The organism is Sporolactobacillus laevolacticus DSM 442 (assembly GCF_000497245.1).
GTDB lineage: Bacteria > Bacillota > Bacilli > Bacillales > Sporolactobacillaceae > Sporolactobacillus > Sporolactobacillus laevolacticus.
In genome coordinates this window covers 1-57,671 of sequence record NZ_AWTC01000018.1, presented here as the reverse complement: position 1 = coordinate 57,671, position 57,671 = coordinate 1, and the positions used below count along the sequence as shown (strand labels likewise).

General features: G+C 40.1%; 65 protein-coding genes, 3 pseudogenes and 1 riboswitch (1 of these 69 running past the window's edge). Of the genes and pseudogenes, 44 read left to right on the top strand and 24 right to left on the bottom strand.

The window, feature by feature from the left end; genetic code table 11:
- A protein-coding gene (locus P343_RS33770) for an SDR family NAD(P)-dependent oxidoreductase (RefSeq protein ID WP_023511336.1) crosses the window boundary here: on the bottom strand, positions 1–795 show its 5' portion. The gene continues 168 nt to the left of window position 1, outside the view; only the first 795 of its 963 coding nucleotides appear in the window; its start codon is at positions 793–795; its stop codon lies beyond the left edge, outside the window.
- An 80-nt stretch (positions 796–875) separates the two neighbouring features.
- On the bottom strand, positions 876–1,382 hold the full coding sequence (locus P343_RS33765; RefSeq protein ID WP_023511335.1) for a TetR/AcrR family transcriptional regulator: 507 nt from the start codon (positions 1,380–1,382) through the stop codon (positions 876–878).
- 412 nt (positions 1,383–1,794) lie between these two features.
- Here P343_RS33765 and P343_RS33760 point away from each other — a divergent pair, with 412 nt between their 5' ends.
- From P343_RS33760 to P343_RS33750, 3 genes are all read left to right on the top strand, one after another.
- Positions 1,795–2,928: a plasmid pRiA4b ORF-3 family protein gene (locus P343_RS33760; RefSeq protein ID WP_236620368.1), complete on the top strand. Its 1,134-nt coding sequence runs from the start codon at positions 1,795–1,797 to the stop codon at positions 2,926–2,928.
- Between the two features lie 73 nt (positions 2,929–3,001).
- Positions 3,002–3,532, top strand: coding sequence for an orotate phosphoribosyltransferase (gene pyrE, locus P343_RS33755; RefSeq protein ID WP_023511333.1), 531 nt, complete (start codon positions 3,002–3,004; stop codon positions 3,530–3,532).
- A gap of 9 nt (positions 3,533–3,541) precedes the next feature.
- A complete protein-coding gene (locus P343_RS33750; protein WP_023511332.1) occupies positions 3,542–4,009 on the top strand; it encodes a GNAT family N-acetyltransferase in 468 nt (155 codons plus the stop codon).
- A gap of 132 nt (positions 4,010–4,141) precedes the next feature.
- Here the strand turns inward: P343_RS33750 and P343_RS37260 are convergent, their stop codons facing one another.
- Complete coding sequence (locus tag P343_RS37260) at positions 4,142–4,285, bottom strand: helix-turn-helix domain-containing protein (protein WP_023511331.1); 144 nt, start codon at positions 4,283–4,285, stop codon at positions 4,142–4,144.
- 114 nt (positions 4,286–4,399) lie between these two features.
- Between P343_RS37260 and P343_RS33740 the strand changes: the two genes are divergently transcribed.
- Together P343_RS33740 and P343_RS33735 are read left to right on the top strand one after the other, a co-directional pair.
- Positions 4,400–4,783 carry an iron chaperone gene (locus P343_RS33740; RefSeq protein ID WP_031264192.1) on the top strand — a complete coding sequence of 128 codons (384 nt, stop codon included), beginning with the start codon at positions 4,400–4,402 and terminating at the stop codon, positions 4,781–4,783.
- 39 nt (positions 4,784–4,822) lie between these two features.
- Positions 4,823–5,707, top strand: a complete 885-nt coding sequence (locus P343_RS33735) for a VOC family protein (RefSeq protein ID WP_023511329.1) — start codon at positions 4,823–4,825, stop codon at positions 5,705–5,707.
- 257 nt (positions 5,708–5,964) lie between these two features.
- Here the strand turns inward: P343_RS33735 and P343_RS33730 are convergent, their stop codons facing one another.
- From P343_RS33730 to P343_RS33715, 4 genes are all read right to left on the bottom strand, one after another.
- Positions 5,965–7,470 carry a DHA2 family efflux MFS transporter permease subunit gene (locus P343_RS33730; RefSeq protein WP_023511328.1) on the bottom strand — a complete coding sequence of 502 codons (1,506 nt, stop codon included), beginning with the start codon at positions 7,468–7,470 and terminating at the stop codon, positions 5,965–5,967.
- Positions 7,471–7,542: 72 nt separating this feature from the next.
- A complete protein-coding gene (locus tag P343_RS33725) occupies positions 7,543–7,980 on the bottom strand; it encodes a MarR family winged helix-turn-helix transcriptional regulator (protein WP_023511327.1) in 438 nt (145 codons plus the stop codon).
- 121 nt (positions 7,981–8,101) lie between these two features.
- Positions 8,102–8,878: an ABC transporter permease gene (locus P343_RS33720; protein ID WP_023511326.1), complete on the bottom strand. Its 777-nt coding sequence runs from the start codon at positions 8,876–8,878 to the stop codon at positions 8,102–8,104.
- Positions 8,875–9,531 carry an ABC transporter ATP-binding protein gene (locus P343_RS33715; RefSeq protein ID WP_023511325.1) on the bottom strand — a complete coding sequence of 219 codons (657 nt, stop codon included), beginning with the start codon at positions 9,529–9,531 and terminating at the stop codon, positions 8,875–8,877. The genes P343_RS33720 and P343_RS33715 overlap by 4 nt, the downstream gene beginning before the upstream one ends.
- A 415-nt stretch (positions 9,532–9,946) precedes the next feature.
- Here P343_RS33715 and P343_RS36845 point away from each other — a divergent pair, with 415 nt between their 5' ends.
- Positions 9,947–11,503, top strand: coding sequence for a C39 family peptidase (locus P343_RS36845; RefSeq protein ID WP_023511324.1), 1,557 nt, complete (start codon positions 9,947–9,949; stop codon positions 11,501–11,503).
- A 162-nt stretch (positions 11,504–11,665) separates the two neighbouring features.
- Here the strand turns inward: P343_RS36845 and P343_RS33710 are convergent, their stop codons facing one another.
- The 3 genes from P343_RS33710 to P343_RS33700 form a co-directional block, all read right to left on the bottom strand.
- Positions 11,666–12,376, bottom strand: a complete 711-nt coding sequence (locus P343_RS33710; protein ID WP_023511323.1) for an ABC transporter ATP-binding protein — start codon at positions 12,374–12,376, stop codon at positions 11,666–11,668.
- A gap of 4 nt (positions 12,377–12,380) precedes the next feature.
- Complete coding sequence (locus P343_RS33705; RefSeq protein ID WP_023511322.1) at positions 12,381–13,454, bottom strand: ABC transporter permease; 1,074 nt, start codon at positions 13,452–13,454, stop codon at positions 12,381–12,383.
- Positions 13,455–13,550: 96 nt separating this feature from the next.
- Positions 13,551–14,156 carry a TetR/AcrR family transcriptional regulator gene (locus tag P343_RS33700; protein WP_023511321.1) on the bottom strand — a complete coding sequence of 202 codons (606 nt, stop codon included), beginning with the start codon at positions 14,154–14,156 and terminating at the stop codon, positions 13,551–13,553.
- Positions 14,157–14,413: 257 nt separating this feature from the next.
- Between P343_RS33700 and P343_RS33695 the strand changes: the two genes are divergently transcribed.
- From P343_RS33695 to P343_RS33685, 3 genes are all read left to right on the top strand, one after another.
- A complete protein-coding gene (locus P343_RS33695; protein ID WP_023511320.1) occupies positions 14,414–14,989 on the top strand; it encodes a TetR/AcrR family transcriptional regulator in 576 nt (191 codons plus the stop codon).
- A gap of 65 nt (positions 14,990–15,054) precedes the next feature.
- Entirely contained in the window at positions 15,055–15,504 is a 450-nt protein-coding gene (locus tag P343_RS33690) for a DMT family transporter (protein WP_023511319.1), read from the top strand.
- 209 nt (positions 15,505–15,713) lie between these two features.
- Entirely contained in the window at positions 15,714–16,199 is a 486-nt protein-coding gene (locus P343_RS33685) for a DMT family transporter (protein ID WP_023511318.1), read from the top strand.
- 145 nt (positions 16,200–16,344) lie between these two features.
- Here P343_RS33685 and P343_RS33680 read toward each other — a convergent pair whose 3' ends face one another.
- From P343_RS33680 to P343_RS33670, 3 genes are all read right to left on the bottom strand, one after another.
- Positions 16,345–17,502: a Ger(x)C family spore germination protein gene (locus tag P343_RS33680; RefSeq protein WP_023511317.1), complete on the bottom strand. Its 1,158-nt coding sequence runs from the start codon at positions 17,500–17,502 to the stop codon at positions 16,345–16,347.
- A gap of 20 nt (positions 17,503–17,522) precedes the next feature.
- Positions 17,523–19,043 carry a spore germination protein gene (locus tag P343_RS33675; RefSeq protein ID WP_023511316.1) on the bottom strand — a complete coding sequence of 507 codons (1,521 nt, stop codon included), beginning with the start codon at positions 19,041–19,043 and terminating at the stop codon, positions 17,523–17,525.
- A gap of 68 nt (positions 19,044–19,111) precedes the next feature.
- Positions 19,112–20,212, bottom strand: a complete 1,101-nt coding sequence (locus P343_RS33670) for a GerAB/ArcD/ProY family transporter (RefSeq protein WP_023511315.1) — start codon at positions 20,210–20,212, stop codon at positions 19,112–19,114.
- A gap of 354 nt (positions 20,213–20,566) precedes the next feature.
- Between P343_RS33670 and P343_RS33665 the strand changes: the two genes are divergently transcribed.
- From P343_RS33665 to P343_RS33615, 13 genes and pseudogenes are all read left to right on the top strand, one after another.
- Positions 20,567–21,607, top strand: coding sequence for a dipeptidase (locus tag P343_RS33665; protein WP_023511314.1), 1,041 nt, complete (start codon positions 20,567–20,569; stop codon positions 21,605–21,607).
- A gap of 180 nt (positions 21,608–21,787) precedes the next feature.
- The gene (locus P343_RS36490; RefSeq protein WP_051384789.1) at positions 21,788–22,114 is read left to right on the top strand and encodes a hypothetical protein; all 327 of its coding nucleotides are present in this window, start codon (positions 21,788–21,790) and stop codon (positions 22,112–22,114) included.
- Position 22,115: 1 nt separating this feature from the next.
- The gene (locus tag P343_RS36485) at positions 22,116–22,451 is read left to right on the top strand and encodes a Type 1 glutamine amidotransferase-like domain-containing protein (RefSeq protein WP_051384788.1); all 336 of its coding nucleotides are present in this window, start codon (positions 22,116–22,118) and stop codon (positions 22,449–22,451) included.
- 27 nt (positions 22,452–22,478) lie between these two features.
- Positions 22,479–23,102, top strand: a complete 624-nt coding sequence (locus tag P343_RS33655) for an HD domain-containing protein (protein ID WP_023511313.1) — start codon at positions 22,479–22,481, stop codon at positions 23,100–23,102.
- Between the two features lie 118 nt (positions 23,103–23,220).
- Entirely contained in the window at positions 23,221–23,730 is a 510-nt protein-coding gene (locus P343_RS33650) for a GNAT family N-acetyltransferase (RefSeq protein WP_023511312.1), read from the top strand.
- Between the two features lie 29 nt (positions 23,731–23,759).
- Positions 23,760–24,197 carry a GNAT family N-acetyltransferase gene (locus P343_RS33645; protein ID WP_023511311.1) on the top strand — a complete coding sequence of 146 codons (438 nt, stop codon included), beginning with the start codon at positions 23,760–23,762 and terminating at the stop codon, positions 24,195–24,197.
- Positions 24,198–24,249: 52 nt separating this feature from the next.
- A complete protein-coding gene (locus tag P343_RS33640) occupies positions 24,250–24,453 on the top strand; it encodes a hypothetical protein (RefSeq protein ID WP_023511310.1) in 204 nt (67 codons plus the stop codon).
- 86 nt (positions 24,454–24,539) lie between these two features.
- Positions 24,540–25,349: a class I SAM-dependent methyltransferase gene (locus P343_RS33635; protein ID WP_023511309.1), complete on the top strand. Its 810-nt coding sequence runs from the start codon at positions 24,540–24,542 to the stop codon at positions 25,347–25,349.
- Between the two features lie 41 nt (positions 25,350–25,390).
- Positions 25,391–26,429 (top strand): annotated as a pseudogene (locus P343_RS33630) (S66 family peptidase).
- A 24-nt stretch (positions 26,430–26,453) separates the two neighbouring features.
- Positions 26,454–26,882, top strand: a complete 429-nt coding sequence (locus tag P343_RS33625) for a GNAT family N-acetyltransferase (protein WP_023511308.1) — start codon at positions 26,454–26,456, stop codon at positions 26,880–26,882.
- Between the two features lie 38 nt (positions 26,883–26,920).
- Positions 26,921–27,463, top strand: coding sequence for a CDP-alcohol phosphatidyltransferase family protein (locus tag P343_RS33620; RefSeq protein ID WP_023511307.1), 543 nt, complete (start codon positions 26,921–26,923; stop codon positions 27,461–27,463).
- 372 nt (positions 27,464–27,835) lie between these two features.
- Positions 27,836–28,330, top strand: a pseudogene (locus P343_RS0119180) (NUDIX hydrolase); the annotation flags it as partial.
- The gene (locus tag P343_RS33615) at positions 28,251–28,829 is read left to right on the top strand and encodes a YjjG family noncanonical pyrimidine nucleotidase (RefSeq protein WP_084297844.1); all 579 of its coding nucleotides are present in this window, start codon (positions 28,251–28,253) and stop codon (positions 28,827–28,829) included. The pseudogene P343_RS0119180 and the gene P343_RS33615, both read left to right, overlap by 80 nt.
- A gap of 2 nt (positions 28,830–28,831) precedes the next feature.
- Here P343_RS33615 and P343_RS37535 read toward each other — a convergent pair whose 3' ends face one another.
- Positions 28,832–30,304, bottom strand: a complete 1,473-nt coding sequence (locus tag P343_RS37535) for an MFS transporter (protein WP_422784832.1) — start codon at positions 30,302–30,304, stop codon at positions 28,832–28,834.
- Between the two features lie 58 nt (positions 30,305–30,362).
- Entirely contained in the window at positions 30,363–31,586 is a 1,224-nt protein-coding gene (locus P343_RS33610) for an alkaline phosphatase family protein (RefSeq protein ID WP_023511304.1), read from the bottom strand.
- A gap of 202 nt (positions 31,587–31,788) precedes the next feature.
- Between P343_RS33610 and P343_RS33605 the strand changes: the two genes are divergently transcribed.
- The gene (locus tag P343_RS33605; protein WP_023511303.1) at positions 31,789–32,343 is read left to right on the top strand and encodes a DUF1697 domain-containing protein; all 555 of its coding nucleotides are present in this window, start codon (positions 31,789–31,791) and stop codon (positions 32,341–32,343) included.
- A gap of 72 nt (positions 32,344–32,415) precedes the next feature.
- Positions 32,416–32,595, top strand: coding sequence for a FaeA-like protein (locus P343_RS33600; protein WP_023511302.1), 180 nt, complete (start codon positions 32,416–32,418; stop codon positions 32,593–32,595).
- A gap of 268 nt (positions 32,596–32,863) precedes the next feature.
- On the opposite strand, the gene P343_RS33595 is transcribed toward P343_RS33600, so the two are convergent.
- Complete coding sequence (locus tag P343_RS33595; RefSeq protein WP_023511301.1) at positions 32,864–33,637, bottom strand: DUF2935 domain-containing protein; 774 nt, start codon at positions 33,635–33,637, stop codon at positions 32,864–32,866.
- 114 nt (positions 33,638–33,751) lie between these two features.
- Here P343_RS33595 and P343_RS33590 point away from each other — a divergent pair, with 114 nt between their 5' ends.
- The 12 genes from P343_RS33590 (at position 33,752) to P343_RS33530 (ending at position 45,139) form a co-directional block, all read left to right on the top strand.
- Positions 33,752–34,702 carry a nucleotidyltransferase domain-containing protein gene (locus P343_RS33590; RefSeq protein ID WP_023511300.1) on the top strand — a complete coding sequence of 317 codons (951 nt, stop codon included), beginning with the start codon at positions 33,752–33,754 and terminating at the stop codon, positions 34,700–34,702.
- 252 nt (positions 34,703–34,954) lie between these two features.
- A complete protein-coding gene (locus P343_RS33585) occupies positions 34,955–35,602 on the top strand; it encodes an SDR family NAD(P)-dependent oxidoreductase (protein WP_201767689.1) in 648 nt (215 codons plus the stop codon).
- 494 nt (positions 35,603–36,096) lie between these two features.
- Positions 36,097–37,302, top strand: a complete 1,206-nt coding sequence (locus P343_RS36475) for an MFS transporter (protein WP_023511298.1) — start codon at positions 36,097–36,099, stop codon at positions 37,300–37,302.
- A 103-nt stretch (positions 37,303–37,405) separates the two neighbouring features.
- On the top strand, positions 37,406–38,095 hold the full coding sequence (locus P343_RS33570; protein ID WP_023511297.1) for an HAD family hydrolase: 690 nt from the start codon (positions 37,406–37,408) through the stop codon (positions 38,093–38,095).
- A gap of 85 nt (positions 38,096–38,180) precedes the next feature.
- Positions 38,181–38,966: an MBL fold metallo-hydrolase gene (locus tag P343_RS33565; RefSeq protein WP_023511296.1), complete on the top strand. Its 786-nt coding sequence runs from the start codon at positions 38,181–38,183 to the stop codon at positions 38,964–38,966.
- A gap of 45 nt (positions 38,967–39,011) precedes the next feature.
- A complete protein-coding gene (locus P343_RS33560; protein ID WP_023511295.1) occupies positions 39,012–39,467 on the top strand; it encodes a GNAT family N-acetyltransferase in 456 nt (151 codons plus the stop codon).
- Between the two features lie 405 nt (positions 39,468–39,872).
- On the top strand, positions 39,873–40,298 hold the full coding sequence (locus tag P343_RS33555; protein ID WP_023511293.1) for a hypothetical protein: 426 nt from the start codon (positions 39,873–39,875) through the stop codon (positions 40,296–40,298).
- A 35-nt stretch (positions 40,299–40,333) separates the two neighbouring features.
- Positions 40,334–40,436, top strand: a riboswitch (purine riboswitch).
- Between the two features lie 170 nt (positions 40,437–40,606).
- A complete protein-coding gene (locus P343_RS33550; protein WP_023511292.1) occupies positions 40,607–41,170 on the top strand; it encodes a phosphoribosyltransferase family protein in 564 nt (187 codons plus the stop codon).
- Positions 41,171–41,187: 17 nt separating this feature from the next.
- Entirely contained in the window at positions 41,188–42,861 is a 1,674-nt protein-coding gene (locus tag P343_RS33545; RefSeq protein ID WP_023511291.1) for an ABC transporter ATP-binding protein, read from the top strand.
- Between the two features lie 22 nt (positions 42,862–42,883).
- Complete coding sequence (locus P343_RS33540) at positions 42,884–43,699, top strand: energy-coupling factor transporter transmembrane component T family protein (RefSeq protein ID WP_023511290.1); 816 nt, start codon at positions 42,884–42,886, stop codon at positions 43,697–43,699.
- A gap of 88 nt (positions 43,700–43,787) precedes the next feature.
- Positions 43,788–44,567, top strand: coding sequence for a creatininase family protein (locus P343_RS33535; protein ID WP_023511289.1), 780 nt, complete (start codon positions 43,788–43,790; stop codon positions 44,565–44,567).
- Between the two features lie 14 nt (positions 44,568–44,581).
- Entirely contained in the window at positions 44,582–45,139 is a 558-nt protein-coding gene (locus P343_RS33530) for a hypothetical protein (protein WP_023511288.1), read from the top strand.
- 773 nt (positions 45,140–45,912) lie between these two features.
- On the opposite strand, the gene P343_RS33515 is transcribed toward P343_RS33530, so the two are convergent.
- Positions 45,913–46,563: an HAD family hydrolase gene (locus P343_RS33515; RefSeq protein ID WP_023511285.1), complete on the bottom strand. Its 651-nt coding sequence runs from the start codon at positions 46,561–46,563 to the stop codon at positions 45,913–45,915.
- A 94-nt stretch (positions 46,564–46,657) separates the two neighbouring features.
- Positions 46,658–47,134 (bottom strand): DUF5063 domain-containing protein, encoded by a 477-nt coding sequence (locus P343_RS36470; RefSeq protein WP_023511284.1) that lies wholly within the window; start codon positions 47,132–47,134, stop codon positions 46,658–46,660.
- A 157-nt stretch (positions 47,135–47,291) separates the two neighbouring features.
- Here P343_RS36470 and P343_RS37705 point away from each other — a divergent pair, with 157 nt between their 5' ends.
- Positions 47,292–47,564 carry a VOC family protein gene (locus P343_RS37705; protein ID WP_340139683.1) on the top strand — a complete coding sequence of 91 codons (273 nt, stop codon included), beginning with the start codon at positions 47,292–47,294 and terminating at the stop codon, positions 47,562–47,564.
- Between the two features lie 184 nt (positions 47,565–47,748).
- Complete coding sequence (locus P343_RS33500) at positions 47,749–48,159, top strand: VOC family protein (RefSeq protein WP_023511282.1); 411 nt, start codon at positions 47,749–47,751, stop codon at positions 48,157–48,159.
- 217 nt (positions 48,160–48,376) lie between these two features.
- Here P343_RS33500 and P343_RS33495 read toward each other — a convergent pair.
- The 4 genes and pseudogenes from P343_RS33495 to pyrH form a co-directional block, all read right to left on the bottom strand.
- A pseudogene (locus P343_RS33495) lies at positions 48,377–49,149 on the bottom strand (SDR family oxidoreductase).
- Positions 49,150–49,231: 82 nt separating this feature from the next.
- On the bottom strand, positions 49,232–49,795 hold the full coding sequence (locus tag P343_RS33490) for a class I SAM-dependent methyltransferase (RefSeq protein WP_023511280.1): 564 nt from the start codon (positions 49,793–49,795) through the stop codon (positions 49,232–49,234).
- 88 nt (positions 49,796–49,883) lie between these two features.
- Positions 49,884–50,654 (bottom strand): HAD-IIB family hydrolase, encoded by a 771-nt coding sequence (locus P343_RS33485; RefSeq protein ID WP_023511279.1) that lies wholly within the window; start codon positions 50,652–50,654, stop codon positions 49,884–49,886.
- Positions 50,655–50,773: 119 nt separating this feature from the next.
- Positions 50,774–51,505: a UMP kinase gene (gene pyrH, locus P343_RS33480; protein WP_023511278.1), complete on the bottom strand. Its 732-nt coding sequence runs from the start codon at positions 51,503–51,505 to the stop codon at positions 50,774–50,776.
- 182 nt (positions 51,506–51,687) lie between these two features.
- Between pyrH and P343_RS33475 the strand changes: the two genes are divergently transcribed.
- The 5 genes from P343_RS33475 to P343_RS33455 all read left to right on the top strand — a co-directional run bounded on the left by P343_RS33475 (position 51,688) and on the right by P343_RS33455 (position 55,343).
- A complete protein-coding gene (locus tag P343_RS33475) occupies positions 51,688–52,197 on the top strand; it encodes a GNAT family N-acetyltransferase (RefSeq protein ID WP_023511277.1) in 510 nt (169 codons plus the stop codon).
- A gap of 474 nt (positions 52,198–52,671) precedes the next feature.
- Positions 52,672–53,016, top strand: coding sequence for a PadR family transcriptional regulator (locus P343_RS33470; protein WP_023511276.1), 345 nt, complete (start codon positions 52,672–52,674; stop codon positions 53,014–53,016).
- Positions 52,997–53,539 carry a DUF2812 domain-containing protein gene (locus tag P343_RS33465; RefSeq protein ID WP_051384787.1) on the top strand — a complete coding sequence of 181 codons (543 nt, stop codon included), beginning with the start codon at positions 52,997–52,999 and terminating at the stop codon, positions 53,537–53,539. Before P343_RS33470 ends, P343_RS33465 begins: the two co-directional genes overlap by 20 nt.
- Before the next feature lie 184 nt (positions 53,540–53,723).
- On the top strand, positions 53,724–54,200 hold the full coding sequence (locus P343_RS33460) for a flavin reductase family protein (RefSeq protein WP_031264182.1): 477 nt from the start codon (positions 53,724–53,726) through the stop codon (positions 54,198–54,200).
- Positions 54,201–54,308: 108 nt separating this feature from the next.
- Complete coding sequence (locus P343_RS33455) at positions 54,309–55,343, top strand: threonine aldolase family protein (protein ID WP_023511273.1); 1,035 nt, start codon at positions 54,309–54,311, stop codon at positions 55,341–55,343.
- A gap of 208 nt (positions 55,344–55,551) precedes the next feature.
- Here P343_RS33455 and P343_RS33450 read toward each other — a convergent pair whose 3' ends face one another.
- Together P343_RS33450 and P343_RS33440 are read right to left on the bottom strand one after the other, a co-directional pair.
- Positions 55,552–56,181, bottom strand: coding sequence for a LysE family translocator (locus P343_RS33450; protein ID WP_023511272.1), 630 nt, complete (start codon positions 56,179–56,181; stop codon positions 55,552–55,554).
- A 597-nt stretch (positions 56,182–56,778) separates the two neighbouring features.
- The gene (locus tag P343_RS33440) at positions 56,779–57,162 is read right to left on the bottom strand and encodes a YkvA family protein (RefSeq protein WP_023511270.1); all 384 of its coding nucleotides are present in this window, start codon (positions 57,160–57,162) and stop codon (positions 56,779–56,781) included.
- Positions 57,163–57,223: 61 nt separating this feature from the next.
- Between P343_RS33440 and P343_RS33435 the strand changes: the two genes are divergently transcribed.
- Positions 57,224–57,508, top strand: a complete 285-nt coding sequence (locus tag P343_RS33435) for a hypothetical protein (RefSeq protein ID WP_152525317.1) — start codon at positions 57,224–57,226, stop codon at positions 57,506–57,508.
- Positions 57,509–57,671: the final 163 nt, after the last annotated feature.

Genomic DNA, 57,671 nt, shown 5'->3' with positions numbered 1-57,671 from the left:
ATCAAATCGGCCGATTAAAGACATGGCAAGCTGATTTAATGGAATGACCATCTTATGATTTTCCGTTACCTCTCGAGCAATTTTGATGATTTCTTTCCCCGATATTAGCCCTGCACCAGGTATATTCCAGTTTTCCCGATAAGCGTCGTCATGCTCCGCTATGTTGATGATCATTTGAGCAGCATCGGGTAAATAGATGTATTCTCTAGGTGTCTTTAGATTTCCAATAAAAATGGAAACTTTATTGTCGGCCATTCCTTCCAATGTGGGCTGCAAATAAGCGTTTTGTGATGAAGGTCCATAGTAATCCGGCAGTCGCACAATTAAAGGTTTTGCATTTTCCCATCTGTCGCTGAAAATTAATTTTTCGAATTCGACCCGGATTTTCCCCTTTTTTGTGTGCGGATGCTTAGGATGATTTTCATCACCTTTTGCCACCTGATGTCCATACACATAGATGCCATCGACGATGACGATTTTCTTCCCCAACTCATTGGCTGCTGTCATTACGCTTTCTCCAAGTGGAAGGAGTTTATCCTTCATTTCTTGGTAGTTAACATTGGCACATTGAAAGATGACATCAACATCTTTTGCAGCCTCTGCAATGGAATGGGGGTGAAAGACATCACCGGTCTTGTAGGATAATTGCCCATGAACATCATATTTCTCTAATACTGCTCTCAACTTCTGTTCTGAACGCCCAAAAGCAACAACATTAACGCCTCTAGCCAATAACTCTATAACAATTGCCTGACCCGATCCTCCGGTTGCTCCTAATACCAGTGCGTTTTTCATCGTGCAACACTCCTTTTTTTTGTTAGTGATTGATCAATAACTAATGTTTGTTCTTCTCTGACAGTACAATGGCTCATGATTTATTTCATCAATTCCGGCAAATCAAGGAAAAAGGAAAGATTACAGAGTATCCCTCTCGCCAAAAAAGTACTTACTTCATAATTCGCATTCGCAATTCCTGCAGATTTGAACTGGTCCAGTACATCCTTCCTTATCCTCTGCAGACCCCGACGCGTAACTTCCTTGATTGACGCTTCCGGCACAGAAAGCCCGATAACCTGTAAAGCAATTTCGTTTGGATGAGAAGTAGACAATTCTTCATACGCTTCAATCATCGCATCAACAAGATGAGCCGAATCGGTATGTACTTTTTGAAACGACTGAACAATTCTTTCATAAGCTCGATCGAGTGCAGCCTCAAAAAGTTCCTCTTTTGTTTTAAAAAATTTAAACACATACGGCTGAGAGATACCTGCTTTTTCAGCAATCAGTGCAGTTGTCGTATTGTAATAGCCCAGTTCCGCGAATACTTCTAAACCTGCTTCAAGAATTTCTTCTTTTCGATTGCCCTTTTTTGGCATACCCATGTCAAAACTCCTCGAATAAAAATTAGTTATTGATTGATCACTAATATAATAATTGATGCCACATCTAAAATCAAGAAGAATGAGTAAATAACTTTTCAAGATGGAGTGATAACGGTTAAATTCATATTAATCTGTCTATCGCTTTACAGTTTATAGTCATTTCTGAAGTTATTAGTAAAGCACTAGGAGGTCAATGATGAAGGCTGTAGCTAATGAAACACTTTTACTATTCGGAATTTGAAAACTTAAGTATTCAAAAACCCTTAATTTATTTATAGTATACTATTCATAAATCAGGTGAAAACGTTAGTATCACATCCATGTCGTGCGAAATCCTGCACCTGCATTTTTATATCTGCTTGGCCATGCGGAAAAAGAAGGGTATGCGGCGAAAATGTAAGAAGAGCTTCAATTGCCAAACCGGTTGTTAGTCGAATTCAATTTAAGACTGGAGAAAATTAATCATATGCTCATCCAATGTACAAAAAAGCTGCTCGATCAACTCAAAATAAAACCTGATCTGGAGAAACAAGAAACTCCGCTCTTTTCATGGCATGCGAATCTGATTACGATTGACCGCCGGAAAACTATTGTCTTGATGAATGACAGCAGTCGGTATACGATCGTTCTTTACGGGCTTAAAGCGAAGGACATCAAGCATTTGAATGAACTTATTATTGATGCGATTCGCCAGACACTTCTTGATGAGTTAGTAAAGCCTGAAATTGTCGAACGTTTTCTCGAACGTTCACCAGAGATCGTGTATACAAAAACAAAAGACAGAACAATGGTCGCAAGATTGAATAAGGCCTGCGACAATGTATGGTTTAATGGAGAAAAATTGAATCCTGATCAGATCATTCAAAGTGCTGAAAGCAGGAAAGTGAGCACGTTGCTTGTTGGTGATAAAAGCGGTAATTACGTTTGTCCAAATGAATTAATGTATCGCGACTTGGAGACATTCTCAAAAGAATCCATTTTCAGCTGTAAAGCAGTTGTGTTCAAAGTAACCCTTGGTCTTGAAAACCATAATGTTTGGCGCAGGGTCATTGTACCAATCGAAACAACGTTTGAACAGCTTCATGACATTCTTCAAATTGTATTTGGCTGGCAGGACAGCCACTTGCATGATTTTTGTGTTTTTGACAATAAGAGACCAGTCGTAAATTTAGTATGCAGCGATGATGCGTTTGATTACCCTAGCGATATCCCGATGATCATGGAAACCGACCGCAAATTGTCGGACTTTATCCCCAAGTATTCACGAATTAAATACATCTATGATTTCGGAGATAATTGGGAGCATTATATCGAATTAGAAAAAATCGAAGAAAACTACGCAAAAAATTACTCTGTATGCCTTGATAGCGATGGCACCGCGCCGCCGGAAGATGTTGGCGGCGAAGCTGGATATGATGCGTTTTTATCTGCCATTGCTGACCCTGCTCATCCGGATCATGAGGAGATAATAGAGTGGGGCGGAATGCAAGGGTATACACCATTTAATCGAGAACTTATAAATAGAATGCTGAGAAGGTCATTATAAGATTTCTTTGAGAGATGAATCTTTAAGTTCAATGAACGAAATGCCAAATATGCAATGAAAAGAGGAGTTGTTCATGCTAAAGGCAGACATTGCAAAAAAGGTATATGAAACGGCACATATTACCGGTGAATTTACTCTGCGCTCCGGGCAAGTCTCTAATGAGTATTTTGATAAGTATTTGTTTGAGGCAGATCCCAGTTTGCTTCCTGAAATTGTGCAGCTCATGAAAGAGCTTATACCGGAAGACACGGAGATCTTGGCAGGTCTTGAAACAGGCGGAATTCCAATCGCGACCGCTCTATCTCTTGAAACGAAAATCAAAGCCGCCTTTGTGCGAAAAAAAGCAAAAGAGTATGGGACATGCAAATTGGCTGAAGGCACAGATGTTAACGGAAAAAAAGTTTGCGTGGTTGAAGATGTGGTAACAACAGGCGGCCAGATCATTAAAAGTGTTCAGGAGCTTAGAAAAAGAGGCGCGATCATTGACACGATCCTTTGCGTCATTCAGAGAAATGAAAAAGCGACAGAAATATTAGCGAATGAGCATCTGCTTTTAAAGCCTGTGTTTACGATGGATTTCATTAAAAGCCAGGCTAATGATTAAGGTGAGATAATGAATTCAAATATCAAACTCATCAATTATGACCCGCACTACGCCGAGGACACCGTGAAGATGTGGCGTCGGAGTAAGAAAAAGGCAATTGACCAAAAGGAAATCCATTCGTTTGAAGATCATGTCTATTTTCTCAATCACATCTTGAATAAAGATAATCACATAAGGATTGCAGTTGACACACTGAACGATCACGTAGTTGGGCTGCTCGCATCAAATCCTCAGGAAATCAATCAATTATACATACATCCGGGTTATCAAAACCAAGGGATTGGGCGAGCATTTGTTGAACTTGCGAAAAGCGAATCTGAAGGGCGGCTAAGGCTTTATACATTTGTGGTAAATCAAAAGGCGCAGCGTTTTTACGAGCGAAATGGATTTTCAGTCATTGCGCGTGGTCATGAAAACGAAGAGGGACTCGATGATCTATTGTATGAATGGGTTGCTTCACCCTCCGATAACAATTGACGCTATTCTTTCCATTGATCAAGATATGATTAAAGTAGCGTACTGATGATAGCGTAAATGATAGGCAAGAAACTTCACACAAAAAAGAAAAGGCATCTATCGTTTGATCTTACTTTACGAGAAATGTCTTTTTTACCCGTTTTTTTTAATCGCATCTTCATTAATATTACGCGGAGGTACGTGTGTGATCTGTTTTAATCGCTCCGTTCCCCACTCATACATGAGATCAATGATTGGAATCAGTGTGCGTCCAAGATCAGTGATTTGGGTTGCCATGCCTCCGTATGAATCGAGTGATTAATAGCGACATATGCATACAATCGTATTCGAAAGGGTATGACAAAAGAAGATTCGAAAAAAAGCGCTCATGCGAACGAGAAAGGACACACCATGGAAAAAACGACATACCAAACGATTGACGAATACATTGCGCAGTTTCCCGATACCGTTCAGGAGATACTGCAAACATTGAGAAAGGTGATCCAAGAGATAGTACCGGAGGCAACTGAGAAGATCAGCTACCAAATGCCGACCTTCGCGTTGCACGGAAATTTGGTGCATTTTGCCGCATATCAAAGTCATATCGGATTATATCCGGGCGCAAGTGGAGTCGCCGCTTTTCAGAATGAGATTACCAACTATAAAACTTCGAAAGGGACGATCCAATTTCCGATTGATCAGCCTCTTCCTTATGATTTGATCCGGCGGATTGTTGCGTTTCGCGTTGACGAAAATGTGAAAAAGGCAAAAAGCAAAGCAAAAAAGAAGAAATGAGATTCGTGCTTTGATCCATATTGGCTAGGAGGGATTTCTTTGCAGAAAATAGTGCCGTTTTTATGGTTCGATCATCAAGCTGAAGAAGCTGCGAATTTTTATACTTCAATTTTTAAGTGGTCAAAACTTTTGAACATTTCTCACTACGGAGAGGCGGCTGCTGCCCCTTCTGAAAAAGGAAAAGTTATGACTGTAACCTTCCAACTGGAAGGCCAAACCTTTATGGCACTAAACGGCGGGCCACATTTTAACTTCACTCCTGCCATCTCCTTTTTTGTGAACGGTGATTCGCCGGAAAAAGTGGACGCATATTGGTCAAAGCTCTCAGATGGCGGAACTGTGCTTATGGAACTCGGTACTTATCCGTTCAGTGAAAAATTCGGCTGGGTTCAAGATCGGTTTGGCATGTCTTGGCAAGTGAATCTCGGACATCACGAGCAAAAAATTACACCATCGCTGATGTTTGTTGGCGCACAGCATGGCAAAACGGAACAGGCAATGAATGACTATATCTCACTGTTTGAACAGTCGGCAGTTGAACGCATTGACCGCTATGGTGCGGAGGATGGCGAGATGGCGGGAACAGTCAAACATGCGCTTTTTACACTCGCCGGGCAGGAGTTTAAGGCGATGGATAGCGGCCTGAATCATTCATTTAACTTTACTGAAGCAATCTCTCTATTTGTGAACTGCAACACGCAAGAAGAAGTCGATGCATTATGGGACAAGCTGTCTGAAGGCAGCGTGATCCAGCAATGCGGCTGGCTTAAAGATAAATACGGCGTATCCTGGCAAATTATCCCGACCATTTTAGGCGAGTTGTTGCAAGATCCCGATCAGGGAAAAGCACAGCGCGTGATGCAGGCGATGCTTCAAATGAAAAAAATAGAGATCGCGACGTTGAAACAAGCATACGAACGGTAAAAACAAGCACAGCACTTTTTTTAGAAAAAGTGCTGTGCTTTAGTTTTCATATTAATGAACTGCTTTCTGCTATTGAAGCCAGAGCAGCATAAAGGTGACTTGTTCAATAGAAGTCTATTAGAAATTTTCCAAACTCATCTTGTGATCTTATAGTTTGTATGTTGCTAAAGCCTAATTACTGAGATGATTTTTTTGGTGTTTTTGATCGCTCCATCAATATCCACATAATTCAAACCATCATTCAACTCGTAACTAATTTAGTTTTTTTTGCGTCTCTTTCTCAGTGTTAAGGCACTGAGGAAAACAGGAATTAGGGCAAGAGCACAGAATAATGCGAGATGACCAAAGCCGCTTATAATTGCCGTTTCTGCAAAAGGAGCTGCGGTTGAGTTCTTTATTACACTAAATTGTGCTGCCAATTCCTTGGCTGTCGACAAGTCGCCTCCGGGAAACTCTTTGGATAGAGATGAAAGAGTACGGCCGGTATCAGATGCAAACAGTAGCCCTAAGACAGCTACTCCCAATGAGGTACCAACGTTTCTGCTCATGTTCAGTACCCCGGCGGCCAATCCTGATTTGTTCGAGGGCACAGAATTCATCATCATTAACGAGGTCGAGGAGACAAGAAAAGGAATGCCGATTCCGCGAATCAGCAAGGACGGAAGAAGTACAGTTATGTATGAGCTTTCAGTATTTATGTCTGCTGCATAAATAAAACTGATACTGGTAATAAGCGCGCCAAACATGACGACATACCGGAGCCTATTTCCGCTCTTCTGACCGATAATCCCGGCAACTGGGGTCAACAATGCAATCAAACAGGTGGCGGGTAAAAAGGCAAGGCCGCCCCAGAAAGGCGAAAAGCCCCAAAAATTTTGGAAAAACATGCTCCAATAAGGCTGAGAACCAAATAATGAGGCTGAGAAGAGCAGCATACTGATGCAAGGCAGTGTAAAATAAATACTTCTAAATAGTGTAAGGTCAATCAACGGCTCACTTACTCGACGCTCAAGACGAATAAAGAGAAACAGAAGAGCTAATCCCGCTACCAGGAAAAAAATACTGTCGGAATGAAGCCCACTTTTCTCAGCTTGAGTGAAGGATAATAGGATAAAAAGGAGTCCGATAGATAGAATGATGAGTCCCTTCCAATCTATTTTTTTAGAAGCCTGACTGATTTGTTGCTCATTTACAAACAGCAGTGTCAAAAGAATGGTCACAATCCCTAATGGTACATTAACAAAGAAGATCCATCGCCAATTATCTCCATGTACCAACAATCCTCCAAGTATCGGTCCGGCAACAATACCAATCCCGCCGATCCCACCGTTCAGACCAATAGCGAGACCACGCTGTTTTTCTGGATAGGCATGAATGAGAATGGAAAGAGTACCTGGAATCATGGTTGCGGCTCCGAGTCCTTGCAGGGCTCGGAACAGTATAAGAAGGAAAACATTTGGTGAAATCCCGCATGCGAAAGATGCCACTGTGAATAAAGTGATACCGGCTAAATAGAGTTTCTTTTCGCCAAAAACATCTGAAAGTTTCCCCGCACTGGCCGGAAAAATTCCAATCATTAAGGTATAGGCAGTGATGGCCCATGATACGGTACTAAGAGGGGCATTCAGTGTTTTGCCGATTGTTGGAAGTGCAACATTCATGACAAATAAATCAATATTTAGAAGAAGCACGCCTAAACTGGTAACGGCTAATGAAAAATATTTTGATCTTGGAAGCACACGGGCATTTCCATTTTTCAGCATAAGTCACCTCGACCGAATAGTTGTTATGATGGTATTGATTTTATAGTGTATATACACGAATGAGATAAAAAATTAAAGCGTTTCTATCTGAAACAATAACGATATGAGGGTGTTTAGATTGTCTTTTCCAAGCTGCTGTTCAATATGTTCCTGAGCTTCCTGCCAAAGCAGCTCAGCAGATTCATAGCGCTTTATGCCGTCAGAAGTCAATTGGAGCTGACGATTGCGTGTTCCCTTTGGAGAGACATCAACGACCAAGCCGGCTTTCTCAAGAGGTTTAAGATTCCGAACAAGAGTTGTTCGATCAAGCCTGATTTCTAAGGCTAAGTCGCTGACACTGACGGGACTTATATGGTTAATCGTCTTCAACAGCGAAAATTGATTAATCGTTAACCCGCTTTTAGAGAGTTTTTGATCATAAATTTTTGTTACTGCCAGAGAAGCACGATGCAAATTCTGAAAGGTACATGTTGATGGTTTTCGTTCAGCGATTTCAACTTTCTTTTTCATAGTTGTGACCTTCTCACTTATTAGTGTATATACACTAAATTTAGTATATACTGCTTAATCATTATGATCAACCGGAGAACAGTAAAAAGCACAGCACTTTTACTAGAAAAAGCGCTGTGCTTTAGTTTTCAGGCCTATTGATGAGCTGCTTTCTATTATTGAAGAACCCTCTATAGGATAGATAACAAGAAATAAATGAAGAAATAGCTGTCGTTGAGAGCAGCATAAAAGTGACCATAATCTGATATTTGATCGCTTCCATCGGTGAGGTTCCGGCAAGGATTAATCCGGTCATCATCCCAGGAAGCGACACGATGCCCAATGTTTTTGCCGAGTCGATGGTCGGCAACATACCGGTTTTAATCGAGTCGCGAATAATCTCTTTAGAAGAAAGAAGAATATCCGCACCGAGCGCAAGCTTCGTTTCAATTTCTTCGCGCTTGTTTTTGAAATCTGCCGCCATTTGTTTATAACACAATCCGAGTGCGACCATTGAATTGCTGATGATCATCCCGCCAATCGGAATGATTTGGTACGGTTCATACCGGATAATCCCCGACAAAATCAAGATCATTAAAGTTACTAATGTGCCGACGGCGATGGATAAAAATGATATCGACAAACCTCTTTTGATTGCTCGGCCTCTTTTTGCGGCATTGTATGAAGCGTTAAAGGTCATGAACAGCAGCAAGAGGGTTGTAAACGCAGGATTTTTATAACCGAAAACAAAATTCAATACATAGCCAACGGCGACAAGTTGGATCACCGCTCGGACCACACTGATGATTGTCTCTTTTTCGAGCTTGAGCTTCTGCCAATAAGAGAAGAAGAGCGTCACAAATACAAGTGACGAAGCAATAAGCAAAGATGTAACATGAATGGGTGTTGAACCGTTCATCTGATCGCCTCCAAGGATCGCAATTCTCCATTTTCTATTTCGAGCACTTTATTGGCATGTTTCCGGCTTTGTTCAGGGTTATGCGTGATCCATAAAATGGTTGTTCCTTCTTTATTAAGCGATGCAATCACCTGCTCAACAATTTTCGTGTTCGCAACATCAAGAGCCGAGGTGACTTCGTCAAGCAGTAGGATTTCAGGATTGAACAGCAAGCTCCTGATCAGCGCGATCCGCTGCTTCTCGCCGCCTGAAAGATTTTTAACCTCTTTATTTAAATAATCAGCCGACATTTGGAATAAAGAAAAGAATTCCTCTGCTCTTTCTGGATCGAAGGGCAAATTTCTAATCGTAAATGGAAATTCAAGGTTCTCTTTTACTCGATCCCCAAATAAATAAGGTGTTTGAAAGCAGTAAGCGATTTGCTTCCTGAGTTCCATCGGATTGAATTCGTTCAGATTTTTCCCTTTAAATGAAATCGTTCCATCGGTCGGGCTGATCAAATGGCAGCAAAGCTTGAGAAATGTACTCTTTCCACTTCCTGACGGCCCCACAATTGAAAGAAAATCTCCTGATTCGATGCGCATCGATAGATTTTTAAGAATGGATTGATCTTCAGTGGTGAAAGACACATGAGAAAATTCAAGGAATGACAAATGATGCACCTCGCCGTTTCGTATGGAAAAGATTAGTATGTATCGCCACTTCTCATTATAACCTTTTTATATGGTGTGGCATCTTTGAGATTCTCAAAAGGGTTATATTAAAGAGCCTTTGGATCATTAATGTTTTTCAATACTCATCATGAATAAAAGATGGAATAAGGTATGATAACAATGCTTAGTTTCTCATGGTAAATTATTCCTGTTTTTCAGAGTAAAAAGAAATGAAAAAAGCTCTGAAACGCATCTGTAAAGGTTATTTGATCTGAACTGTTTGAATTCTATAAATCTACTGAAAATAGGGAACGAGACTCTAGTCTCGTTCTTTTTTTCGGCTTATGGTAGAGATTGGTTGGTTATCTATTGCTTTATTTTCGAATCTATCAAATAATGGTTGGGAGGAAGCAGCTTGAAGAATTTGTTAAAAGGGGCTTTGGTTTTATCGCTGACGGGATTGTTGTTCTGTACACCGGCACAATCGTTTGCGTTAAACGCTAAATCACCTGGGTTTGTGAAAGAGAGTGATCATACGTATATCATCAGTACAGCGAAAGATTTTACAGCAGGAACCGGAACAAACATTGCGATCCATCAACGTCCGGGTGATGGATCGATCACTCTGAAAAAGTCGCAGGGAAAATACGCCAGTGACGGCACCTATGTATCTCCTGAAATTTCAACCGGCAAATTTGACTATATGATTGCTTCATGGAACAGCGACACCCCAACCGGTACTTATGTCGAGATCCAGGCGCGTGCGTTGGTCAGCCATTATAACGCTGATAACCAATTGGTGCAGGATTGGTCGACTTGGCGTTCTTGGGGAAAATGGGGCACCAACATTGCTCGTGCTAGCATATCCGACATGTCTGACCCGCTTGCCTATGTTGATGTCGACACATTTACGGTTCGCGGCAGTCGCGGAGAAAATGCGGATAAGTTCCAGATTAAGGCGATTCTGCATAGCGATAATCCGCGCGTTGCGCCAAGCGTCCGTCTGCTTTCCGCATCGACCGAACTTGGCTGGAACACAACCAGCAAACACCCGAGCACGATCACCTTGAATAAAGACATTGATACGCCTGCCTATTCGCAGATGATTCGTGATCCGAAGATTGCCAACTCCATTTGTAGCCCAACAACCATTACAATGGCGATGAATCGCATGGGTGAGAACCTACTACTTGAGGAAACGGCTTACCGTGACTATGACTACAGCTATGACGGCTTTGGAAACTGGGCATTCAGTTCGGCGCTTGCCGGAAGCTATGGATATAAGTCTTACTCCATTTTTACTGACCTTGATGGACTGAAAAATGAAATTGCGAAAGGGTATCCGGTCGCAGTTAGTGTCAAGTACACGAATGATCCGACAAATACCCGCTATCCTTATGTGGAAGGCGCTCCGGGAACAACACCGGGTCATCTAATTCTTGTCAGAGGCTTTGAGACAATCGACGGTCAGGACTACGTCATTGTTAACGATTCATTCGCACCATCCGATGACACAGCCGTTCGCAAATACAAAATCGATCAATTCCAGAAAGCGTGGGCGAACGGTGTTGCTTATATCGTTCATAGCAAGGAAAAAGGTGCGGGTTATGCGGTGGCGAAAAGAGTGAAGGCGCATTTGCTGCCAACGAATCAGGACAATGAATATGCTCTTTATGTTGGCAAAGAAAAAATCGCTATTCCGGCCAATTTTACCGCAAACAGCAGCCCATTGACCGAACATACTGGGACGCTTACTTATACACTCTCGGATGGACAAAAATATAATACAGATGCCCACAAGAAATTCTATTATACGCATGAAACGTCAGACGGCAATATCGCGCTGAACGTAAACCAAATAAAAGCGGACTTGAATGGAAAGCATGCGACACTGACCCTCTATGTGCTCGGCACAGAAGGAAACAATTATGTCGCCAAACTTGAATTGAACAAAAAGCATATCAGTCATTAAAATAAATGTAGATCACGAATTCAAAACCCTCCTAGTAAACTTGCTGGGAGGGTTTTGAATTATTTCAATACTGATTCCAATTTTAGGGTGTAGCTGTTAAAAGAGACGGGGAATTTTTGCCTTATTCTTAGTGTATAAGACGTAACGAAAAAAAGGTGGATTTTAATCAGAAGAGTTCAAGTGTGCGTATGCTTGGTCTCCGTCGGATATCTGACTTAACTGACCATCAATGATGACGAATACCTTATCACAATACTTTGTTAAACGGTTATCATGTGTCACCATAATAGCTGCCTTGTTTTTTTCTTTTACCTCCAGTGAAAGAATAGATATGACTTCAAATGCGCGATTAGAATCAAGGGATGCTGTGGGTTCATCGGCTAACAAAAGGCTGGGTTTGGTGTACAATGCTTTAGCGATCGCTACTCTTTGCTTTTCTCCTCCCGAAAGATCAGCGGGATATTTCTTTATTAAATCTTCAATACCCAATTGGTTGAAGAGTTTATCTTTCTCATTTGGGTTCATATTTCCTTTTTTAACTTTATCAAGCAGACGAAACTGATTATCGACCGTTAAATAAGGGATCAGATTAGAAGCTTGTAGAATAAAACCCACTTCGCTAAGACGGATCATCGATCTTTTTTTCTCGCTTAGTTCTGTTACATCCTGACCATTAATCAACACTGAACCTTCAGTTGGTTTCTGTAATCCACCTGCAATCGTCAGAAAAGTGCTTTTCCCGGATCCTGAAGGCCCAATGACTGCAATAAGTTCACCTGTTTCAGCAGTAAAATGGGTTGGTTTCAATGCGTTCACTTGAGTATGCCCGCTACCGTAAATCTTTGAGGCATTCTGAATCTTTAAGATGCTCATCTGATTAGCCCCCTATCGTTTTAACAGGATCAATTTTCACAATTGTTTGAACAGAGAACAAACTACCAAGCGTTGCTACAAAAATAAATATCATTCCGTAGACTGCGAGCACTGGAATGTTTAGTTGAATAGGTACAGCTGCGGGTAGGAATAATCCTGTGATTGTAGTCAATACAAATCCGACAAAAACACCAAAAAGTGCGAGCAGGAATGTTTGCGCAATAACTGATCGGATTAGAAATCCTGAAGAAATGCCCTGAGCCTTCATCACGCCAAATATACTAACTTTTTGAATGGTTAGTACATACAGAAAGATACCGATGGTCACTGAAACAATGACAAATAAAAAGTAAATCATGAAATCTAAGCTGATTTTTTGAGGTGTGTATCCTGGCATATTCTCAATAAACGATTCGATAGGTGTTAGTTTAAGTTTGGAAGCGACTTTTAAGTTAGCAAAGTTAGGATCACGTAGGACAACACCATTAATCAAGCCTTTTCTGCTGATATTTCCGTTACCATATTTTATATTTTGAACGGTTGATAGTGTTGTATAAAGTACCGGTGCTGCGTTAAACTTTGCTTTTTTAGTAAAGCCAACAATAATAAGTTTCTGATCTGAAGAAGAGATGTTTAATTTATCACCAATTTTTAATCCATCTGCTTTCAATGAATCATCCGCAACAACTTCATTGATTCGATTAAATGCGCGGCCTTCTGATACTTTTGGCATGAGAAATTGATCTTTTTGAATGCCTGTAATTGCCACGCTTTCCTTGATTTTGGTACCCCTTTTTCTTGCAACAAGAAGAACCTGAGCGATTTGAGCCTTATTTTTTGCTGAGATATTTTGGGCAGCTTGGATGGTCATACTGGATTGAGGCAAATTAATGTTGGATTCATCGGATAAAACAATTGCGTCTGCTCTCCATTGATCAACCGCTTCTCGGTTTAACTCGGCTAATCCATTGGCCAAACCTGATAAAAGAAAAACAAGATAAGACATTAAAGTTAGTACTCCAATAATGAGTAAAAAACGCAATTTGGCACTTTTCATTTCATTCCAGGCTAAAAACAAACCAATCCCTCCTCACTTGGACACATTTGATTTCGCTTATCAGATGATAAGTGAAATGAGATAAAAAAAGTACTTTGACAACTGCAAAATACATATTTATTTTAGCAGGCCATAAAGTAAAAAATCAATGGTTGCGTTCAGCCTGTCGGAAAGAGAGGATTCTTTTGCAGTTACTGAGTGTTTGGAGGTTAGCGGAACAATAGAAGAAAGGCAAAAGCGTGCGGCTGCATCAATGTCTAAATGTTCTCTGATTAGGCCATGTTTTGCCCATTCTGCAAATAATTCTTTAAAGGGAGATAAATAGGTCTGCTGCCAAAGTTCATAAAGGATGTATTGATTTTTTTTGTCGAGTTCATTTAAAATATCCTGGATCATCATCATTATATTTGTAGGATGTTTTTCAATTAATATAAGCAACATATTATTTAATATAACTTTTGGAGGGTCGTAAAGATTATGATCTTTTAGCCTTGAGAACTCTTGTCTAATATCAGCAGTAATATGATAGATAACTGCTAAGTAAATGCTTTCTTTGTCTCGAAAGTGATGGTACAACGCAGGTTGGGTTAACCCACATTCTTTTGCAATTTTACGGGTGGACACGGCATTATATCCATTTTTCATAAATAGTTGGTTGGCGATCTGAATGATTTTTTGTTGTGTGCGTTTATATTCTTCTGCTCTTGTCAACTTTTTCTCCATCTTTATTCTCCATTATGATTGTCATCATAAACGTCGTTACGTCTATTATTTATAACGATACAACGTCTACTATTTTAAAGATATCAGGAGATGAGCCCGATAAAAAGTTATAAACCTCATGTAGTTGTGAAAAAAGTCGTATCATAAGTAAGTGATGTTATTTTTTTCAGTTGATTTATTGACATGGAGCAGAAATAAACGTATATTATAAAGGAACGATCGTTCCGATAAATTTATGAAACTTTGGAGTGAGCGCTTTGACAAGAACACGTGTCTTCGATCGACAAAAGGTACTTGAGAAAGCGATGCTAGTGTTTTGGCGGAAAGGTGTCGATGGTGCAAGCATTGCCGATTTATTAAAAGAAATGAAAATTAGTCGCTCAAGTATGTATGAGACGTTCGGTAATAAGGATAATCTGCTCCTTGAAGCCATTCAGTGCTATATGGATGCCAGAAATTCAGAACGTGAAGTTCTTAACGACTCCAGAGATGTTCGATTGAGTATCATGCGCTATTTTCAAAATCATATTGATCGTGTCTTCAATGAGCAGGCACCGGATGGCTGCTTAATCACCAGTACGGCAGCTGCTATTGATCATCAAAGCAGTTTGATCCAGGATGTAGTGGAAACAAGCTTTAAGGATATTGAACGATCATTAATAAATCTCTTGGAAAAGGGAAAAGCAAGTGGTCAAATCGATTCAAAAATTGATTCGAAAAAGTGGGCATTTCTATTACTTAATTTACACCACAGCATTAATATAACTTCCAAAATCAATCACAATAAAGAAGATTTTATTGAGATGATGAAACACGTACTAGAGCTATTGTAAGCTAATTTTTTTTGAAACATATTGGAATGATCGTTCCAAATAATAATTTGAAGGAGTCTATAACTATGATTAGTTTATTGTTGATTGCCGGCTTTTTTTCTGGGATGACCATCCCTATTCAAACGTCTATTAATTCTCGGCTTGGCCTGCAGGTGAAATCTCCTTACATAGCATCTGCGATTTCGTTCTTGGTTGGGACGCTTGTCTTGCTCATCGTTTCCTTCCTTGCAGAACCGCATTTTGCATCGGATATTGGCCTTCTCTCTTCCATCCCTTGGTGGATTTTGATCGGTGGCGGATGTCTTGGCGTTTTCTATTTAACCTCTAATATTCTTTTGCTGCCGCGGCTTGGTTCAGCGTTAACGGTTGTTGTCACATTGCTTGGTCAAATGATCATGGCTATATCGATTGATCAGTTCGGGTGGTTTCACGTTCCCATTCATGAATTAAATGGTCCACGAATGATCGGTATCCTACTCATGTTCGTTGGCGTCTATGTCATAAAAAAATATTAATAAAATGCTATGTTAATGCTCAATGTTGATTGGAGCGGAAGTTGCGAGACTCCTGCGGGAGGGGTCCAGTTGAGCGCGAGCCGGGCGAGACCCCGCAGCGACGAAGTATTGAGCGAGGAGACTCGCGGATCGCCCGCGGAAAGCGAGCATATGGAGCGAAAATCAACAGGCAGGTTTAACAAAGCCTAATAAAAAGGGAGCTTATCTTTATGACAAATAAATCATCGTATTTAATCCTATACATGTTGCTTGGCCTGTTTGCAGGCATGCTGTCACCGATTCAAACATCGATTAATTCAGAACTGAGAAATGCCGTTCACTCGCCATTCATTGCTTCACTTGTTTCGTTCTTGGTAGGAACAATCGCTCTTATTCTTCTTGTTTTGATTATCGAACACCGCCGATTATTCGATAAGAACGTCTTAGGAAAAGGGAAAATAGTCATCTCAGGGAACCCTTGGTGGCTTTGGATCGGAGGAATACTGGGCGTCATTTTTGTTACATCCAATATATTTCTTTTGCCAATAATCGGAGCCGCTTTAACTGTTGTTTTAGCTTTATGTGGTCAGATGGTGATCGCGCTTATTATTGATCATTTTGGCTGGTTCGGGGTACCCAAACATCAGATAAACATACAACGTATTTTCGGAATCATACTGATGGTTGCAGGAATATTTTTGATTCAGCACTTTTAATATGATTATGATCTGAGAAAATGAAATTCTGAAGAAGCATAGATCTTTTGAGTTGTTTTTGAAGGCAAAAAGCTCTTTTAAAGAAAAGATAAACACCAATAGATACTTCGGATCCAAGAAATGGGCATTCGAAGTGTTTTTTTTGTTACTGAGCGATGCCTGAGTGAATAAGATGGAAGTTCGTTGTGACTTTAACATCAATAGTTGGGTAAACATCACTCCAGTTTTTTTCAACTTTTAAACACTCACTAGGGTATTTTCGATAAAAAGTGTTATAAAAATCAAAAACGTCACTTTTCACCTTCTGACTTTTTCTAACGCTTTTACGAATGGTTCCTGAGACGATTCTTCCGACAGCATGTTCTACACGTTCTGCGGTTTTTAGATTTGTCGTACTCCAGTGTGTTGTATTTTCAAAGATGACTTCATCTCCAGTAATATGAGCATGGATCGTCCATTGACCATTATGAATGATTGGCGTGATTTTTGCCTTTACATTCTGAATGTTGATGCCTACTTTGCCGGGATCCTTTTTGAATTTTAATGAAAAAACAGTTTGCCAAAACTTATGATTTAAAATTTGTTGTCCATAGGTCAGATTATTGCTCATCGTACCAACCATTTTTCCATGGGAGAAGAGTGCAGATTGTGTTATTTTTAGAATTTGATGCTCCCCTTTTTTGGTAGGGTTAAGTATAGCGACCATTGGAATAATGTAGGAGTGGGAAGGATTTGTTCTCATAACTATGGTATCTTTAAGAGTCATGGACAAGTTCCCATCCTTTTTTACATATTTGCTCAAAACTTCTCCTGAATTCTTCTCCATAAATGGTTCATACTGAAGAAGCTTTGGAGCAGATTCTTTTGTTACAAATAGATACGATCGTTCCCTGATTTCACGAAATCTTATGCAATAGTCAAGAATGTCATTCATATGCTTTGATGCCATCTTTTCCCCGATGATAATTGCTCGATCATGGCCTCGAAACAATTGGCGAGATATTCTTTTCTCAATGTTATTCACGGCCTCAGATATCGTATCTCCTGTACTAGTGAGCACGGCAAATTGGTTGATTTGAGAGGGGCTTTGGGAACTCATGGAAGGAGTCTGAGGCAAAAAAAGTTGAATGGTCACTTCAATTTTTCCTTCGTTATTCATGTCGATTCCTGTTGCGGTTACAATGGCGATATTATTAATCTCCTTAAGGTCAGCACATGCTTGAAGGCTGGATATAAGCATGAAAATCAAAAGTAAATTAGAGATTAATTTAATTCGTGATCCTAAATATAAATTCAGATTCATCTGTTCATCTCCATTTGATCCTATTTTCCAGATCTTTTTTTATTCCATAACGTACCTGTGAAATGTGGTCGAATGTTCATTTTCCAAAGGGGACCACGAATGAGTGTATCAATAGATCCTGCTTTCTTAAATGGAGCAAGCGGCTCTAGGTAAGGGACACCAAAAGAACGTAAAGAACACAGATGAATCAAAATGGCGATAACCGAAAAAATAATACCTAGAAGCCCAAACATACTCGTCAGAAGGATAATGGGAAAACGAAGCAACCGAACGGTGTTAGACGCGTCATAATGCGGAATCATGAATGACGCAATGGCTGTAATCGCAACCACAATCACCATGAGCGGAGAGACCAGACTGGCTTGAATAGCTGCTTGACCAATGACTAACGCACCAACAATACTAATGGCCGGACCAACTTGTCTTGGTAATCGAAGCCCCGCCTCTCGCAGTGCTTCAAAGGTGACTTCCATTAATATGGCTTCAACAACTGTAGGGAACGGAACCTGCTCATGCGACTGTGCGATGGATATCAATAAGGTTGTCGGAATCATTTCTTGGTGAAAAGTAGTGACTGCAACGTATAGAGAAGGTCCCAAAAGAGCAATAAACAAAAACGATATTCTTAATAAACGGATCGCAGTACCAATAATAAACCCTGAATAGTAGTCTTCCGGTGAACTGAAAAACATAAAGAAAGTGGACGGTAAAATAAGCGCAAACGGGCTCCCATCAATTAGAATACCAGCACGTCCTTCAATGAGGGCACCGCAAAAAGAATCCGGACGCTCGGTTGAGAATATTGTTGGAAAAGGACTCCATTGGGCATCTTGTATCTGTTCTTGAATCATTCCACTTTCAAAAATGCCATCCATTGCTATTTTTTTTATACGATGGACAATCTCCTCTACAAGACTTGGATCACATAGCCCATCAATGTAACTGATGACAACCGGCGTACGAGAGTATTTTCCAACGATGATTTGCTCAATCTTCAAGCGTGGCGTCCGGATTCTCTTTCTGATCAAAGAGGTATTGGTTTCTAAGGACTCCACAAAACCTTCTTTTGGCCCGCGGATCACGGTCTCTGTTGACGAATCTTCAACTTGGCGTGTTGCCCATTTCGAAAGTCCAAGCGACAAAGCCAGCGGCAGATGATCAATAAACAGAACAGGATGACCATTGGAAATCTCATGATAGATTCTATCAAAATGATTAACCTCTATGATTTCAGGAACTGTTAATGCGTTTTTAATCGACTCAAGATCATTTTCTTGATCATTTAAAAGATGAAGGGATTTCAGCACATGTTCATCGATCTGCACAACATCCACGGTGCCGGAAAGATAAATAAGAAGAGCCTGAGTGCGCATGTTTTTTCCAAAAGTAAATGATTTAATGACAATATCCGAGCTTTTTGAATAAGCTTGACGAAGGATGTGTTCACTATCAGCCAATCGATCGCTTACTTTTTTGTGATCATTATAAATTTTATCTTTAGAATGATTTTTTTCTTTTTTCTTTCGTAGCCAATTCATCATGGTGTACGCATCCTTATATCATTTTTAAATGAATGAATCGAAAGGTGTTGCTGTATTTGCTTCCGGTTTCACAGCTGCTGCTTTCCCATTTTCACTTTCAAAAGTGCAATGAAAAAGAGAGTAATTGGAATAAATACATTTCCTATTTGACAAGCAATGATGAGTAATGGGAAGCCGATTACAAGCAGAGATTGCGTACTATTGAAGAGCGATAAGCTAAGAAAAAAGATCATCATAATGATGGGAATAATGAGATAGCGGTAATTAGAGATATGGAATAATTGGCTGGAACTCTGAATGATAACGAAACATAAGAAGGCTAGCTTAATGAACACGCCTAGAACCCAAACACTCATGAAGAAAGCGGAGACGCGTTCAATAAAAGTACCGATCTGAATATATCTTTCAACGAGATGTGTCGGATAAAGCGTTTGACCCGTGTAATTGCCAAGGACGCAGATATCAATAACAAAAAAGACAAGCAGACTAAGGGTCGTTAAGAAAACGGAGAGAAACCCATGCTTCAGTATTTTTTTAGGCGGACCAGTGAGCGAGGTAAGACAGAATGATATCCAGAAAAACTCACTGAACCAAGCTGCTACTAGAATTGCTCCTTTAATCGGAGGCATCACTCCTTTTTCAAGAACAGGAAGCATGTTACTTAAGGAAACTTCTGGAGTAATCAGGAGACTTACACTTAAATAAAAGAGCAACATAAAAGGAAGAATAATCTGGGCGCTTCGTCCAATGACTTCAATTCCTTTCTTACTTGCGTAAGCACAGACAAGCATCATAAATCCAATGATAACGAAAGGTGAAGTAAACTGATAAAATCCGACAGAAAGATAAATCTGATACTCCTTAATCGTATATACTGCTTGGAAAATAAGGAGAGCGATCATTATTAATAATATGAGGCGCCCGAAAAATTTTCCGAGTAATTGAGTGGTGATCTCAGTGATGTTTTTCCTTGGAAAGGTTTTGTAAAAAAAAACGTTAATAAGGATGATGACATATCCAGCGATTGATCCGATAAATAGAGAAAGCCACATATTTTGCTGTGCATAGTAGTAAAGCGGAGCAGGCAAAGTCAGAATACCGGTTGAAATAATGCCAATATATAAAAGTAAATGCATTTGAAAAGTTGAAACGACTTCTTTTTTTGGCATCAAGTTTCGATAACTCCTGTCGCATTGAATCGAAGTGTGTCTAGTTCATGTTTGACAAGTCAAATGAAAGATATACTTACGTCAGGGAAATTGACACGCGAGGCTCCTGTAGAATAACGAGCGCATGAGGCGAAAATCAACAGACAAGTTTAACAAAGCAAAAATAATAGATCATGATTTAAATTGATTACGAACATCTAGAAGCATAGTAATAAAACGTCCGCCGTGATAAGAGTAGGGTGCTATAATGAAGCAAAGTTCATTTATCCTCAAAGCTTGGGCATGAATTTTATTAGTCACGCAACGATGAGAAAAATACATAGTATGTTGGAATTTTGTGGGGAGGAACTAATTATGGCTGAAACTTTGCGGGAACATGCGAAACGGCTGCATCAGCAATTTATCGCGGTAGATGCTCATTTTGATCTGTTAATGGAGGTAGACCTCAAAAGAAAGTATGGCTATCGAAAAGTGATTGAAACAGAATTTTTGCCGGGGCTTCGCGAAGGCGGAGTTGGTGCATTGGTCTGCTCTCTGTTCATTTCGAGTGAGTATTTGCCTGAAATGGGATTGAAAATGGCACTTGATCAAGTCAGCGCGCTCTACTCGGAAATCGAAGAGTCACCGGATAAAATCCAGCTGTGTACAACGTATGACGAGATTCTGGATGCGAGGGCCCATCAAAAGCTTGCGATCCTTTTGTCGCTTGAAGGTGTTGACCCGCTGACCAACGACTTAGGGCTTTTACAGATTTTTTATAAACTGGGTGTCCGCTTTGTCGGTCTGACCTGGAGCAGGCGCAACTTTGCTGCGGACGGCAGCCATTTTTCATCGGTGGATGAAGGGCGCAAGGGCGGTCTGACTGCATTCGGTGTCGACCTCGTCAAATTAGCGGAAAAAATGAATATGATCATTGATGTCAGCCATTTGAATGATGAAGGGTTTCTCGATGTGATGGAGCGAACGAATGGACCAGTGATTGCTTCTCACTCCAATGTTCGGAATATTGCCTCGTCCATGCGCAATCTCACAGATGATCAGATCCGCGCACTTGCGGCAAGCGGTGGTGTGATTGGAATGAACGGCTTCAGCATGTTCGTCTCGGATACTTATGAAGAAGGCGATGTTGCCCATTTGCTTGATCATCTGGATTACATTGTTCAACTGGTGGGTGCCCGGCATGTTGGCGTTGGGCTGGACATTTGCCAATCATTGACCGGTATCGATCTCAAGCCGGCTTGGCAGACCGGACCATCCAGCTATGACGTGATTGCGAGTCACAAGGATCTCCTTCTTTTCACAGAGGGTCTGATCAGCCGCGGATATAGCGATGAAGAGATCGGCTTAATCCTGGGCGGAAACTTCCTGAATCTGTACAAAAAGGTGTTAAAGTAATGCGATGTCAGATCAGACAATTTTAGTTCCATTGGACCGCCGTAAGTGAGAATACGCTTCGCCTTGTGTTCAACAAACAAATCGATTGCTTTGAATTGATCCTGCAATATCTTAGTGATCACAGGGATGATGCATTAATATAAATCAATTCGTTTCACTTCTTTCAAGGAGCGCATGCACATGATCAATATTTTAGGTAACCAATACCAAATCGATGAAAAATGGTGCTTTTCAGCTCTAAAAAAATATATTTTACCCAGCCATAAAGTGGTTATCATACCTTTATCTTTCTATGACCAATTCATTTATTCTACTGAAACATGGCGAGCAGCCTATGGAAAAATAGACGGCCAGTACTATTCAGCAATCATCAATCCTCTTTTATCCTATGGGATCAACGAAGCGTCCATCCATTGGGTCAATTACTTTGAAGATACAAAGGCGGAAGCCAAAAGGAAAATACTAAGAAGCGGATATTCTCTATTTTACAGGCGGACTGCCGGATAAAATGATGGACCGACTTATTAAATTTAATTTGATAGAAGTGATCCTAGAGCACAGCGGTATCGTTATCGGATTCAGCGCCGGAGCAATGATCCAGATGGGAACGTATCACATCACGCCGGATGAAGACTATGAATCATTTGGTTTTTATCGGGGTCTTGGATTAATCGATACAATCGACATTGAGGTTCATTTTGAGCATACGCGGTTACAGCTGGACTGTATCCACAAAGCAATTGAAGAATCGGGTTTACCGGTATATGCGATGGAAGAGAATGGAGTGCTCATTGTTGATCATGGAAAAGTGACAACACTGGGTAAGGTTCATTATTACGGTTGAATGTCCATACAAAAAGGATGAAATTTTATGCTGAAATTATTTGATTATATCAACATTCCACGGTTAACGAATGACTTTAAAACAGACATAAAAAAAATGTACGTACAAAATAACAAACAGAATGTGTTCGAACATGTCGAGAATGTTGCTGCCATGAATGTAGAGATCGCAAACATGTTCGGCCTAGACATCAATCTCTGTGAAGTTTCAGCATATTGTCATGACATTGCGGCTATTATCAGACCCATCGATATGTTAAATTACGTTAAAGATCAGAACTTGTATTTGGATGCATCTGAAGAACAGCATCCATTCTTGTTGCACCAGCGTTTTTCTGCAATGATTACTAAGGAAATCTTTAAGATTAATGATGAAAAAATTTTGTCTGCGATCATGCATCATACAACATTAAAAGCAAATCCCTCTCGATATGATATGGCTTTGTTTGTCGCTGATAAATTAGCATGGGATCAAGGTGGGACACCACCTTTTTATCAGATTGTAAAAAACAGCCTTAATGAATCACTCGATCTTGCATCACTAGCTTATATAGATTTTATCTTCACAAATAATATGATTTTGTCTCCTCACAAGTGGCTGTCTGATGCTTATCAGTGGCTTAAGGAATATGTGCTCCATAATAAGTCTTAACTAAAAGAGCGACTGATCTAAAGCATACACTTTTGGTCGAAGTAATTAATCAAATAGTTAACGGAGAGATTAAATCTTCGGGAAATAGCAACCTCTCAATTAGATAAGGAGGGATCGTGTGCTAAAAATTATCAGAGCAACACTAAACAACGTTAATGATATCGGTTTTGTTCATGCGATGTCGTGGAAAAAGGCGTATCAAGGGATTGTTCCACAGCCATATCTTGATCAATTGACACCTGAGTCGCGTGCAGCTTTTTTCAAAAAGGTAATCTCAATGAGCAAGCACGAATTTTATCTAGCCTATTTGAGTGAACTGCCAATAGGAATGATGTCGATCGGAAAGTCACGGGATGATGACCTGGATGATCACGCGGGAGAGGTCAGCGCCATATATCTTATGTCCGATTACTGGGGCAAGGGTTATGGCCGACAGATGATGGACTTTGCGGTCAACCGTTTAAAGAGTCAATCTTATCAAGCAGTTACCTTGTGGGTGTTTGAAGATAATTCCAGAGCCAGAACTTTTTATGAGAAATTCGGTTATGTGTTTGACGGTAAAAAAGAAGAAGTAGACATTGGCGGAAAGCTATTGACTGAACTGAGATATGCATTCAAAATCAATTGAAAATAGCATGGCGATGATGGGGGAATCAGATGGAATTCTATGAAGTGACCATGAAGCATTTAAATGAGATGGCGGCTCTTTACGCCGATGCCTTTAATGCGCCCCCCTGGAATGACAAATGGACGGTTAAGACTGCAAAGAAACGTCTCCATCAAATGATTCATTGCAAAGGTGCTTTTGGTCTGGTTGTCTATCAAAATGAACGGCTGTCCGGCTTGATTATCGGGGGAGAAGAACAGTTTTATGATGGTGTGATGTTTACCATTAAGGAGTTTTGTGTTGATCGAAAGCCTCGCGGTCAGGGAATTGGGACAAGCTTGTTCACTGAATTTGAGAAGCGTTTGAAGGAAAAAGGAATTCGGGAAATGATCTTGTTTACATCAAGAGGCGACAGTACTGAAGGAATCTATCATCATAGAGGGTTTCATTCTATAGACAACATGGTCATGATGGGGAAAGAATTGTAAGTTAATTGAGTTAGCAAGTATCCAGAGTGAAAATATGAAGGAGGCATGCTCTATGGTAACTCCAAATGAAAAATGGTTATCCATACCAAAGACAGTCAGGGCGCAGCTGCGACGTAATGTTTGGTGCGCCCATTGTGGTGGTGGTGTTGAGATTGTTAGTTATGTCATTAAGGAAGATCGCGCTGGCATTCTGCTAGAAGGAAAATGTGCAACCTGCGGCAATGACGTTGCAAGAGTAATCGAAACGGATGAATAAACGTCATTCATTTGAGATAATGTTTCAAAAGATTAACGATCCAAAGAAACCATAGGATTTGTTTTAAAAGAATAGAGGTGGAAATGATGAGCGAAATCATTGACTACTATAACCAGTTTGATGAATGGGGAAGGCTTGATCGTGAACCGATTGAGTTTCAAGTGAATTGGCATTACATAAAAAAGTATATGCTAAAAACCGGCCGTGTGTTTGATAATGGTGCAGGGCCAGGAAAGTATTCTATGAAACTTGCTGAAGAAGGCTATAGAGTTACTCTTGCTGACTTAACGCCAAAATTTGTTGCGTTTGCAAAAAGTAAGGCTAAGGAACTTGATTTAGAACAACAATTTGATGGATTTTTCGCCGCTGATGCTAGAGATCTGAACATGATTAAGGATGAACAATTCGATGCCTCATTAATGCTTGGTCCAATGTATCATTTGCAGAACGAAAAAGATCGCATTAAAGCAGCTCATGAGTTATATAGAGTGACCAAAAAGAATGGACTTGTTTTTGTAGCCTTTATGCCGAGAATAAGACATATACTTAATTCGCTGTTGTCTCCCGAGAATTGGAAACCGAATAATCACATGGAAGCCATACTTCAATTCTCTCAGTCCGGATGTTTTAATCATGCTGAAAAGGGTCGTTTTACCGGTGCCTACTATTTTAATATAGAGGATATCAACCCATTTATGGAAGCACATGGGTTTGAAAGCTTGAAACTCATCGGATCAAATGCTGGAACTATTTTAAGTAATGATAATTGGGATTACTGGGAAAAGAAAGGCGAACAAGAGGTAAAAAAAATTATTAACTTAATTAAAGAGAAGGCAGAAGATCCGTATATTCTCGGAATATCCAGCCATTTACTTTATATAGGCAGAAAAAAATGATCTAGACAGTAATTTGAATTGGTGAGAAAGAGTGATAAACGATGCTGAATCTGATTAAACCACCGAAACTCAATCCTGGTGACACAGTTGCGACAGTCAGTCTGGGGAGGCGCAGGTGACGAGGAAATCCTCTGGCGTTATCAGCAGGGAAAGGAACGGCTTGAAAAGGTCTTTGGTCTGAACGTTGTTGAGATGCCGCACACGCTGAAGGGGACGGACTATGTTTATCGCCATCCAGAAAAAAGAGCGGAAGATTTGATGCAGGCCTTTTCAGATCCGTCGATTAAAGGAATTATTTCCTGCATTGGCGGTAGCGACAGCATTCGCCTGCTCCCTTATATTGATTTTGATGTGATCCGCAACAATCCTAAAATCGTTACCGGTTATTCAGATAGTACGGTGACGCACTTTTTCTGCCTGAAAGCAGGTATTTCCAGCTTTTATGGATTGTCGCTACTTAATGATTTTGCCGAAAACATTAAAATGTCCGAGTACACAGTGGAATGGACGAACAAAGTGCTCTTCAGCAGTGCACCAATTGGCGATATTCCAGTAGCTAAGGAATATACCGGGCAAACGTTGAAATGGGTCATTGAAAACAAAAATGTGGCGAGAACGTTTGAAAAGAACACTGATTACGAACTGTTGCAAGGTAAAAAAACGGTAACCGGTAGATTAATTGGCGGCTGTTTAGAAGTCATTGATGTGATAAAGGGAACCTCTCTTTTCCCCGACATCAGCTGTTTTGATGACGCCATCTTATTCTTGGAAACATCCGAAGTCATGCCTCCGATTTGGATGATTGAAGACAGCTTAAGAAGTTATGGCATGATGGGAATTTTTAATAGGATCAATGGAATGATATTCGGAAAGCCTTATAGAAACCAATTCTATGAAGAATATAAAACGGTCATTCAGGAAGTTCTAGATGAGTTTGGGAGACAGGATATGCCTGTCCTCTATAATACCAGCTTTGGACACAATGAACCCAAATGTGTGCTTCCGTATGGTGCGATGGCAGAAATACGCTGTGAGAAACCAGGTTTTTCAATTCTGGTATCAGGCGTTACTGAATCATGAAAACCAATAGTTTGAGGTGAACCAATGATCATTAGGACAATGAACACTGAGGATTTGCCGCAGCTGGCAATGTTGTACAAGCAATTTTGGGATGAAGATTCCGATATCGATAAAATGAAGGCGCAATTTGAAAAAGTAGCACAAAGACACACGCATATTTTATTAAGTGTAGTGGTAGAAGACAAGCTGGTTGGTTCCGTGATGGGCGTAGTCTGTGAAGAGCTGTACGGGGATTGTCGGCCGTTTCTTGTCGTTGAAAACATGATTGTCGATCAATCAGCAAGGAGAATGGGTGTCGGCAGAGCTTTGCTGAATGAACTTGAAGAACGCGCACGAGAAAGAAATTGCACGCAGATGATTCTTGTAACAGAGAAGGATCGAAGCGATGCGTGCCATTTTTACGAATCTTATGGCTTTTCGTTAGACACCACAGGGTATAAGAAAAAATTGTAATTAAACGAGCAGAGACAATTTAAAAGGCTGGAAAAATCATGATGAAGCATGTGCCGAATATACTGAGCATAAGCAGAATAATTTTCGTGATTCTGCTGATGTTTTTTTATAAGAATGGATTGCTTTTTATCGGGCTTTATACTGCCGCTGTTGTGAGCGATCTTCTTGACGGCTTTATTGCCCGAAGGACAAACAACCAAAGTAGATTTGGCGCACGGTTAGACTCGTTTGCTGATGTATGCATGTATGGGATTGTCATTGTGGTGATTTTTTATTGGGCACGCGATTTGCTTAAGCCATTCATTCCTTGGATCGCTATTATTGCCTTGATTCGAGTGGGGAATTTTCTGATCGCTGCATGTAAATATCATGTATTTGCCGGACTGCATACATGGGCGAATAAGTTAGCTGGTGTGCTGATTTTCCTGACACCAATCGTTTTTTATGCAACAAGGAATACTGTTTTTTTCTGGATTACATGCCTGGTTGCGCTACTGTCTGCCATTGAAGAGGGACTGATTCATTTAACCAGTGAAACATTGGATGAGAATCGGCGCAGTTTGATACACAAAGATATCTGACAAAACAATCGGATATCCGAATGTGACACTTTTGATGAAAAAAATCGTATAGATAAAGCGGTTCCAAAAAAATTAACCGAGTGGTCTGGAGGTATCGGGATGGGAATGATTATCGCTTTTCTAGGTTTGCCTTTTCGATTGCTGCAACAGTCTTTTGGTACAATGAAGCAAAAGGGCGAGAGAAAAAGAAGCAAAAGTAACGATGTTGTTTAGTGTCCCATAATTAACACATTAAGAAATGAGGATGCGTGCATGCTGAATGTACATTTTCATGATCCGGCCGATATTGATGACGCGCAGATTAAATTTGCTGTCATTATGGCGAGATACCGAGACCAATGGATTTTTTGCCGACATCAATCAAGAGACACCTATGAAATTCCGGGCGGGAAGCGCGAACCCGGTGAAACGATTGAAGACGCAGCAAGACGGGAGTTATTCGAAGAAACCGGAGCGATTGGTTTTGATCTCAAACAAATAGCAGTTTATTCTGTTGAACGGGATCGGGATTTTTCATATGGCATGCTTTATTTTGCAGGAGTTAAGGAGCTTTCGGAGCTCCCTAAACTGGAGATCGCTGAAATTAGTTTTCACGACGCACTGCCTGAACTATTGACCTATCCTGAAATTCAACCTCTTCTGTATCAAAAAGTTGTCCGGCAAATAAACGTGAATCCCAAATATCATTATCTGCTTTTTGACGCGGACAACACCTTGTTTGACTATGATCAAGCGGAAACCGTGGCACTCGAACAGACATTAAGTCAGTTTGGACATACATACAGCGATGAGCTGCGTACGGCTTATCGCAAAATCAATCAATCAAACGCTATGGGACCAGCTGGAAGCGAAGCAAATTACAGTTAAAGACCTTCAGAATAAGCGGTTCAAGCTTCTGTTTTCCAATCTCGGTGTTGAAGAAAATGCAGAAGACTTTAATACCTATTATCTTAATGTGTTGGCAAATAGTGCACCGCTCATTGATGGAGCGGAGGAACTATGCACGAATCTGAGCAAGTATTGCAGGCTGGCGATTGTGACGAACGGTATCTCTAAAACGCAGCATCGCCGTTTTGAACAATCAACAATCAAAGACTTCTTTACCCATCTTTTTATCTCAGGAGAGATCGGGTTTCAAAAGCCTCAGGTGGAATATTTTGATTATGTCTTCGAAGCCATGCAGATCACAGATAAAAGCAAAGTGCTGATGGTCGGAGATTCGCTTGCTGCCGATATCATTGGCGGCAAGAATGCCGGGATTGCGACATGCTGGTACAATCCGACGGGCAAAGTAAATGATAAAAAAATCCATGCCGATTTTGTCATCAACCGATTGGACCAATTGAATCCGATCATTTTCGAATAAACTTACAGTTCTTCAACCTCTGTCGATGGCTGCGACTGAAAGTGAACTTTGCTCAGCGTCAGTGAAACAAAGCCAATGGCGAAAATGAGCAACAGGCTTAAGATACCGAATGACGAACGGCCGGTTGCGGCCGCGCTGAACGCATAGAGCGCAGGCCCGATAACAGCAGCGAATTTGCCGAAGATGTCATAGAATCCAAAGAATTCATTCGATCGATTTGCCGGAATCATCTTAGCGAAAAACGCCCGGCTAAGGGCTTGAATACCGCCTTGGCACGTGCTCACTAAGACAGCAAGTATCCAGAAAAGTACAGTTGAAAAGCGAATAGCATCGGTATAATCCTGTGCGCGCGTTTGATCAGATAAAAAAGCATCAACGTTCACTCTCAGTTGTTCTAATTCGGCTTTCTCCGTTTTACCACGAGTATTTGCAAGAGTGTTGATCTGTTGATCAAAAGCGTTCACACGGTCTGCGTCCGATAAAATAGAAATCCCATTTTTTTTAATGGAATCCAGTGTCTGCTGGTCGAGCTGTGCACTGGATTGATTGACCACTTGTGTAAAGCCATTTTCATACGCCTTTTGGTGGGGCTCCAATGAGAAACCGAGATAAAAGCCAAGCAGGCAGATCAGCATGTAGACAAGTACTCCGCCTTGAAGCATACGATGTGTTCCCCACCGTTCAGACAAGCGGCCAAAGAGAATGGAAAATGGGACAGCGAGCAATTGCGTCATAAGTAAAGCGAGAATCATCAGGCTGCTGCTCAGTCCTAATGTACTGCCATATGAGGTGGACATTGAGATCACTGTGCCCACACCGTCAATATAGAAAAAATAGGCGATCATAAAAAACAAAAGCTTTCGGTCATGGATGATTGCTGAAATGGTATGTTTGAGATTAGTAAAGGCGTTTTGCACCAATTTGCTCTTGGGTATGTTGATGTAATGCGTTTGATGAACATTGCGTAGGAGTGGTAGGCTGAACCCAAGCCACCACAAAACCGTCAGTACAACGGAAATTTTAACCGCCAGTGTACCGTTCACACCAATGAAGCGACCAAACAGAATCAGTCCAATTGAAATGAGAAAAGGAATCGTGCTGCCGCCCAGATACCCCATAGCATAGCCATAAGCGGAAACTCTATTCATCCGTTCTCGAGTTGTGACATCAGTCAGAAAGCTGTCATAGAAGAGTGAGGTGCCTTCAAAGCCGATAAACGAAAGACTGTAGCCAAAAAGCATAAGCATTGGTTGGTCGGTGAAGGCCATGAATGCCGTAAAAAAGGCACCGAAGAGGAGCGCAAATGTAAACAAGCGCTTCTTCATGCCTTTGAAGTCGCCTAGCGCGCCAAGAAAGGGAGCGGTCAGTGCGATGATAAGCGATGAGGCGGATGTGGCGTAGCCCCACCAGACATCACCGGCAATGCCGTTCGACTTAGCAACGGCAGCGAAGTAAATGGGAAAGATCGCCGACATAATGATGGTCGCGTATACCGAATTGGCCCAGTCGTACATAATCCAGCTTTTTTCCGTTTTAGTGAATGGTGACATGATGCGCTCCTCCGGACAGTTTGTTTTTTCCATCCATAGCCCATAGCGGGATATCAAGTAAATCAGCGGCTAGCGGGCAAATATCGACAATGCAGCCGCCTTCCGTGACGGTATTTTTTTCAATGTCTGGACCAATCGCCAGATAGAAAGGTTGGTAATGATCATGTGCCAAACTGTAGCCGTGCGAACCTTTTACAGATTCTCCAAAGCTATAACCATTCGCCGCTTCAAGGCCGAAGATGAATTCTCGATCGAAACCACTGATTTCCATTTCCTGCTCTGTCAATGCACGATGAACGGATGGCTGTGAAAGATAATTTAAGACAAGGTTGCGCGCAGTTTCTTCAACAGACGGATTCACTATTTTTAAAAATGAAGTGCCTCCGGCGTTATGGAAAAAGGCATCGAAATGCTCTGCACCTGAAGTCTCATCCTTGCGAATCAGTCCATCAGCTCTAAGCCAATCATTAGGGTCAACAGAATTCGAGACGTTCAGGCAGCCATGATCACTGAACACAATGACTGCTGTGTTTTCTTCACCCCATGCTTGATGAGCAGAATCAATAAGCAGCCCGAGATGATCATCCAGCCGTTTCAAGGCATCCGTAACTTGTGGACTGTCCGGACCAAACCGGTGCTTATGGTCGTCCGCATCAAGAAGGTGAAGGAGCAAAAGATCCGGCTTTTTCTTAAGCAGGGCATCGACCGCAATGTGTGTGGTGAATGCGTCAATATGTGGTTCAGCGATTTCTTTCAAATATTTTTTGTTCTGTACAATTGAGGAAAGGATAAACCACGGACTGCCTCCACGAAGCGTGACGGATGCACGTTCGACCATCCCCATCTCCCCAGGAACCTCAGGGAAATTCCATTTTATTTTTGCCCCGCAAGTCACTGGGTAAAAGATGGAACAGACCTCAAGCCCAATTTCTGCAGCTTTTTCATAGAGCGTTGGAGCCTTTAGGAGACGAGCGTCGCGCCGCCAGTCGGGTGAAGCTTTTCCCGGTTGACTGAAAACATTCTCGATCAGTCCGTGCCTGTTCGGATGGACGCCGGTAATAATGGAACTATGACATGGGTACGTATTTGAAATGAAAATCGACTGTACGTTTTTGACCAATGTGCCCTGGGAACAGAGCTTAGAAAAATGGGACTGTTTTAATAGAAACGCAACATCGTCTGTGCTTACGGCGTCGAGCGATATCATGATGAGATGTGTGTCATTATTCGTTTTGATCTCCCCCTGATTAGTACTCTTTTGTTTCTGTATCTTTTATTCTCCAAAGGATGGTTCAACTTCCTTCACCATAGCAAGTACATTTGAAATCATTACCCCGCTTTTTGTAAAATATAAGTAAATTTATCCTGTGAATCAAGTTATTTAAAACTACTGAAATGAGGAACCTTGGATGATCTACATCGCTTTGCTGCGCGGCATTAATGTCGGAGGAAAAAATAAGATAAAGATGGCGGAACTTAGAGACGTATTGACGGGAAGCGGATTGAGTCATGTACGCACGTATATTCAAAGCGGTAATATCCTTTTTGAATCCGATCAAGAGGAACAGGTCCTGAAAATGCAGATGGAACAAGCAATTAAGAACCAATTTGGATTCGCCGTCAGCGTCATTTTGCGGACAAAAGACGAATGGGGAAAAATGATTCAGAACTGCCCGTTTACGGATGAAGACATTAAAAAAGCGCAATCGACGGCGGTTGGCGAGAGCCTGTATGTAACAATGCTAGAACAAGTGCCTGATTTAGCAAAAGTTCAACAACTTGAAGCGACGGATATCGGCGAAGATCAATATAAGATCGTCGGACGCGATGTCTATCTTTTATTTCATCACAGCATTCGTAACTCGAAACTAGCATATCAAGTCGAGAAACTGAGCAGCCCATCCACAACACGAAATTGGAAAACAATTGACAAACTCTATGCATTAGCAAGTCCCGCAGAGTGAGTATAATAGAGGTGATGAAAATCTGAACGAATGATGCTCTAAAAAATTAGTGTGAATTGGGAGAGATCGACTATGGAAAGCTACGATGCTGTACTCGCCTTTTTTGAAAAAGCGGAAGAACCTGTAAACGCCGGTGCAGTTGCCGAAGCAACAGGCATTGACAAGAAAGAAGTCAACAAAGTCATGACGAAGCTGAAGAAAGAAGAAAAGATCGTATCCCCAAAGCGCTGCTACTGGGAAATAAAAAAGTGAACATGAGCATTTGAAAAAGCCGCCGTCTTACGAGACGCGGCTGTCTTTGTTATTGAAGAACCGATTAATACAAATAATAAGATAGTCCTTTACGAGCAGAAAATGTTATAAGAAATCAATTGGATGTTATAGTAAGGAAAATTTATCCCCACCTGTGATTAGGTGAGGATGAGTTTATACTTTATTTGAATCTATCAGAGATTTTTTGGAAGGAATAAAGGGCATTCTCTTCGGTATGCTCAGGCAATGTATCATCCCCGAAATGGAGTTATGTTGTAATTCCTTCCTCTAAATTCCTCCAGAGGTGGTGGGCTTCTCTGGCAAGATGCTCTAATAAATCTGGTGGTGCAGTTGTAATCGCGGCACACTGCTTGATGAGCGCATCTAATTCCAATTTGAATTTTTCTAGATCCTTTGTTTCTGAGATCACCATTTGCCTAAAAGCGTTTAATACGGGTAACATTTCAGTGCGTGGTTTTCTTATGATTGTATTGAGTGCATTTGCTTGGAGAAAAAGTCGTTCAAACTTATGTGTCATTTTCCGTACCTTATCTTGTAGTTCATAATTTGATGGATCTAAATAATGCTGTACAAATGCAAGATGATCAGCCATTTGTCTCAACCAAAACACGCTTTCATGTAAGACCGAATCCGATACGAGAACTTGACCGCCACTTTTCATTAAATCAAATACATTATTAGACTCTTCGGCTTCGCGTATCATATGATCCATAAGCGCTACTGGTGTCGAAACAATCACTTGACACCGTAAAGCCTTATCCATGCCATGTAGAAGGAAATGACGAAATTCACTTATTGCTTGTTCAGATTCATTAACCAGAGTAGTAAGATCTCCCTGTTTCTGTTCCGCCTGCTGCCATATCCCTGCCAAATTCTGAACCATACTTTGGTTTACACGGGCTAATTCCAATTCATGATGACTGATTTCTCTGTCAAAAAATTGACCATGTTCTAAATTATTTCGCAACCAAAAGGCTACGATCCCGTATGCATCCCTTTCGTAATTATCCATATACCCCATAAATACACCTCTTTTCGTTGAACTTAACGGATACGATTATATTCTGAGAAAATTTGAATATGCAAAGTTTGAAATGATTCTTTTACAATGAAATAAAAAAGAGGTAGTCATCTAATGAATAGTAGAAGCAATGAACTGATTCGTTTGGCTAAAGAATTTGTCACTTTGACTTTTCCAGAGGAAAGCTATGCTTCAATTAGCGGTTCTGCTGCGAGGGGAACAGCAGATAAATATAGTGATATCGATTTAACGATCTTTAATGCTTCTGACCAACAAATCGATAAAAACATAGAATTTTGTAGTGAAATCGTTCAGGTACACTTTACTCCCCTTCCTCAGATTGAGCAGGTTTACAAATCCCCATGGGCGTTTAGATTTCTATCTGAAATTAAGATCATTAGAGACAAGAGTAATCTGTTGGAGACAATTCAAAATAGAGCAATCGAATTTTTCAACTCATTAAGCGGTAAACAACAAATGATCAGTGAAGTTCAAAGAATTGTTAAAGATAGGACAATGGCTGCCAATCAATTTTATAAAGCCGGTAGGACGTATTCTGCAACGCATGCTGCAATGGGGGCGTGGTGTGAAGCTGCCTTCTTACATATGTATATGACCGAAAGAACACTAGCAACAGGCTGTTTAATCCCCTGTATCAGGAAAAATCAACAACTGTTTAGCTCGTTAAAAAAGTATTCATCGATTCGTGAATGTAGCAGTATAACAGACTTCTCTCCAATTCTGCACTTGCTCAGAGAATACTTAAGAGAACAAAACTATGACTTACCTTTTGATCTCGATCCACTTCAAGAAATGCTAGTTGAGCGTAAAAATAAACGATTTATCAATACCGGTGATCTGTTTAACCTTCAATGGCAAATGTATGGAGAAGCCCTTTGGCTTTATTTTTGTATTGATGATCAAAAAACATTTGAACAATTCTATGAAAGTCTACCAATTGAACTTAAAAGAGGGTTAAGTTCAATTGGCTTTGTACCCTTAGAAAAACAAAATATCGATGGCCTCTGTAACTTAAGCCAGCTATTGATTAAAGATTACATTTAAGCTAAATTTCTTATGCTTCGCACCTTGGTTTTATTACACATTAGAAGGATAATACACAGTAAATAATGAAGTTGGTAGAAAAACCAGACATACTAACAGCCAAACTCATTTAATATAAATATTAAAAAGTAAAATGATCGATAAATCTGCGAAAGTGATCGATATATTTTTGAAAATGATCGATAAATTTCCAAAAGTGATCGATAAAATATGCGAATTGAAAAGAAAAAATAGAATAAAAGAGATGATCATATGTATTTGAAAGGCAAAGTAGCTGTAGTCACTGGAGCAGGGAGAGGTATTGGAAAAGCGATAGCACTCGCTTACGCTGAAAATGGAGCATGTGTTGTTTGTGCAGCAAGGACTGCGTTAGAAATCGAACAAGTTGCTGAAGAGATACAAGAAAAAGGCGGGAAAGCTTTAGTAGTTCAGACAGATGTGACGGATCTTGAATCCGTTAAAGCGCTGTTCAAAAAATCTAAAGAGCATTTCGGTGGTGTTGATCTATTAGTCATAAATGCAGGAGTTAACAATGACCGGAATTTGGTAGAAGAGAGTGATCCCCAAAACTGGATGGATACAATAAATGTAAATTTAATTGGTGCATATAATTGTGCCTATTCAGCGATCCCGTATATGAAAGTACATGGTGGAAAAATTATAACAATAGGTTCAGGTAGAGGGCATAAAGGTGCTCAAGGCGGTTCAGCTTATGCTTGCTCAAAAGCTGGATTATGGATGCTGACTCGGGTATTAGCTCAGGAACTCTGGAAATATAAAATAAGTGTTAATGAACTTATTCCCGGACCTGTAAATACGTCAATGGATAACAACAAAAAATCTAATGTTTTTAGCATTGACAGTGAGTGGGTGAAGGAACCTAAAGATGTTACTCACTAGCCCTTTTTCTAGCAGAACAACCAGAGATAGGACCCACAGCACAAAGCTATAGCTTAATGAGAAGAGATAATTGATAGATAATGAGAACGTGTTGTACTGCAAGGTTGACGGATACTGCACAATAAAATATAGCTGAGGTGAACTATATGAAAAAGATTAACAATTATATTAAACTAGGATTATTTTTCAATGGAATTTGGCTCATTTCAAATGCTTTTAATTTGTTACCGAGTTTTATTGAAGGACTATGTTGTGGGGTGGGGTTGACTCTTATATTAATAGGAATGTATGCTCAGAATCATGATATATCTAAACTGAGAACTTATAAAAAAAGGTTATTGAAAAAAGTATTTCATTTTTAAACCCATAATAGATAGTACGTTCACTACTGCGCAGTTAGCGATAATTGAATCAGAGAGTAAATGATTTAGAATCATCTTTTGGGGGATTCGTTTTTGTAAGCAAAATAATGGATAAGAACTGGGGAGATACATATGGGTTCTTCATCTCAAAAAGATGTTATAACAGAGCCATTAAATAAACAGTTTCTCATTCTCCTGGGTATTATTATGGGACTCCGGGAATTGTCGATGACCATGCTTAATCCTTTTATTTCATTATTTGGTAGGCAATTGAACGGAAGCACGCCTTTTTTAGCCGGGCTGGCTCTAGGTATTTATGGATTGACAAATGGATTTTTCCAGATTCCCTATGGTGTGTGGAGTGATCGAATAGGAAGAAAAAAGTTATTAATACTTGGTCTCCTTCAGCTTTTTCTCGGTCTGCTTCTTGCTGGACTAACATCAAATATCTATGTCTTTATTTTTGCACGAGCACTTCAGGGAAGTGGTGCGATTATGGGGATCGCTTATTCCTGGGTAGGAGACGTTACGCCTAAGGAAAAAAGTAATCAAGCGATGGGATTTGTTGGGATGATTGTCGCCCCATCGGCTGTAATTGCCTTCGTCGCAGGCCCCATCCTTTATCAATTCATGAGTCTAAAATGGCTGTTTCTTGGCGCAGCCTTCCTGATCGGAATTTCTTTGCTGTTCATTCTATTCTTCACCCATGAAAAGTTCTCAGGGCATAATACAAATAGCCATCCGTGGGCAATGCTTTGGCAAATGGTTCATAACAAAAATCTAATTTTCATTAGTTTACTTGGTGTTATTTATAACTTTATCATGGCTTGCCTGTTTTTTATTTTGCCGGATAAGTTTGATCACTATATGCCAATTAGTAATCTATGGCTTGTTTTTGCCCCCGCATTAATTATAGGAATGATCGTCATGAAGCTAGGAACAAGGGATGCAGATTACGGACATTTCAAACGTGTGAGCTTTATCTCGCTGCTTTTTCTCGGCTCAGGTCTCATCCTGCTCCTTGCCCCATTCGCGTTTTGTATCTGGTTCTCAGCGATACTTGTCATGTCCGGATTCATGTGCTTAACGACTGTCCTGCCTTCTTTGATCAATCGTTTATTTCTTGTAGATTCCCGCGGATCGGCCAATGGAATTTTACAGACCTTTACGTTCCTAGGATTCTTTCTCGGGCCAACACTATCAGGCATATACATACAAATGAATGTCGCTTATTTGATCTATGTAACAGTTGGATTGCTTTGTACCGTTGGACTAATACTTCTGCATTTCATTGATACTGAACAAAATAATAGTGAAGAGGATAACCTCAATATTTGAAAGTCACTTAAACACGTTTGTTTCATGGTACGTCTTTGCTACGCAGTTAACGGATAATGAGCAAAAGTGTACTCAGAAAATAACTTGAATCGGAGCAAAAAATATGAAAGCGATAGGATTCGACTTGGGAAGTACTCTTATTAAATACGAAAATGTTCCACAAAGTTGGAAAAGTCTGTATAAAGAAGCTCTTAAAGATGTTCTGATCAGCTGTGATTGTATTCCTAATAATAATATGATTGGAATAGGAGAAGAGATACTATCAAAATATAATACAAGAATGAATTATAGAGAAGTTGAAGTATCATCAAACCAAATATTCTCTGAAATGCTGGAAGCATGGAATTTGAACAAGGATAGCTATTTAAACAAAATAAAAAATGTATTTTATTCTTATTTTCAACGAACGTCACGCCTATACGATGATACAGTCATAACCTTAGAAACTTTAAAGAAACAAGGAGTAAGGATTGGCATTTTAACGGATGTACCCTATGGGATGGATAGGGATTATGTTTTAAATGATATTGAAGCTTTTAAGAGATATATTGATGTATTGTTGACCTCGGTTGACGTTGGCTTTAGGAAGCCAAACAAACAGGGTTATTCAGATTTATTAAACAATCTGGATGTGGCAGCAAACGAAATGGTATTTGTAGGCGATGAACAAAAAGATATTTTAGGAGCAAATAGTATTGGTATATATTCAGTCTTAATAAACAGAACAAGTACCATAAAAGAATACGGTCAAAGAAAAATGATAAGTTCTCTAAAGGAGTTGATGGCAATTTAATTTTTACTGCACAGTTCTTCTTTACTTTGAAGTAGATGGATACGTCAAAATAAAAAAAGAATCTACCAATAAAAAGAGTGATCATATGTCAAATACTGACTGGTTTACCGTTGAGAAGATTGATAGCCAAACATTTGCAATCAGCGAATACGGACACTGGGAGCATGTCCACTCTTACCTATTAATCGGTCATGAACGAGCAGCGCTAATTGATACAGGATTGGGTATAGGTAATTTACGCTCTGTTGTTGACCAACTGACAAAACTCCCGGTTATCGTATTAACCACTCATGTTCACTGGGATCATATTGGCAGCCATGGATTGTTCAATAAAATCTATGTACATACGAAAGAAAAAGATTGGCTAGAAAATGGAATTCCGGGTTTATCAATTGAGCAGATCCGTAAAGAAGTTTTTAGAGATATAACAAAACCACTCCCTCCGTCAGTACAACCTGAAAACTATAACATCTTTAAAGGAAAACCCACCGGTCTGTTTCAAGACAAGGATGTCTTTGAACTTGGTGGAAGAAAGCTTAAAGTAATTGACACACCGGGACACTCACCCGGTCATGTATGCTTTTACGATGAATCAACCGGCTACCTGTTTACTGGCGATTTAATCTATACAAAGACACCAATTTATGCCTTCTTCCCTTCTACAAATCCCGCCGACTTGGTAAAGTCGTTTAAGAAGGTTGCAAATCTAGAAAAAGACGTTTCAAAAGTTTTTGGTGGGCATAACGAACTTGGTATGGATTCATCTATTTTGCATGAAGCCAGAGTTGATGCTGATTTTTTAATTAATCATAGCCTGGTTAGATTTGGTACAGGCATACATCATTTTCAAAAGCTGAGTGTTCAATTCTAAATCAGATTATTGACTATTTTCTTTGATGATTGTGAGGAATATACGATGAAACAAGTAGAAATTATTAGTGGTGGACCGGAGTTGCTTGATATTGTAGAACCTTTATGGGCTAAACTAAATGAATACCATAAAAAACGTTCAACACATTTTTCACATAAATTTGAGCAGCTCACTTTTGAAAAGCGAAAACAAAATTTGCTAAAAGAGGCCTGTGATGTCACCATCAATTTAATTGTTGATCAAACAAATAATGCCTATGTTGGCTATTGTATTTGTACCGTAAACAAGGAGAAACAGGGAGAAATTGATTCTTTATTCATTGAAAATGAATATCGTAAATATGGGCTAGGAGCGGAACTCATCAATCGATCAATTACGTGGTTGGAAAATTATCAGGCCCAAACCATCGTCATCGGTGTCAGTGAAGGCAATGAGCATGCATTAGACTTTTATCAAAAATTTGGATTTTATAAGCGGAGATATATTTTAGAACGAGAGTAAAAGGTTCTTATAAAAGAGTACTATTTAACGGGATCAACATTTTTATGAATAGGACCAACTTCACCGAGAATAGGACCAAGTCCGCCTCCAAACTTTTTCAACAGTTAAGCCATTCCTATCCATTTTGGGACAAGAATGGCTTTTTTTCTTGCGTGCTCCATTTTAAATCGTAAATGTAGGCAACGACAGATTCTGCCTTTTTGAATTCCTCATATTCGTACAATGTCTTTGCATGGCTAGGGACGGCCATTCACAATTCATCCGAGGCGGATAGCCTTCAAAGCAATAGTACATATAGAGAACTTCAATTGATGCTTTTTGGTTCATGATTTTCGGTGCTGTGTATAAAATAGGCAAAATTTATCAATTCTAAACATACAAACCTTTGATTTGGATGGTGAAAAAATGAAACCGCTTAATGAATATTTGAAACGATTAGAGTACCTCAATCGTTTCGGTAAGGAACAAAAGATATGGTTAAGCGCAATGGTGACTTATATGCGTACCCATTTTTCGGATTGGGAAGAAACAACGTTTTCCCAGATGCCGACTTATTTTTATGATGGCAAATACATAGCTTTCTTAGCAGCACGGGATCACTTTACGTTCCACACTTCTGATGATGAGCAGATTCGCGTGTTGAAAAGCAAATTGCCAAATGCTAAGTATGGCAAACGATGTGTGCGTGTACCCATCAGCGATACATCAGCGATATCGATCTTTTTTGAGGTATGTATTGGCGCTAGAGGACAGGCGAATCTGAGCATAATTAGAGAGAGAACGAAAAATATTTTGAATAATGATTCGGTTGCCAAAAAATTATTACAGTGATATAATTTCTATTAAGAAATGCGTCGAATTAAGTCGAATTACATAGAATGTGAAACCATATAAGTCTGCAAATAAGGTGTGGAAGTCTCTACGCGGCGACCGTAAATTGCCTGCGCTATGGTGTTCTTTTTTCTGCTTGAACCAAGTTGAAATTCTGCTATATAGGGTTTTTTACGCAGAATTTCTTCTGTTTTCAATGGCGATTCAGAAAAAATGTCAGAAGGCAGAGGACACCTGTTCCCTGCTTTTTTCTATTTTTTCCTCAAAATGATGAGGACCAATTTTTGTAGGAATCAGGTGAGCAATGAATGGATGAATATGTACTTAAAGTTGCGGGAGTAGAACGAAAACTGCCGGTTGTCCGCATCGCGGATAATATTAAGATTGCGAGTTTCGTCATCCTCGGGGATACGGAACTTGTTACACTTGCTGCTGCGGAACTCAAGAAACGAATCCCGGAGGCAGATTACTTAATTACGGCGGAAGCCAAAGGCATTCCGCTCATTCAAGAGCTTGCTAGAATCTCAGGAATGAAACGCTACGTTGTCGCTCGCAAAAGCATCAAGCCATATATGAGTGATCCATTTGTTACCGAAGTCTATTCGATCACAACTCAGAGAAAACAGCTGCTCTGTATTGAAAAAGAAGAAAGTGAAATGATCAAGGGAAAACGAATCCTGATTGTGGATGATGTGATCAGCACAGGTGAATCAGTCAGAGCGCTGGAAAAGTTGATTAAGAGAGCCGGAGGCACTTTAGTCGGCAAAGCGGCGATTCTCGCTGAGGGTGAGGATGCCATTAACCGTGAAGATATTATCTATCTTGAAAAATTGCCGTTGTTCCCGATTGATCCATCTGACGCAATCCAATAAAGCGGGGAGACAAGAACTTGAGTTTCAAAATAGAGAACGTGAGCTATAAATATAGCCCGGAAGCACCTCAAATCTTAAAAAATATCAATATGGAAATAAAGGAAGCTCAGGTCACGGCGATCGTTGGTCCAAGCGGATGCGGCAAGTCGACACTGGTCAGCATCCTAAGCGGCGTTATTCCCACTTTGATGAACAAAGGGGAATTGTCGGGCTCGTTTCAGGCTGGTGATGAAGTAACCATCTCTGTTGTCAGCCAAACCCCGGAAAATCAGCTGTTTGGTTACGGGGTTGAGGATGCCATCGCTTTCGGTATCGAGAACATGGGGCTGGCCAGCCAGGACATTCATGAACGTGTCGAATATGTTCTGGATCTACTTCATATTCAGCACTTGAGAAAACGTGCGGTATCCACACTTTCCGGTGGCCAGAGACAGGCGGTTTGCATCGCTTCCGTCCTCGCCATGCGCCCTGATCTTGTCATTATGGACGAGCCGGTTAGTTCACTGGATCCACGAGGTAAGCACTTGATTCAGTCGGTGCTGAACCAGTTAAGATCATCTGGCCAGACAACTGTCATTGTAGACAACAATCTGGACTGGTTTTCAGGCATCGTGGATCATGTCGTTGGGCTTGACCAAGGCGAAGTTGTTTTTGACGGCAACAGAGATGAATTCTTCGCACAATTTGACGTGCAGAAAAAGTTAGGGGTCATCATTCCTCAAGAAGTTGAAATCTATCGTGAACTCTCTACAAAAGTGGAGGGACTTAAGCCTTTTTCAACGCTAGATGAAGCCTTCAAAGAACTCAGCGGCCGGATTGAACGAACAGAAGTACCGCCGCTACATGACGAACCGGAAGAACAAACCGAAGCAGTCCTTTCGGTCATTGATCTCAGTAAAAGATTTCAAGATGGATTTCAGGCGCTTAAACGAATCAACGCAGGATTCGAAAAAGGAAAGATCATTTCTATATTGGGCCAAAACGGTTCAGGTAAGACAACACTGGTTAAGCATCTGAACGGATTGTATCGACCTACGGAAGGCGCAGTGACTTATAAAGGTGCGGTAACAACGGACAAATCAGTCGCAGAGATTAGCAGGGATATCATCCTTGTGTTCCAGCATCCTGAACACATGCTTTTTGAAGAGAGTGTCTATCAGGAATTAACCTTCTGTGCGCGGGCTCAGGGTGTTCCCTTCAGCGAAGAAGAAGCGCTTGCTGTGCTTGAAAAATATGACCTGCTTAAGGACAAGGATGAACTGCCGGTCAATTTGTCGATGGGCAAGAAGCACTTGTTAACAATCCTTTCCGTGTTGTTCTCAAGTGCGGACGTGATCATTCTTGATGAACCGACATTAGGCATGGATCTTCACTTAAGAAATCATTTGGAAGACATTATTAGACATCTGAAAGAGAAGGGCAAGACCGTGATTCTGATCAGTCACGAAATCCCGCTCGTGTTTAAAATTTCCGACCAGCTTTTGGTACTAGATCAGGCACAGAAGCTGGATGAGGGAAGTAAGCAGGAGCTTGCCGATGACGAGGCGCTGTTTGAAAAAATCAACATTGACCTGCCACCGGTCGTTACTCTGTCTAGAAGACTTGGATTAAACCGGCTTGCCTGTGATGTGGATAGCTTCGCCGAAGCGGTTATCAGCAAGCTCCATTTAATAGAAAACAGTAAAAATTAAGGCTTTACTGGGGGATCAGACATTGGGTGACTTCTTGCAATACGTTGAATTAAATTCCTATTTACATCGCCTGGATCCGCGCACGAAATTTGTCTTTTTCATCATCATGTCCGTGCTGACTTCTTTTGTGAAAAGCGGCGTTGCGCTCTTATTCTTATTTGTGGTATTCCTAGCGATCTGGCTGTCCGGACGAATCGGCAAATATATGCTTGTCCTTTTGAACAAAGTTAAAGTACTACTGCTCTTTATTTTTCTGCTTTGGCTGGTTCTCGGCGCATTCACGGTTAACGCGGGACCAACAATCTATCGAGCTGCATTTTCAATCTTTGGCAATCCTTACGTGTTCAGTCTTGATTGGTTCGATTTTTACAAAGGCGCTGTTTATTCCTTACGCATTTTCTTGATGATCTCAGCCTTCTACACGGTGATTCTGACGACAAACTTCAGCCAGATCATCCTTGGCCTTCAGTCTTGGAAGGTGCCTTATGCAGTAGCCTTCGGTGTTGGTCTTGTGTTCCAGATCATACCAATGATTGTCCAGGAGTTTGCGACCATCATGGAAGCGCAGAAATCACGTGGACTTGAAGTTGATAAATGCAGCGCGCTCGCAAAAATGAAAAATTATGTGATTGTCTCGCTGCCGCTATTATTTCGCGTACTCAGCAAAGGCCATTCCATTTCACTGGCCATGCATTACTATAAATTGAATTTTAAAGTAAAGAGAACATCATACAAGATGATCAAGGCAACGTATTCCGATGCATTCTTTGCTTCGGTGACTGCCATTGCCACTGTCGTGACGATCATTTTGCAGGTCAACTATTATATTCAAGTCTAGATTGGGAATAGGCTGTCTATTCCTTGACTGTTGCCTATAATTTTTGAAGATTGAAAAATTTGCAGGAAATGACAGGAGGGTTCATTCAATGATTTCAAAATGGGAAAATTTGACCAGGGATGAGATTGCAGCAATTGACAAGGATTCGGCGATTGTGTTTCTGCCGACAGCGGCTACGGAGCAGCATGGTCCGCATCTTCCTGTCGGCACGGATGCAATCATTCTGTCAGCATTGATTGATCATTTTATCGCAACGCAACAATTCGATGAAGGTTCGTTGATTTTTGCTCCGCTGCTGAATGTAGGCAAGAGCAATGAGCATATGGGCTTCGCCGGGACCATCACCTATGGCACGCAAACCTATTACGCTGTGCTGCATGATATTGCCGGAGCGATTGCCAAGAGTGGTTTTAAGAAGCTTGTGCTTTTTAACAGCCACGGAGGCAATACAGATATGCTGAACATGATCAGCCGTGACCTGAGAATTGACTTCGGCATGGATGTCTTTGTCTTTGATTGGTGGTTCACTTCATTCTGGGAAAAAGGGCTTAAAGGACTGAAACAGTCAGGCAAATACGGCGTGTTCCACGCCTGCGAACTTGAAACATCACTGATGCTGCACGCAGCACCGGAAACAGTGCACATGGAGCTCGCGGTTGATGAGGATCCTGTTGAAGCACTTCGCGACAATGACTTTGTGACCCTGTTCGGCCCGTATAATGCGGGCTGGAAAACAAGCGATGTCACAGAGAGCGGCGTCATCGGTGCTCCAACTTATGCTACTGCTGAAAAAGGCAAAAGGCTTTTTGACTACGCGGTCAAAGAGCTTAAAGATATAATATCTGCTTTTGCAAAAACAAATTATTGAGGAGGCGTTACCCCGTGAAGAAATTTACCTTCGTCAACATCATTTTCTTTGTCATCTTCGGTGTATTTACCGGCGTGCTTTGGGCTTACGGCAGCCCGATTCCGCTGATCCCGGGTGCCGTTCATTTCAGAACTTTTGCATTCATCATTCCTGCTATTGGATTTCTTTTCGGTCCGGTATCCGGATTTTTCGCCGGGTACATCGGCACGCTTGTCTGGTCACTGCTCGGTGGTTATTTCATTGCGCCGCACACGCTGCTGGCTGACGGCATTACCGTTGCACTTAGCGCCGCGCTCCCTGCGTATGTGATGACACGGAAAAAGTCGCTTGACGAACTGCTTGTGAACAAAGCATCGTTCATCTGGAAATCCCTATTCTGGTCGCTGCTGTTCGGCTGCCTGATGATTCTCGCAACCAGTCTTTCACTGTCCTTCTTCACTGGCCTTGGCTACTGGTACTGCGTCGTTTGGATTGGTATCGCGGACGTTGTGCCGATCGCACTCACACCATTTGTGGTTGTGCTGCTTGCGCCAAGACTCAAGCGAATTCAGACAATTATTCCAAGAGTGTAATTTACAGAATCTCGATCTTATACGTATATTTATTGACGATGAACCCACACCGCAGGCGCGGATAGGCCTACGGTGTGGGTTTATCTATTTTATTAAATTGATCTCATTTTATTGGTGCAAAGTAAACACGGACTACGATAAAGTTATAATTTATGCTTAACGTAGTAGACAATGGAGTAAACAAAAAAGAAAAACATGCAGATCAAGAAAATAAACAATGCCACTGATAAAACTGATTTAATCATAGTCAAGTCATATTCTTGATTACCTAGCATTGAAAATTTTATCACGCCAATAGGTGAGTTTGGAGCAATGTTTAATAAGAATGATGTAATAATACTGATTGATATCGCCCAGAGTAAAATTTTAGTGATGTTTTTTAACGTCTTTAAATGATTCAAATTATTTTACCTTCCTAATCGTTCTCGTTATTAATTTAAAATACTGATATTTTTGGGGAGAATTATTTTTGTCAGTTTATATTGTCCGAAAATCCCTTTATCCTCATAGATAACTTTTCCTTCAGATATGTCGTCCTCAAATGACAATAGTTGCAATTTATCAGTTTCTGGATCAATTTTAATTTTTTCAATGAATGGTCGGTCGTTCGAAAACGATATTAAGTAAAGTTTCTGTATCGTTACTTCCACCAAATATCAAACGAATCGGATATTCTTTTTTCCAGTCAATTAAAACACCTCAATTATTATTGTAAAGATTATACTATTACACATTACTACCCATCCGCATGTAGAGTTAAAGTAAGTACATGGTTATAAATAATTTAATACTTCGTTTAAGTCCTTAACTTCACCATATGGCATGCAATTTTGGAGCCCCTTTTTAGACTGGCGATTAACCCAAACTCTTCTCCAGTTCATTCTTTGTGCCGGAACCATGTCCCACCAAAAACCGGCAGCTATATGTACATGGTGATTTGTTGACAATTTGCTTTGAACCTGTTCAAAAAAACTTAATTGAGGCTTGTAGGCGTGCAAATCTTCAGCAAGATAAACAGCATCAAAATCATGTTCAAGGGATTCTAGATTATATCTCATAATATTCCAATCAGAGTTTGACATTATAGCTGTCTGATAACCTTTTGATTTCAAACTTTTCAATGTATCGATTACTTCAGGAAATGGAGAAAGATCTTTGTGTACTTTGATTAACCGGTCATAGTGATCGGTTAACTTTTCAACATCTAATTCCATCTCGCAATACTGCAGAGTCTTATAGATAAGATCACTGTAAACAGTAAACAATCCTTCTCCATACATTAAACGTTCTTCAAAATTGCCATATGTATTGACCATTAATGTTTTATTTATCCCTTGTTCCAAAGCAATTGCTTCAAGTTCTTTCCAAAAAGCAGAGGTATCGATTAATGTACCATAACAATCAAAGGTTAATAGATCAGTCAATGTTATCCCCTCCTAAAATCTTACATATTTACTTTATACTATCTTTCTGCTTCGCAGTAAAACATGGACTGTGCAATAAAATCGTCAAATAGTTTTATTCTGAATCATTCTTCAGTTCTCTGAAAATTACATAGTGCAGTGCACGCAAAGCATCGACTGTATGGAATCCCCAGTGATTATCAAAACCGAATTTCCAATGCCAAAGTGCTTCATTCACTTCATTGTCTTTAAATAGCTGTACTCCCATTTTAAGTTCTGTGTAGATACTTGCCAAATCATCACTCAAGCTTCCTGTCAATGGTTTATCGGGGTGGTAAGGATCGAATAGTTCCCAATAATAATTATATTTTTTTACTTTGATGATCGGTAAAGTAATCGCTTCATGCTTTGGATTAGAATCGGAGTCTACATAAACTAGGGAGCAGGCAGCCTGATAAATGATTAACAGCCTTTTATGCAAATCTCTAAATTTATTTAGATCATTATACAGCTTATGCTTTTCGATATACTCACAGAAATCATTTGCAACCTTGAAAAAAGCTTTATTTTCAAATGACTTGTCTATGCTCATTTTTCTCTCCATTATTACTTTACTTTTTCCATTTGTTTATTGTTATTTAGTATCTGTCTACTATGCAATGGAGTAAGTACAGATTGGAAGAATTACCAGTATACATTTGCTCCACTTCCAACCGCTAGAGTTACTATCACAAGATAAAACAAGTGCAATGTTTAAAGCGCACAACCTCAAGCTATTATTGACTGAGGATGCTTACATTAACACGAACCATTATTTTGGTGATCTTTTGTCAACTCGAAAGGGAATAGGCGTTGAAATAATATTTGTTGTGGACGATATCCAAAGTCACTATCAACATGTAATCAATACGCAAGTTAAGCTAGAATCAGAATTAACAAAACAAGATTGGGGTATGTTAGATTTTCGCTTAGCTGATCCAGACGGTTACTATTTAAGGATTACGTCACGAAAAATCAGCTAACTAGTTGAGCATACTGTTCATTATAAATCAGTTTAGAATTTACTTTATTATAGCTTTGAAATAAAGTCATAACAGTTGCACGGTCTTCCCTTTTTGGATATTTTTATCAAGAGATGTTTTTACAGAAAAGCACATGATTTATTCGTCCTGAATATTCACGGACAAAAAAAGAGGCGATACAATAATGAGAAAAATTTGGTCGGATAATTTGCCGGTTGCGCAATTTCGAGTTGCAAGACCCACGAATCAATTACACAAAGTTGTAGAATTTTATCGTGATGGTGTCGGATTAAAAGTCATTGGATCATTTGAAGGACATAGCGGATATGACGGCATCATGCTCGGTTTACCTGATGCAAGTTACCATTTGGAGTTTACCCAGCATGTAGACGGGAGTCCGTGTCCGGCACCTACAAAAGATAATTTGCTCGTATTCTATTTCCCTGATAAAGATGCTAGAGACAAGGTTGTCCAAAGATTGAATCAGATGGGTTACGAAGAAGTTGCACCTGAAAATCCGTATTGGAAAAATAACGGAGTAACCATCGAGGATCCGGATGGGTGGCGAATTGTCCTTCAAAATTCTTATACGTAAAATTATTAGAAAGAAGACCGTTCGTAAAATCCTCTTATTTTAGAATACGTTAAAAATGTCTGTAAATCCTGGTACCAATTAAGGGAGCGAGTATCAACATCATGGAATTTATGTAGTCGCAGCTTACTATTGATATTCATTAGTTCTGGTTGTTTTTTATCAAAAATATCCAATATTATCACCCATAGTAAAACATGTTTTATTTCATAACGCATCTTTATCGCATAAATCCACCCTCTGAATGAATAGTCTGACCTGTAATCCAATCAGCCTCATCACTTACAAGAAATTTTATTATTTTTGCAGCATCCATTGGAACCCCAATCCTACCAAATGGAAACTTAGGTTTGAGTTCATCTTTAATTGCATTTGTCATCCATCCTGTGTCAGTTGGGCCAGGATTTATTGCATTCACCGTTATTCCATGAGGTGCAAGTTCAGCTGACAATGTAATTGTCATTGCATCCACTGCTCCTTTTGTTGTTGCGTAGGCAAGTTCACCAGGCATTGGGCCAAGAAGTTGACCTGAGGTAAGGTTAACAATTCTTCCACCACGTTCTTTATTAAAAACTCGGGCAAATTGAATGCTTAACAGCATAGTTGCCCGCACATTAATCTTATAATGCCTATCTAATTCCTCGTGGGTTAAATTAGAAAAATCATTATTTGTTGAGTAAGCTGCATTATTTATTAGGATATCCGGATATCCTACTTCGTTAATCACATGCTTTAAGAGGACTTCAGGTGCTTGAGTGTTAGACAAATCTAACTCCATGCATGAAACTTTAACACCTTTTTGTAGTAATTCGCTTTTTAACTTCTCAGGCTCATCTGATTCAACACTCCAAGGCATTTCTTTATCATAGCAGTCCAATAAGTGAAAAATATGCTACATCCAGCTGATGCTAACTCTCTGCATATAGCCGCACCAATGCCCTTTACACGGCTGGCTCCTGTAACAATAACTATCTTTCCTGTTAATTGAGTCATAGACATTCTCCTCCATGATTACTATACGTCTTCTGCGCAATAAAGGATGTACTATGCTTGAAATAAGGAACATTTCATTTTTTTATTTATAACTTGATAGAGTCATAACCAAGGGCTTTTTTGCATCTATGATCACGGATACCATTCCTAGTTTGTTCATACTATTTCTGGTGTCATATCGAAATGAACGCCCCACTTTTCCGTCATCTTCGTTCCAATATGTGTAATGAAAATTTCCTTCCTCATCGCAATATTCTAATAGATCAACTTCAAACCCAGCCTTTTTAAACACTTGCGAAAATGTATGATAATTGTAAACTATTTTGTGCGTTGCTGCTGCATGGTCAGCTGGTCCGGGGCCTCCAACTTGGACTAATTTCTGATATTCTTCATTACGAAAATAAGCATCTGGGACTGCACATCGTAAATAGCCACCAGGTTTAAGAAAGTCGTAGCAATTTTGAGCTGCAATTATTCCATCTTCCATTGCCATGTGTTCCCAAACATGCTCTGCTAACATGGCATCAATGCTATTTTCTGAAAATCTTTGTTCAAATTTTTTTCGGTTTAATAAATTTAATTCATTTTGTTGCGTACTAACCCAACCACTAAATGACGTTCTTCCAGCTCCTAATACTATTTTCATTTTTCTTCTCCCACTTAACTTTAGATTTTTTATTTCACAGTATTCGTCTACGTTGCAGTAAAAAACGGGCTGCGCAACATCAAGTGAATCACTTATTACAAAATTGATAAGCTGAAAGAGTAGTTATTTTTTTAACAATTTCTTGTTCAACGTCGCCATTCATAGAAATACGTTCCGTTGCGAGTGTTGATAATTCTTCATGATATCCGATCATCACAGTGTGGAAAGCGTGAGTAAACATTGTTAGGTCATTTGCGTCATTACCAAAAGCTATGTAGGAGTTACTTTTAACGCCTAAAGATTCAAGAGCACTCCACTTACTTATTCCTTTGGGACTAATATCGAGTACATCCTCATTCGCATGATGATTGACAAAGAGATTAAGGTCTTCTAATCTCTTGGCTAATTGTTTATTATCTGTGGAGCTTAGTATTAACACTTTTACAATTGAGGTAAAACGCTCAAGTGGGACACGTTTGGCTAAATGAGCGGGGTCTACATTTTGTAATATTGGATGATCAGCTGGACCGGTGTACGAATAATTCCAGTCACCATCTAAGAGATAGGTAGCTTTAAATTCTTGAATCAGCGATAAGACATTTTTAACATCAGCTGGTGAAAAGGAATGAGCTTTCTTAATGGCTCCATTCTTGTAAATAAGAGATCCATTGCCCCCGATCATCGTGTAATTGTAAAACTGTTGATGAAGAACTGGCAGCATGTCACGAATGGGTCTTGCAGAAGCAAAAATGACTTGATGCTCTTCTCTCGTTAAGCTTTCAATAGCGCACATGATTTTTTCTGAGATAGGTTGACCTTTAAAGCAAATAGTCCCATCCAAATCTAACACAAAATTCATTTCATCATATCCTTTTCAAGGTTTACAACACATTTTATTGTGCAGTTTCCGTCAACTTATAATAAGCACGGACTTTGAATGAAAATCAGGAAAGCTAACGAGGAGAATTAATCATCTATTTATTCAAAAGACGTAGCTAGATTACTCACAATGGTTCCTTTATTTTCTCCCTGACATATCAGAGTCATTGTATTTGTTTGTTCAAAATCAAAAACGTGTACAGGTAAATGGTGGTCACGTGCTAGAATAAGTGCCGACTGGTCCATGACTTTGATATTTTCTTTAATCACGTCGTTATAGTTGAGGGTTTTATATTTTTTGGCTTTAGAATCTATTTTCGGATCATTTGTATATACACCATTAACCCCTTGTTTGGCAGCAAAGATCGCATCACAATGTGTCTCTAGTGCACGCTGAACAGCCGGATAATCAGTTGTAACAAAAGGTTGTCCATTCCCGCCGGCAAAGATAACGATATAGCCTTTATCCAAGTGATGGGTAGCTCGCAATCTTATGTACGGTTCTGCGACACTTGTTATTGGTATTGATGTCATCACGCGTACTTCTTTATTCGTTTTACTTTTCAGAACCCCTCGAAGCATAAGGCTGTTAATTACTGTTCCCAAAACGCCAATGTTGTCCGCTTCAACAGGATCAATCCCCCACATTTCTGCCAGACGTCCTCTGAAAATGTTTCCTCCACCAACGACTATTGCGACTTCTATCCCTTGATTAACCAGTGTCAGTATTTCATCAGCTACATGTTCTAATCGAAATTGATCAAAAGCATCTCCTGATTTTCCTGCTAAAGCTCCACCACTCACTTTTACTAGAACACGTTTGTATCTCACTCATATACCCCCTTATCAACAAATTATTAAACAGAAACATGATTAAACGCAGAGTCTATTTATCAGTTTCCTAATGTGCATTATACGCCTTTCATTAATGCATTTTTTATTGTTTCTGCACATTTTGAAATCTATGAAATGGTATGATAGATATAAATTATTTAATAGGGGTGTCTGTGTATATGATCGAGAAATCCGCCATTAAGTTGGAAGAGATGACTCCTTCGGACTGGCCTTCAGTTCGCGCAATCTATGAAGAAGGTATAAGAACGGGTATCGCGACTTTTCAAACGGAGGCGCCGAGTTGGAAAGAATGGGATCAAGGACATCTGCAATGCTGCCGATTCATTGCGAAAGCCGGCGATCAAATTTTAGGATGGGTAGCACTGAGTCCGGTTTCAAGCCGTTGCTGTTATAAGGGAATTGGAGAACTCAGCATTTACATCCATCCGGACAGCAAGGGGTTCGGAATCGGGACCTTGCTGCTTCAGAAATTAATCGATGAATCGGAGAAGCAAGGATTTTGGACGCTCCAGTCGGCGATCATTAAGGAGAACGCAGTCAGTCGGGCCTTACATAAAAAATGCGGATTTCGGGAAATCGGGTTCAGAGAAAAAGTTGCTCAGATGCCTGACGGAACATGGCATGACACCATCCTGATTGAGCGAAGAAGCCGTGTTGTGGGAAAGTAATCGAGTGTAAGCAAGGCTTGGATGTTGTTAGCAAGATCTAAAGTGAATCATTGAATGAAGCGATTGGCCGTGGTCTCTGGTCAATCGTTTTTTTTTACAAGAAAAGAAAGTTTAAAATTCAGGTCGTAGTTACTAGGATGATCGGCGTTACTTCGCCGTGATTTAGGTTCAAACACGAAAGTGCGAGACTCCTGCGGGACTGGTATTGTTGATGCGAGCTAAGTGAGACCCCGCAGATTTCTGTTTGTTTGAGGAGGCTCACGGATCGCCCGCGGTCGCACCAGTTGATGCCAGCAACTGAAGTGTCATAAAGCACAAGTCTAGTGAATTAAAGCCGCATAAAGATTGATAGCCAAGGATCAGGCATGCCTGGTTTTTCAAAGCAAATTAAATATTGACAAATATATCGTCTACCGATATAATTTATATATCGGTAGACGATATAACGCATAACGACATAAGGGGCTGTTGGCATTGCCGGAAAGCAGTGAGCGTGGCGCATTAACAGAAGCAGTGTTTTACATTTTACTCTCGCTTTATTCACCGATGCATGGGTATGGGATTATGCAAAATGTTGGTGAGTTAAGCGGCGGAAGGGTTGAACTTGGAGCAGGTACGCTTTATGGAGCGATTAACACGCTTTTAAAAAAGGAATGGATTACGCCGTGGGAAACAAATAAAGCTTCGAGAAAAAAGGAGTACGTCATCACTGAATTAGGCAAGGGAGCGGTAAATGATGAAATGAACCGATTAACCGAACTGCTGGCGAACGGTAAAAAAATTGTAGGTGGGGAGACGCATGAAGAAAAAAGTGTTTAAGCTATTTTATGACTTTGAGAAAGAAGAGCATTGGCTTAATCAAATGGCGCAGAAAGGCTGGGCATTCAAAAAATATACCCCTGGCTGTTATACATTTGAATCATGTGATAAGGGTCAGTATAGTTACCGTATTGAATTCTTAAAACACGGGCTCAAACATGAGGAGACGAAAGATTATCTCCAATTTCTTGAAGAGACAGGCATTACATGCGTATCCAGCGTTTCAAATTGGGTTTATTTGAGAAAAGCGGCTGAAAAAGGATCCTTCAACCTATTCTCAGATATCGATTCGAGAATTCTTCATTACAAGCGAATTAAGAACCTTTGGATCTTTTTTACAACCATTGAATTCGTTGCTGTAGCTGCCAACTTAATTCTTGCAGGAGTTACAGACGATAGAAGCTGGATTAATTTGTCATGCGGGGTCATTCTCCTGCCCATTTGCATTCTTTTTGCTCGAATGACCTTTCGCCTGATTAGAAAAATTAATCAATTGGAATCAGAACGTTTGATCCGAGAGTAGTGACCGTGGATTATAGAAGTGCAATCAAAACGAAAATTATAGACAAAAGCCAATTTAGGTTGCGAGAAAGGATCGAACAGTGGAGATTCTTTACTTGCAACCTATTCTTATTAGGTGATTAACAGTGATGATGTATTATAATAGAATGTGACGAAAATGTGAATTTAGAGAGGGAGCAAAAATGATGGATCCAAAAGCAAAGAAAACAGCTCTTCGCGGCATTACCTATGGCTTGTATCTTGTTGGGACAAAGGATGAGAGCGGTGTAAATGCCTTCGCCGGAAATTTTCTGACGCAAACCTCTTTTGAACCGCCGCTTGTTACACTGGCTGTAAAAGCGGGGACACGTTCTCAGCAGCAAATTGCAACGAGCGGTTTGTTCAGCGTCAACATTCTAGAGAGCGGCCAAAAAGATATGGTCACTGCTTTTTTCCGTGCGCTTGAAGCAGAGGAAAATAAGCTTGCGGGTTATGAATTTTACACAGAGGAAACCGGCTGCCCAATTTTTAAAGATGCACTGAGCTTTTTTGAATGCAAGGTTGTTGATCGTTTGGAAATTGGCGACCACTTCATTTATGTGGGCGAAGTGATCAATGCGGGTGTGCATAAAACCGGTGATCCGCTGACGATGAAAGAGACCGGTTTTTATTACGGCGGTTAATCCGTTTACATTTCCGAAATGGGTGTTTTAAGGGTTCCGATTCACCGGACACTATGCTATAGTCCAATTATAATCGTGTGAAAAATTGAACAGCTGAGGTGAGCATTTGTGTACAGCTTTAAGAATGATTACAGTGAAGGCGCGCATCCGCAAATTCTGAATGCACTGATTGAGACGAATATGGTGCAGGAGGAAGGGTACGGCGAAGATCATTATTCACTGCAAGCGGCAGAACTGCTTAAAGAAAAAATGGGCCGCTCCGATGTTGCCATTCATTTTTTGACTGGCGGAACACAGACGAACTTAACTGCGATTTCGGCATTCTTGCGTCCGCATCATGCAGCAATTGCGGCGATAACCGGACATATCAATGTTCATGAAACAGGTGCTATTGAAGCAACGGGACACAAAGTGCTTACGGTGAACTCAGGGAAAGACGGAAAATTGACCCCGGCCGGTATTCAGGAGGTGCTTGACGCACACCCGGATGAACACATGGTTAAACCGAAGCTGGTGTACATATCCGACACAACGGAGAACGGCGCTGTTTACACAAAAAATGAAGTCGAACAGTTGAGCACGTTCTGCAAGGAAAATTACCTGTATTTTTATATGGACGGCGCGCGGCTAGGTTCGGCACTCACCTCTTCTGCAAATGACCTTGATTTGAGTGATCTGCCTAATCTTGTCGATGTATTTTATGTTGGCGGCACGAAGAACGGCGCACTGCTTGGCGAAGCGCTTGTCATCTGTAATGATGCACTCAAAGAGGACTTCAGATTCTATATGAAGCAAAAAGGTGCGATGTTAGCAAAAGGAAGACTAACCGGCATCCAATTTCTCGAATTGTTCAGAGATAATTTGTTTTTTGATCTCGCTGCTCATGCAAATGCGATGGCAACGAAAATCAGCGAAGGAATCGATGCTGCAGGCTACGGGTTCCTGACACCACCTGTCTCAAATCAAATTTTTCCGATTTTGCCGAACACATTACTTGAGGAACTCCATCAGCAATTTAATTTCTTTGATTGGGAAAAAGTTGATGATGAACATACTGCTGTTCGCCTGGTGACTTCTTGGGCGACGAAAGAAGAAGCGGTTGACGCATTTGTTGAGAGCTTAAAGAAGAAAGTAACGGAGTAAGAAGATACAAGGTACGGTGTAAATCTAAACGAATCAATTGAACCCCAAAGTTGGATGAATGAACATTCAATTTCGGGGTTTTTTATTTTGATCGAACAGGGAACTGTGGACGAATGCACAGAGAGACTAAAACCTTCGCCTATTGGGCGAAGGTTTGATTTTGTATTTCAATACTTAAAGCGAGCCTGAGTAAAAAGTTGAACAAAATTTATTTGTTTTTGACAAATGCCAAATTTAACGCCAATAGACCTAAAACAGTTGCCATGAAATATTTTTGAACCTTTTTCCATACCGGTCTCTCTCTTAACATTTGGGAAACTTGACCAGCAAATAACACGATTAATAAGTTTACGGAAAAGCTAATGATAATCTGTGTGGTTCCAAGCACTCCGATTTGCAAGGCCAATGGACCATTTTGAGGATGTTCAAATTGAGGTAACAGAGATATGTAAAGAACCGCTATTTTTGGATTTAATAAGTTCGTCATTAATCCGTTCAAATATAGTTTTTTCAGAGTTTGATGAGGTACATCATGAGGTTCAAAAACCGACTCACTACCTGGCTTTACGGCGTTCCATGCCATCCACAGTAAATAAATGATTCCCGCTATTTTGATGGCTGAATAAAGCAGAACCGTTTTAAAGATGAAATCAAGTCCTAAGATTGTCGCGATAACATAGACAATAAAACCTGTGACGACGCTCAATAAGGAAAAGAAACCAGCTTTCTTACCCTGAGTTATAGAACAGGATACGAGATACATCATATTCGGTCCGGGTGCGCATACAATTCCCAAAGCTACCAGTGAAAAACTGATTAAAGTAACTGAGTCAACCATAGCTTCAATCTCCTTATAAAATATTTTTCATTGAGCTTACCACATGAACAAAAATATATATATTTAATAGTCCTGATTTACTTTTTGATGTACAGTTACTTTATGCTGAGTGTAAATAATATAATCTTAATTCGCAATACGTATCATACTGTGCAACTACGTTCTCAGTGAAAAATTTTTTCCCTAGTAAACAACTTTTTACGGAATCTGTGATTGTACGACATTCTCAATGACAGCCTGAAATTTAATCAGAATAAAACGAGGTGAATCAAATGGATGAGTACTTTTTCTACACCAGGTTCCAAGACTGGGAGTGGGAAGATTCAAAAAAGGAGTACGCTAAATTAAAATTTAGAACTGATTTTACAGAAGAACACTCAGAAGACTTTACGATACGATGGAACTTAACGAACAACACATTTACTTGTAACGATAAAGAGATATGTAAAAGACGCGATGTCATACACGTATTAAATGACCCGAATTACCAGAAAGTTATCGTGGAAAAGATACAAAAGGAAATGCAACAGTGATCGGTTTATGTCTAAAATTATACGAAGCTAATGTGCTGTAGAAACAAACTGTGTAGCAGTACTTTTATCGTGAAATAAGTTCAACGATCAAATTACCGATCCAAACAGCGAGTAATAGCCAAATTAAAATAATGAGAATGCCAACAAACCAATTTTTAGGTTTTGCATTTTTTCTAATCTCTTTAGATTTTTCTTGATTTTCTTCAATTACAATAGGTGGTATCAGTTTTAGGGCTAAGGAGATTCCAAATGGGACAACAATTAGATCATCAAGATAACCTAAAACTGGAATAAAATCGGGGATTAAATCAATTGGACTAAATGCATAAGCCACAACACAGATTGCAATGGCTTTCGCATACCAAGGAGTTCTAAGGTCTTTATAGGATAGATAAAGAACGAATAATTCTTGTTTTAACCTTATTGCATAGTTTTTGAGTGTGTTCATGATAATCCCCCATTAACAAACATTGTATCGTACAAAGATGAAAAAGGGCACCAAAAATAAGGTGTCCAGAGCTTATGATCTAGCACAGTACATTTATTTAAGAAAATCAGCTGGAGGTCTTAAGTTCCAATGCAATGCTGCATTTAACTTGTTGATAAAAGGCTTAAGAACTTCTCCCCCTTACATAAAAGAATTAAATAATTCACTACATGATTCATTAACAAAGGCAGCGTTTACCTATATTGATTATCTGATGCAGCATAAAAGTCAGTTAAAAGTGGTACATCCTTGGTTATCTGAATCTTACATTGATTTAGAAGAAAGATTAAACCAGCAAAAGATGTAAATCGAAAATCTATAATTCGCAGTACGTATACTACTGCGCAACATCACCAGTCCTCAGTAAAGGACATTTTTGTCTAGTAAACAACTTTATTGTTTAGTAAAGAACTTTATTGTCTGGATACAGCTGATCTATGGGTGCTTGGACATCAATGCCCTCACCGTCA

Coding starts and splice junctions, on each gene's coding strand:
- P343_RS33565 (WP_023511296.1), top strand. CDS start 38,181: ATGTCAAATACTGACTGGTTTACCGTTGAGAAGATTGATAGCCAAACA.
- P343_RS33605 (WP_023511303.1), top strand. CDS start 31,789: ATGATCTACATCGCTTTGCTGCGCGGCATTAATGTCGGAGGAAAAAAT.
- P343_RS33640 (WP_023511310.1), top strand. CDS start 24,250: ATGGTAACTCCAAATGAAAAATGGTTATCCATACCAAAGACAGTCAGG.
- P343_RS33685 (WP_023511318.1), top strand. CDS start 15,714: ATGACAAATAAATCATCGTATTTAATCCTATACATGTTGCTTGGCCTG.
- P343_RS33500 (WP_023511282.1), top strand. CDS start 47,749: ATGAGAAAAATTTGGTCGGATAATTTGCCGGTTGCGCAATTTCGAGTT.
- P343_RS33610 (WP_023511304.1), bottom strand. CDS start 31,586: ATGATATCGCTCGACGCCGTAAGCACAGACGATGTTGCGTTTCTATTA.
- P343_RS33600 (WP_023511302.1), top strand. CDS start 32,416: ATGGAAAGCTACGATGCTGTACTCGCCTTTTTTGAAAAAGCGGAAGAA.
- P343_RS33585 (WP_201767689.1), top strand. CDS start 34,955: ATGTATTTGAAAGGCAAAGTAGCTGTAGTCACTGGAGCAGGGAGAGGT.
- pyrE (WP_023511333.1), top strand. CDS start 3,002: ATGCTAAAGGCAGACATTGCAAAAAAGGTATATGAAACGGCACATATT.
- P343_RS33595 (WP_023511301.1), bottom strand. CDS start 33,637: ATGGGGTATATGGATAATTACGAAAGGGATGCATACGGGATCGTAGCC.
- P343_RS33675 (WP_023511316.1), bottom strand. CDS start 19,043: ATGATGAATTGGCTACGAAAGAAAAAAGAAAAAAATCATTCTAAAGAT.
- P343_RS33750 (WP_023511332.1), top strand. CDS start 3,542: ATGAATTCAAATATCAAACTCATCAATTATGACCCGCACTACGCCGAG.
- P343_RS33665 (WP_023511314.1), top strand. CDS start 20,567: ATGGCTGAAACTTTGCGGGAACATGCGAAACGGCTGCATCAGCAATTT.
- P343_RS37535 (WP_422784832.1), bottom strand. CDS start 30,304: ATGTCGGCGATCTTTCCCATTTACTTCGCTGCCGTTGCTAAGTCGAAC.
- P343_RS33490 (WP_023511280.1), bottom strand. CDS start 49,795: ATGAAAATAGTATTAGGAGCTGGAAGAACGTCATTTAGTGGTTGGGTT.
- P343_RS33670 (WP_023511315.1), bottom strand. CDS start 20,212: ATGCCAAAAAAAGAAGTCGTTTCAACTTTTCAAATGCATTTACTTTTA.
- P343_RS33615 (WP_084297844.1), top strand. CDS start 28,251: ATGAGCTGCGTACGGCTTATCGCAAAATCAATCAATCAAACGCTATGG.
- P343_RS33690 (WP_023511319.1), top strand. CDS start 15,055: ATGATTAGTTTATTGTTGATTGCCGGCTTTTTTTCTGGGATGACCATC.
- P343_RS33710 (WP_023511323.1), bottom strand. CDS start 12,376: ATGAGCATCTTAAAGATTCAGAATGCCTCAAAGATTTACGGTAGCGGG.
- P343_RS33475 (WP_023511277.1), top strand. CDS start 51,688: ATGATCGAGAAATCCGCCATTAAGTTGGAAGAGATGACTCCTTCGGAC.
- P343_RS33570 (WP_023511297.1), top strand. CDS start 37,406: ATGAAAGCGATAGGATTCGACTTGGGAAGTACTCTTATTAAATACGAA.
- P343_RS33485 (WP_023511279.1), bottom strand. CDS start 50,654: ATGAATTTTGTGTTAGATTTGGATGGGACTATTTGCTTTAAAGGTCAA.
- P343_RS33625 (WP_023511308.1), top strand. CDS start 26,454: ATGATCATTAGGACAATGAACACTGAGGATTTGCCGCAGCTGGCAATG.
- P343_RS33560 (WP_023511295.1), top strand. CDS start 39,012: ATGAAACAAGTAGAAATTATTAGTGGTGGACCGGAGTTGCTTGATATT.
- P343_RS33680 (WP_023511317.1), bottom strand. CDS start 17,502: ATGAATCTGAATTTATATTTAGGATCACGAATTAAATTAATCTCTAAT.
- P343_RS33590 (WP_023511300.1), top strand. CDS start 33,752: ATGAATAGTAGAAGCAATGAACTGATTCGTTTGGCTAAAGAATTTGTC.
- P343_RS37705 (WP_340139683.1), top strand. CDS start 47,292: ATGTTTAAAGCGCACAACCTCAAGCTATTATTGACTGAGGATGCTTAC.
- P343_RS33765 (WP_023511335.1), bottom strand. CDS start 1,382: ATGGGTATGCCAAAAAAGGGCAATCGAAAAGAAGAAATTCTTGAAGCA.
- P343_RS37260 (WP_023511331.1), bottom strand. CDS start 4,285: ATGGCAACCCAAATCACTGATCTTGGACGCACACTGATTCCAATCATT.
- P343_RS33655 (WP_023511313.1), top strand. CDS start 22,479: ATGCTGAAATTATTTGATTATATCAACATTCCACGGTTAACGAATGAC.
- P343_RS36475 (WP_023511298.1), top strand. CDS start 36,097: ATGGGTTCTTCATCTCAAAAAGATGTTATAACAGAGCCATTAAATAAA.
- P343_RS33440 (WP_023511270.1), bottom strand. CDS start 57,162: ATGAACACACTCAAAAACTATGCAATAAGGTTAAAACAAGAATTATTC.
- P343_RS33450 (WP_023511272.1), bottom strand. CDS start 56,181: ATGGTTGACTCAGTTACTTTAATCAGTTTTTCACTGGTAGCTTTGGGA.
- P343_RS33460 (WP_031264182.1), top strand. CDS start 53,724: ATGGATCCAAAAGCAAAGAAAACAGCTCTTCGCGGCATTACCTATGGC.
- P343_RS33635 (WP_023511309.1), top strand. CDS start 24,540: ATGAGCGAAATCATTGACTACTATAACCAGTTTGATGAATGGGGAAGG.
- P343_RS33535 (WP_023511289.1), top strand. CDS start 43,788: ATGATTTCAAAATGGGAAAATTTGACCAGGGATGAGATTGCAGCAATT.
- P343_RS36470 (WP_023511284.1), bottom strand. CDS start 47,134: ATGAGCATAGACAAGTCATTTGAAAATAAAGCTTTTTTCAAGGTTGCA.
- P343_RS33620 (WP_023511307.1), top strand. CDS start 26,921: ATGATGAAGCATGTGCCGAATATACTGAGCATAAGCAGAATAATTTTC.
- P343_RS33740 (WP_031264192.1), top strand. CDS start 4,400: ATGGAAAAAACGACATACCAAACGATTGACGAATACATTGCGCAGTTT.
- P343_RS33700 (WP_023511321.1), bottom strand. CDS start 14,156: ATGGAGAAAAAGTTGACAAGAGCAGAAGAATATAAACGCACACAACAA.
- P343_RS33550 (WP_023511292.1), top strand. CDS start 40,607: ATGGATGAATATGTACTTAAAGTTGCGGGAGTAGAACGAAAACTGCCG.
- P343_RS33725 (WP_023511327.1), bottom strand. CDS start 7,980: ATGAAAAAGAAAGTTGAAATCGCTGAACGAAAACCATCAACATGTACC.
- P343_RS36485 (WP_051384788.1), top strand. CDS start 22,116: ATGATGGACCGACTTATTAAATTTAATTTGATAGAAGTGATCCTAGAG.
- P343_RS33730 (WP_023511328.1), bottom strand. CDS start 7,470: ATGCTGAAAAATGGAAATGCCCGTGTGCTTCCAAGATCAAAATATTTT.
- P343_RS33720 (WP_023511326.1), bottom strand. CDS start 8,878: ATGAACGGTTCAACACCCATTCATGTTACATCTTTGCTTATTGCTTCG.
- P343_RS33645 (WP_023511311.1), top strand. CDS start 23,760: ATGGAATTCTATGAAGTGACCATGAAGCATTTAAATGAGATGGCGGCT.
- P343_RS33465 (WP_051384787.1), top strand. CDS start 52,997: ATGAAGAAAAAAGTGTTTAAGCTATTTTATGACTTTGAGAAAGAAGAG.
- P343_RS33555 (WP_023511293.1), top strand. CDS start 39,873: ATGAAACCGCTTAATGAATATTTGAAACGATTAGAGTACCTCAATCGT.
- P343_RS36490 (WP_051384789.1), top strand. CDS start 21,788: ATGATCAATATTTTAGGTAACCAATACCAAATCGATGAAAAATGGTGC.